46 protein-coding genes and 1 tRNA gene (1 of these 47 running past the window's edge) are annotated in these 57,671 nt (G+C 72.1%); 29 read left to right on the top strand and 18 right to left on the bottom strand.

Annotation, left to right across the window (positions count from 1 at the left end; translation table 11 throughout):
* Together DEJ12_RS14595 and DEJ12_RS14590 are read right to left on the bottom strand one after the other, a co-directional pair.
* A protein-coding gene (locus tag DEJ12_RS14595; protein WP_111030536.1) for a M3 family metallopeptidase crosses the window boundary here: on the bottom strand, positions 1–523 show its beginning. It extends 1,502 nt beyond the left edge of the window; 523 of the gene's 2,025 nt are visible here — the first part of the coding sequence; it begins with the start codon at positions 521–523; its stop codon lies beyond the left edge, outside the window.
* A gap of 227 nt (positions 524–750) precedes the next feature.
* Positions 751–1,332, bottom strand: a complete 582-nt coding sequence (locus DEJ12_RS14590) for a TetR/AcrR family transcriptional regulator (RefSeq protein ID WP_027464700.1) — start codon at positions 1,330–1,332, stop codon at positions 751–753.
* A gap of 122 nt (positions 1,333–1,454) precedes the next feature.
* Here DEJ12_RS14590 and DEJ12_RS14585 point away from each other — a divergent pair, with 122 nt between their 5' ends.
* Complete coding sequence (locus DEJ12_RS14585; protein WP_111030535.1) at positions 1,455–2,294, top strand: alpha/beta fold hydrolase; 840 nt, start codon at positions 1,455–1,457, stop codon at positions 2,292–2,294.
* A 158-nt stretch (positions 2,295–2,452) separates the two neighbouring features.
* On the opposite strand, the gene DEJ12_RS14580 is transcribed toward DEJ12_RS14585, so the two are convergent.
* Positions 2,453–2,704: a hypothetical protein gene (locus DEJ12_RS14580; protein WP_027464702.1), complete on the bottom strand. Its 252-nt coding sequence runs from the start codon at positions 2,702–2,704 to the stop codon at positions 2,453–2,455.
* Positions 2,705–2,769: 65 nt separating this feature from the next.
* A complete protein-coding gene (valS, locus tag DEJ12_RS14575; RefSeq protein WP_258370559.1) occupies positions 2,770–5,364 on the bottom strand; it encodes a valine--tRNA ligase in 2,595 nt (864 codons plus the stop codon).
* 288 nt (positions 5,365–5,652) lie between these two features.
* On the opposite strand from valS, the gene proP reads away from it, so the two are divergent.
* Positions 5,653–7,218: a glycine betaine/L-proline transporter ProP gene (proP, locus tag DEJ12_RS14570; protein WP_250897950.1), complete on the top strand. Its 1,566-nt coding sequence runs from the start codon at positions 5,653–5,655 to the stop codon at positions 7,216–7,218.
* A 150-nt stretch (positions 7,219–7,368) separates the two neighbouring features.
* On the opposite strand, the gene DEJ12_RS14565 is transcribed toward proP, so the two are convergent.
* The 4 genes from DEJ12_RS14565 to DEJ12_RS14550 are packed head-to-tail and all read right to left on the bottom strand — an operon-like array spanning position 7,369 to position 12,621.
* Complete coding sequence (locus DEJ12_RS14565) at positions 7,369–9,108, bottom strand: ABC transporter ATP-binding protein (RefSeq protein ID WP_111030534.1); 1,740 nt, start codon at positions 9,106–9,108, stop codon at positions 7,369–7,371.
* The gene (locus DEJ12_RS14560; protein WP_111030533.1) at positions 9,105–10,004 is read right to left on the bottom strand and encodes an ABC transporter permease; all 900 of its coding nucleotides are present in this window, start codon (positions 10,002–10,004) and stop codon (positions 9,105–9,107) included. The genes DEJ12_RS14565 and DEJ12_RS14560 overlap by 4 nt, the downstream gene beginning before the upstream one ends.
* Complete coding sequence (locus DEJ12_RS14555; RefSeq protein WP_111030532.1) at positions 10,001–10,996, bottom strand: ABC transporter permease; 996 nt, start codon at positions 10,994–10,996, stop codon at positions 10,001–10,003. Before DEJ12_RS14555 ends, DEJ12_RS14560 begins: the two co-directional genes overlap by 4 nt.
* A gap of 5 nt (positions 10,997–11,001) precedes the next feature.
* Complete coding sequence (locus DEJ12_RS14550; protein ID WP_111030531.1) at positions 11,002–12,621, bottom strand: ABC transporter substrate-binding protein; 1,620 nt, start codon at positions 12,619–12,621, stop codon at positions 11,002–11,004.
* A 32-nt stretch (positions 12,622–12,653) separates the two neighbouring features.
* Here DEJ12_RS14550 and DEJ12_RS14545 point away from each other — a divergent pair, with 32 nt between their 5' ends.
* The gene (locus DEJ12_RS14545) at positions 12,654–13,253 is read left to right on the top strand and encodes a TetR family transcriptional regulator (RefSeq protein ID WP_027464707.1); all 600 of its coding nucleotides are present in this window, start codon (positions 12,654–12,656) and stop codon (positions 13,251–13,253) included.
* Positions 13,254–13,598: 345 nt separating this feature from the next.
* Here the strand turns inward: DEJ12_RS14545 and DEJ12_RS14540 are convergent, their stop codons facing one another.
* Positions 13,599–14,621 (bottom strand): cation diffusion facilitator family transporter, encoded by a 1,023-nt coding sequence (locus tag DEJ12_RS14540; protein ID WP_111030530.1) that lies wholly within the window; start codon positions 14,619–14,621, stop codon positions 13,599–13,601.
* A 244-nt stretch (positions 14,622–14,865) separates the two neighbouring features.
* On the opposite strand from DEJ12_RS14540, the gene ileS reads away from it, so the two are divergent.
* Genes ileS through DEJ12_RS14515 form a run of 5 tightly spaced genes read left to right on the top strand, consistent with a single transcriptional unit; the run spans position 14,866 to position 21,419 of the window.
* Entirely contained in the window at positions 14,866–18,123 is a 3,258-nt protein-coding gene (ileS, locus tag DEJ12_RS14535; RefSeq protein ID WP_111030529.1) for an isoleucine--tRNA ligase, read from the top strand.
* The gene (locus tag DEJ12_RS14530) at positions 18,120–19,688 is read left to right on the top strand and encodes a folylpolyglutamate synthase/dihydrofolate synthase family protein (protein ID WP_181433091.1); all 1,569 of its coding nucleotides are present in this window, start codon (positions 18,120–18,122) and stop codon (positions 19,686–19,688) included. Before ileS ends, DEJ12_RS14530 begins: the two co-directional genes overlap by 4 nt.
* Positions 19,685–20,101, top strand: a complete 417-nt coding sequence (locus tag DEJ12_RS14525) for a DUF4233 domain-containing protein (RefSeq protein ID WP_051596525.1) — start codon at positions 19,685–19,687, stop codon at positions 20,099–20,101. The genes DEJ12_RS14530 and DEJ12_RS14525 overlap by 4 nt, the downstream gene beginning before the upstream one ends.
* 35 nt (positions 20,102–20,136) lie before the next feature.
* Positions 20,137–20,556, top strand: a complete 420-nt coding sequence (ndk, locus tag DEJ12_RS14520; RefSeq protein WP_017885984.1) for a nucleoside-diphosphate kinase — start codon at positions 20,137–20,139, stop codon at positions 20,554–20,556.
* A 14-nt stretch (positions 20,557–20,570) separates the two neighbouring features.
* A complete protein-coding gene (locus tag DEJ12_RS14515; RefSeq protein WP_111030528.1) occupies positions 20,571–21,419 on the top strand; it encodes a thioredoxin domain-containing protein in 849 nt (282 codons plus the stop codon).
* 68 nt (positions 21,420–21,487) lie between these two features.
* Here DEJ12_RS14515 and DEJ12_RS14510 read toward each other — a convergent pair whose 3' ends face one another.
* Positions 21,488–22,351: a thioredoxin domain-containing protein gene (locus DEJ12_RS14510; RefSeq protein ID WP_111030527.1), complete on the bottom strand. Its 864-nt coding sequence runs from the start codon at positions 22,349–22,351 to the stop codon at positions 21,488–21,490.
* A 31-nt stretch (positions 22,352–22,382) separates the two neighbouring features.
* Positions 22,383–22,985 carry a vitamin K epoxide reductase family protein gene (locus tag DEJ12_RS14505; RefSeq protein ID WP_111030526.1) on the bottom strand — a complete coding sequence of 201 codons (603 nt, stop codon included), beginning with the start codon at positions 22,983–22,985 and terminating at the stop codon, positions 22,383–22,385.
* A 347-nt stretch (positions 22,986–23,332) separates the two neighbouring features.
* Here DEJ12_RS14505 and DEJ12_RS14500 point away from each other — a divergent pair, with 347 nt between their 5' ends.
* A complete protein-coding gene (locus DEJ12_RS14500; RefSeq protein WP_181433092.1) occupies positions 23,333–26,335 on the top strand; it encodes an Rne/Rng family ribonuclease in 3,003 nt (1,000 codons plus the stop codon).
* 1 nt (position 26,336) lies between these two features.
* On the top strand, positions 26,337–27,266 hold the full coding sequence (locus tag DEJ12_RS14490; RefSeq protein ID WP_111030525.1) for a hypothetical protein: 930 nt from the start codon (positions 26,337–26,339) through the stop codon (positions 27,264–27,266).
* A gap of 95 nt (positions 27,267–27,361) precedes the next feature.
* Here DEJ12_RS14490 and DEJ12_RS14485 read toward each other — a convergent pair whose 3' ends face one another.
* Complete coding sequence (locus DEJ12_RS14485) at positions 27,362–27,634, bottom strand: DUF4031 domain-containing protein (RefSeq protein WP_071405560.1); 273 nt, start codon at positions 27,632–27,634, stop codon at positions 27,362–27,364.
* Between the two features lie 179 nt (positions 27,635–27,813).
* Between DEJ12_RS14485 and rplU the strand changes: the two genes are divergently transcribed.
* The 15 genes from rplU (at position 27,814) to DEJ12_RS14410 (ending at position 44,098) form a co-directional block, all read left to right on the top strand.
* Positions 27,814–28,122, top strand: coding sequence for a 50S ribosomal protein L21 (gene rplU / locus DEJ12_RS14480; RefSeq protein ID WP_027464715.1), 309 nt, complete (start codon positions 27,814–27,816; stop codon positions 28,120–28,122).
* A 12-nt stretch (positions 28,123–28,134) separates the two neighbouring features.
* Positions 28,135–28,386, top strand: a complete 252-nt coding sequence (gene rpmA / locus DEJ12_RS14475; RefSeq protein WP_017885976.1) for a 50S ribosomal protein L27 — start codon at positions 28,135–28,137, stop codon at positions 28,384–28,386.
* Between the two features lie 104 nt (positions 28,387–28,490).
* On the top strand, positions 28,491–30,068 hold the full coding sequence (gene obgE, locus DEJ12_RS14470) for a GTPase ObgE (RefSeq protein WP_111030524.1): 1,578 nt from the start codon (positions 28,491–28,493) through the stop codon (positions 30,066–30,068).
* Positions 30,069–30,075: 7 nt separating this feature from the next.
* Positions 30,076–30,894 (top strand): glutamate 5-kinase, encoded by an 819-nt coding sequence (gene proB, locus DEJ12_RS14465; RefSeq protein ID WP_258370560.1) that lies wholly within the window; start codon positions 30,076–30,078, stop codon positions 30,892–30,894.
* A gap of 402 nt (positions 30,895–31,296) precedes the next feature.
* Positions 31,297–32,562 (top strand): glutamate-5-semialdehyde dehydrogenase, encoded by a 1,266-nt coding sequence (locus DEJ12_RS14460; RefSeq protein ID WP_111024155.1) that lies wholly within the window; start codon positions 31,297–31,299, stop codon positions 32,560–32,562.
* A 40-nt stretch (positions 32,563–32,602) separates the two neighbouring features.
* Positions 32,603–32,803, top strand: a complete 201-nt coding sequence (locus tag DEJ12_RS14455) for a hypothetical protein (protein WP_035807661.1) — start codon at positions 32,603–32,605, stop codon at positions 32,801–32,803.
* Positions 32,804–32,814: 11 nt separating this feature from the next.
* Positions 32,815–33,414, top strand: a complete 600-nt coding sequence (nadD, locus tag DEJ12_RS14450; RefSeq protein ID WP_027464719.1) for a nicotinate-nucleotide adenylyltransferase — start codon at positions 32,815–32,817, stop codon at positions 33,412–33,414.
* Entirely contained in the window at positions 33,411–34,925 is a 1,515-nt protein-coding gene (locus DEJ12_RS14445; RefSeq protein ID WP_111030523.1) for a hypothetical protein, read from the top strand. Before nadD ends, DEJ12_RS14445 begins: the two co-directional genes overlap by 4 nt.
* Positions 34,926–35,057: 132 nt before the next feature.
* Positions 35,058–35,432, top strand: coding sequence for a ribosome silencing factor (gene rsfS / locus DEJ12_RS14440; protein WP_027464721.1), 375 nt, complete (start codon positions 35,058–35,060; stop codon positions 35,430–35,432).
* Between the two features lie 108 nt (positions 35,433–35,540).
* A tRNA-Ala gene (locus DEJ12_RS14435) sits at positions 35,541–35,613 on the top strand.
* Between the two features lie 79 nt (positions 35,614–35,692).
* Positions 35,693–36,616: an aldose 1-epimerase family protein gene (locus tag DEJ12_RS14430; RefSeq protein WP_111030522.1), complete on the top strand. Its 924-nt coding sequence runs from the start codon at positions 35,693–35,695 to the stop codon at positions 36,614–36,616.
* Entirely contained in the window at positions 36,595–38,112 is a 1,518-nt protein-coding gene (locus DEJ12_RS14425) for an anthranilate synthase component I family protein (RefSeq protein ID WP_111030521.1), read from the top strand. The genes DEJ12_RS14430 and DEJ12_RS14425 overlap by 22 nt, the downstream gene beginning before the upstream one ends.
* A 46-nt stretch (positions 38,113–38,158) precedes the next feature.
* Positions 38,159–39,028 carry a hypothetical protein gene (locus tag DEJ12_RS14420; RefSeq protein WP_051596529.1) on the top strand — a complete coding sequence of 290 codons (870 nt, stop codon included), beginning with the start codon at positions 38,159–38,161 and terminating at the stop codon, positions 39,026–39,028.
* Positions 39,025–40,653 (top strand): DNA polymerase Y family protein, encoded by a 1,629-nt coding sequence (locus DEJ12_RS14415; RefSeq protein ID WP_111030520.1) that lies wholly within the window; start codon positions 39,025–39,027, stop codon positions 40,651–40,653. Before DEJ12_RS14420 ends, DEJ12_RS14415 begins: the two co-directional genes overlap by 4 nt.
* Positions 40,654–40,687: 34 nt before the next feature.
* On the top strand, positions 40,688–44,098 hold the full coding sequence (locus DEJ12_RS14410; RefSeq protein ID WP_111030519.1) for an error-prone DNA polymerase: 3,411 nt from the start codon (positions 40,688–40,690) through the stop codon (positions 44,096–44,098).
* A gap of 63 nt (positions 44,099–44,161) precedes the next feature.
* Here DEJ12_RS14410 and DEJ12_RS14405 read toward each other — a convergent pair whose 3' ends face one another.
* The gene (locus tag DEJ12_RS14405; RefSeq protein WP_111030518.1) at positions 44,162–45,673 is read right to left on the bottom strand and encodes a cell wall metabolism sensor histidine kinase WalK; all 1,512 of its coding nucleotides are present in this window, start codon (positions 45,671–45,673) and stop codon (positions 44,162–44,164) included.
* A complete protein-coding gene (locus DEJ12_RS14400; RefSeq protein ID WP_017885962.1) occupies positions 45,670–46,347 on the bottom strand; it encodes a response regulator transcription factor in 678 nt (225 codons plus the stop codon). The genes DEJ12_RS14405 and DEJ12_RS14400 overlap by 4 nt, the downstream gene beginning before the upstream one ends.
* Before the next feature lie 171 nt (positions 46,348–46,518).
* Between DEJ12_RS14400 and DEJ12_RS14395 the strand changes: the two genes are divergently transcribed.
* Positions 46,519–46,851, top strand: coding sequence for a hypothetical protein (locus DEJ12_RS14395; RefSeq protein WP_111030517.1), 333 nt, complete (start codon positions 46,519–46,521; stop codon positions 46,849–46,851).
* A 103-nt stretch (positions 46,852–46,954) separates the two neighbouring features.
* Here DEJ12_RS14395 and DEJ12_RS14390 read toward each other — a convergent pair whose 3' ends face one another.
* Entirely contained in the window at positions 46,955–48,049 is a 1,095-nt protein-coding gene (locus tag DEJ12_RS14390; RefSeq protein WP_111030571.1) for an aromatic acid exporter family protein, read from the bottom strand.
* A gap of 80 nt (positions 48,050–48,129) precedes the next feature.
* On the opposite strand from DEJ12_RS14390, the gene DEJ12_RS14385 reads away from it, so the two are divergent.
* A complete protein-coding gene (locus tag DEJ12_RS14385) occupies positions 48,130–49,374 on the top strand; it encodes a phosphotransferase enzyme family protein (RefSeq protein WP_111030516.1) in 1,245 nt (414 codons plus the stop codon).
* 567 nt (positions 49,375–49,941) lie between these two features.
* Positions 49,942–52,068, top strand: coding sequence for a DEAD/DEAH box helicase (locus DEJ12_RS14380; RefSeq protein ID WP_181422702.1), 2,127 nt, complete (start codon positions 49,942–49,944; stop codon positions 52,066–52,068).
* A gap of 118 nt (positions 52,069–52,186) precedes the next feature.
* On the opposite strand, the gene DEJ12_RS14375 is transcribed toward DEJ12_RS14380, so the two are convergent.
* A complete protein-coding gene (locus tag DEJ12_RS14375; protein WP_071405571.1) occupies positions 52,187–52,459 on the bottom strand; it encodes a mycoredoxin in 273 nt (90 codons plus the stop codon).
* 58 nt (positions 52,460–52,517) lie between these two features.
* On the opposite strand from DEJ12_RS14375, the gene DEJ12_RS14370 reads away from it, so the two are divergent.
* On the top strand, positions 52,518–54,047 hold the full coding sequence (locus DEJ12_RS14370; RefSeq protein ID WP_181433093.1) for a CYTH domain-containing protein: 1,530 nt from the start codon (positions 52,518–52,520) through the stop codon (positions 54,045–54,047).
* A 112-nt stretch (positions 54,048–54,159) separates the two neighbouring features.
* On the opposite strand, the gene DEJ12_RS14365 is transcribed toward DEJ12_RS14370, so the two are convergent.
* Positions 54,160–56,331, bottom strand: coding sequence for a S9 family peptidase (locus DEJ12_RS14365; protein WP_111030514.1), 2,172 nt, complete (start codon positions 56,329–56,331; stop codon positions 54,160–54,162).
* Positions 56,332–56,360: 29 nt separating this feature from the next.
* Positions 56,361–57,560: a Fic family protein gene (locus DEJ12_RS14360; protein WP_111030513.1), complete on the bottom strand. Its 1,200-nt coding sequence runs from the start codon at positions 57,558–57,560 to the stop codon at positions 56,361–56,363.
* Positions 57,561–57,671 lie beyond the last annotated feature (111 nt).

Genomic DNA, 57,671 nt, shown 5'->3' with positions numbered 1-57,671 from the left:
GCAGGTTCCGCTCGAAGGTCGTCGTGAGGGTCGAGAGCTCCTGGTTGATCGCGGTCAGGCGCTCCTTGCCCGCGTCGTCGAGGCCCGCGCCCGCCAGGGTCATCTCGGCGTGGGTCCGTTCGACCAGGCGCAGCGCCTCACCGGTCAGCCCGGCGGCTTCGGCACCGTCGAGCACCTCCTGCACGCGGGCGTACAGACGGGAGTCGAGCGTGATCGCGTCGCGGTGGGCGGCGAGGAGCGGGGAGACCTCGGCCTCGAGGTCGTGCAGCTCCGGCGTCGAGTCGGCCGACGACAGCGTGAAGAACACGTGGCTGACGCGGGTCAGCAGCTGCCCGGATCGCTCGAGTGCGACCAGGGTGTTCTCGACCGTCGGGGCGTGCGGGTCGGTGGCGATGGCCTCGACCTCGGCGCGTTGCTCGGCCATGCCGGCCTCGAACGCCGGTCGGTAGTGCTCGAGTCGCACGTCGCCGAAGGGCGGCAGGGCGTAGGGGAGGGTGCTCGGGACATCGAACGGGGTTGCCATCTGCCCACCCTATTCACGGGTGCCGGAGTCCGTTCCTTCCCATGACGCCCGGACTGGGAAGCGGAATCGGGCGTCCCTGGTCGAAAGAACGTACCCGGTACGCCCGGAACGACCAGGGACGCCCGGAACGACCCGGCAGGCGCACCCGCGCCCGGCGCGACCCACAGACGGACTGGAGGCCCGTGGCGGCGCCGCCACGGGCCTCCAGTCCGCATCGCGGTCGCGTGTCAGCGCATCGCGGCGTCGATCAGGGTCACCGCGGCACGACGCGCGTGCGCGGCCGGCGCCGTGGTGCCGGCGATGGCCGCGGTGGTCTGCGCGCCCTCGGCGAGCAGCGCGAGCTGCGCGGCGAGTTCCTCGGCGTGCTCGGGGTCGGCGACGACCTCGGCGGTGAGCCGCTGCACGAACTGCTGGAACGAGTCCTTGTGCTCACGCGCGATCTCGGCGACCGCGGGCGAGGTCGCACCGAGCTCGCCGAACGCGTTGATGAACCCGCAGCCGCGGAACGTGTCGTCGCCGAACCACGACTCCAGGAAGTCGTAGACCGCCAGGAGCTTGTCGCGCGGGCTGGCCGCAGCCTCGACCGCGCCGTGCACGCCCTGCTCCCACATGTCGTGGCGGCCGGCGAGCACCGCGGCGATGAGCTGCTCCTTGCCGGGGAACGCCGCGTACAGCTTCTTGAGGGAGACCCCGGCGCCCGTGCGGATCTCGTCCATCCCCACGGACTGGATACCGCGCGTGTAGAACAGCTGGTCCGCGACCTCGACGATGTGTGCTCGGACGTCCGGCTCGACGGTGCTGGTGGCCATGTGTGTACCCCGTTCCCTGAGTGTTCACCGTTCTCGAGTTGCGCTGGGAACGGGCGTTCTCTACTGTAGTCCACATCGGCAGAGAACGATCGTTCTCCGCGATACTCAGGGAAGGAACGATCATGGGTGCCATCACCGTCGGAACCGAGAACAGCGTCGACATCGAACTCCACTACGAGGACAAGGGCCAGGGGCAGCCGATCGTGCTGATCCACGGCTTCCCCCTCGACGGCAACTCGTGGGAGGGGCAGGTCCCGATGCTCCTCGAGGCCGGCTACCGCGTCATCACGTACGACCGCCGTGGCTTCGGCCAGTCCTCGCAGCCGTCCACCGGCTACGACTACGACACCTTCGCCGACGACCTGCACACGGTCCTGACGACCCTCGACCTGCGCGACGTGATCCTCGTCGGCTTCTCGATGGGCACCGGCGAGATCGCCCGCTACATCGGCCGCCACGGTGAGGACCGGATCGCGAAGGTCGCGTTCCTCGCCTCGCTCGAGCCGTTCCTCGCCATCACCGACGACAACCCCGACGGCGCCGGCCCGATGTCGTTCTTCGAGGGCATCGCCGCCGACGTGGCGAAGGACCGCTACGCGTACTTCACGAACTTCTACCAGGACTTCTTCAACCTGTCGGAGAACCTCGGCACCCGCATCTCCGAGGAGCAGGTCCGCAACGCCTGGAACATCGCGGCCGGCTCCGGCTCGATCGCGTCCGCCGCAGCACCCCTGACCTGGCCGACCGACTTCCGCCAGGACATCCCGAAGGTCACCGTCCCCGCCCTGATCGTGCACGGCACGTCGGACAACATCCTCCCGATCGACGCCACCGGCCGACGCTTCACCCAGGCGCTGCCCGCGGCGGAGTACGTCGAGATCGAGGGCGCCCCGCACGGCCTGCTCACCACGCACACCGCCGAGGTGAACGAGGTCCTGCGCACCTGGCTCGCCGAGTCCTGATCCCTCGGCGATCACGCGGGCGCTCCCCGGCGGGGGCGCCCGCATCGTGAGCACAAATGGTCGGGTTCCCACCGGGGACCCGACCATTTCTGCACTCCAAGCGCCGCGCAGCGAGCGGCGCGCGCCGCGCAGCCCGCAGCGCGCCCCCGCGCCGCGCGCTAGTCCTCTTCGCCCGCGTCGTCGGGGTTCGTCACCTGGGCGTGCCCGAGCGCGTCGAGGTGGATCGAGGTGCCGTCGTCGAGCTCGACGATCGGCTTGCCCTCCAGGAACGTCAGCGTCCATCCCCACGTCGCCGTGTCGACGGACTCCGCCGCCAGTTCGTCCTCGACCCCGCGCACGGCGACGACCATCGTCTCGGGCAGTCGCGCAGGCGGCTCCCCACCCACGTTCCAGCGTGTGCCCAACTGCATCCGTGCCTCCAGTCCGGTGGTTGACGGGCCGGGTCACCAAGGCGACCCGGCCCGGACAGCCGACGTTACGCCTGCTGTTCCTCGAGCTCGATCTCGGTGACGGCGAGCTCGTCGCCGTCGACGAACGACAGGTTCTCGATGCGGCCGACGGCCGCCAGGTCGACCGCCGCGCGCTCGATGAGCACCCGCGTCTCGGCGGGCGCCGCGACGACCGCACGCGTCACGGGCGTCTTCTGCGAGGCCTTCGCCGCCGTCTTCGCGCCGCGGATCCCGATCAGCGCCTGTCCGACGGCCGCGAGCAGCCCGGTGGGGGCCGCGTCGGTGGGCAGGTCGGCCGCGGTCGGCCAGGAGGCCCGGTGCACGCTGGTGTCGTGGGTCCAGGCCCACACCTCCTCCGTCGCGTACGGGAGGAACGGTGCCAGCAGGCGGAGCAGCACGTCGATCGCGCCGCGCAGCGCCAGGACCGCGCTCGCCTGCGTCTCGTGCGTCGCGTCGGACGCGGTGCCGTAGGCACGCTCCTTCACGAGCTCGAGGTAGTCGTCGCAGAACGTCCAGAAGAAGCGCTCGGTGATCTCGAGGGCACGCGCGTGGTCGAACCCGTCGAACGCCGCGGTGGCCTGCTCGACGACGGCACCGAGCTCGGCGAGCATGTCGACGTCGAGCGCCTCGGTGACGCTCGTGGCGCCCTCGGGCAGCGGGAAGCCGTAGACGAACTTCGCCGCGTTGAGCACCTTGATCGCCAGACGACGGCCGACCTTGATCTGCTTCGGGTTCTGCGGGTCGAAGGCTGCGTCCGTGCCGAGCTTGGACGAGGCCGCCCAGTAGCGGACCGCGTCGGCGCCGTGCTGCTCGAGGATGGACAGCGGCGTGACGACGTTGCCCTTCGACTTCGACATCTTCTTGCGGTCGGGGTCGACGATGAAGCCGGAGATGGAGGCGTGCTTCCACGGCACCACGTCGGCCTCGAGCTGGCTGCGGAGCACGGTCGTGAACAGCCACGTGCGGATGATGTCCTGCGCCTGGGGGCGGACGTCGTACGGGTACACCAGGTCGTAGAGCGCCGGGTCGGTCTCCCACTTGCCCGCGAGCTGCGGGGTCAACGATGAGGTGGCCCAGGTGTCCATGACGTCGAGTTCGCCCTGGAACCCGCCGGCCACGCCGCGCTGGTCCTCGGTGAAGCCGGGGGCGGGCTCGGAGGCCGGGTCGACGGGCAGCTGCGCCTCGGTCGGGACGATCGGCTGGTCGAACACCGGGTTGCCGTCGGCGTCCAGCGGGTACCAGACGGGCAGCGGCACGCCGAAGAAGCGCTGGCGCGAGATGAGCCAGTCGCCGGACAGGCCACCGACCCAGTTGTCGTAGCGGACGCGCATGAAGTCCGGGTGGAACGCGATCTCCTCGCCGCGCTGGCGGAGCGTGCTCTTCAGCTGCTCGTCGCGCGCACCGTTGACGATGTACCACTGGCGGGTCGACACGATCTCGAGGGGCTTGTCGCCCTTCTCGAAGAACTTCACCGGGTGCTGGATGGTCTTGACGTCACCGATCAGCTCGCCGGACTCCGTCAGCGCGTCGACGACGACCTTCTTGGCCGAGAACACGGTCTTGCCGGCCATCTCGGCGTAGAGCTCCCGGCCCGTCGCGGACTCGATCCAGGCGGGCTCGTCCGAACGCACGCGGCCGTCGAAGCCGATGATCGCGCGGTTCGGCAGCTGCAGCTCGCGCCACCACACGACGTCGGTGGTGTCACCGAAGGTGCAGACCATCGCGATGCCGGCACCCTTGTCCTTCTGCGCCAGGTGGTGTGCGAGCACCGGGACCTCGACGTCGAACAGGGGGGAGCGGACGGTGGTGCCGAAGAGGTCCTGGAACCGCTCGTCGTCCGGGTGGGCCACCAGGGCGACGCAGGCGGGCAGGAGCTCCGGGCGGGTGGTCTGGATGACGACGTCGTCGCCACCGTCGGTGCGGTGGAAGGCGATGCCGTGGTACGCGCCGGGCATCTCCTTGTCCTCGAGCTCGGCCTGCGCGACCGCGGTGCGGAAGGTGACGTCCCACAGGGTCGGGGCGTCGGCCTGGTAGGCCTCGCCGCGCTCGAGGTTGCGCAGGAACGCGCGCTGGGCGCTCGCCCGCGAGGTGTCGTCGATCGTGCGGTACGACTGGGTCCAGTCGACCGACAGCCCGAGCGTGCGGAAGAGCTCCTCGAACTGCTGCTCGTCCTGCACCGTCAGGCGCTCGCACAGCTCGATGAAGTTGCGGCGCGACACGGGCAGCTGGTCGGCGGCCTTCGAGGACTTGCCGTCCCCGCCCTCGAACGGCGGCGTGAAGTCGGGGTCGTACGGCAGCGTCGGGTCGCAGCGGACGCCGTAGTAGTTCTGCACACGGCGCTCGGTGGGCAGACCGTTGTCGTCCCAGCCCATCGGGTAGAAGACGTGCTTGCCGCGCATGCGCTCGAACCGGGCCTTGAGGTCGGTGTGCGTGTACGAGAACACGTGCCCGATGTGCAGCGAGCCGGAGGCGGTGGGCGGCGGGGTGTCGATCGACCAGACGGCGTCACGGTGACCGGCGGCGTCGCGGTCGAAGCGGTAGGTGCCGTCCTGCTCCCAGACCGGCCCCCAGACCTGCTCCAGTCCGTCGACGCTCGGCTTCTCGGGCATGGGCTTGGTCATGGGTGTGCCTTCCGTACGTGTGTGCGGCACCGAGTCCGTGATGAGGTGCCTGAGTGTTCCGCGCCTGACGCGCGGTGCCCCAATCGTAGCGGCCGCGCACGCGTACGCAGGCGGACGAACCGGTCGGACGCGGCCATCACCGAGCAGCGCCTAGCACACCGAACTGTCGGACACGCCCGGAGCCTGCTAGTCTTCCTGGGTTTGTCCGGCGAGCGCAGGGTTCGCAGGAGCTGCAACGTCGCCGTCCGCCGGACGCCCGAAGGAAGCACCGCACCCCGGAGGAACGACTTGGCACCGAACAACGCACCCCACCCGCACGGCGATCGGCCGTTGCGCACGAAGGGCGCCGCGAAGCGCGCTCGTCGCGATCTGACGAAGGACGACGTCACCGTCGTCGAGGAGTCGCTGCTCAAGCGTGCCGTCGCGGCTGCCGCGCTCGGCAATGCCATGGAGTGGTTCGACTTCGGCATCTTCGCGTACCTGACGGTCACCATCTCGCAGGTGTTCCTGCCGCAGGGCGACCCGGCCGCGAACATCGTCGCCACGTTCGGCTTCTTCGCCGCAGCGTTCATCGTGCGCCCGATCGGTGGTGCTGTGTTCGGCCCGATCGGCGACAAGATCGGCCGCCAGAAGGTCCTCGCGCTGACGATGATCCTGATGGCCGCCGGCACGCTCATGATCGGCCTGATCCCGTCGTACGACACGATCGGCTTCTGGGCCCCGGTCCTGCTGCTCGTCGCCCGCTTCGTGCAGGGCTTCTCGACCGGTGGTGAGTACGGCGGCGCCGCGACCTTCATCGCCGAGTACTCGCCCGACAAGCGCCGCGGCTTCATGGGCTCGTGGCTCGAGTTCGGCACCCTCGCCGGCTACGTGCTCGGCGCCTCGATCGTCACCGGCCTGCAGTTCGGCCTGTCCGAGGACGCCCTGCTCAGCTGGGGCTGGCGCATCCCGTTCATCATCGCGGGCCCCCTCGGCCTGATCGGCCTCTACCTGCGCCTCAAGCTCGAGGAGACCCCGGCGTTCCAGAAGCAGCAGGAGCAGGCCGCCGAGCGCGAGGGCCAGAAGACCCCGTTCCTCAAGCTCTTCGCCGAGAACTGGCGCTCGCTCATCATCTGCATCGGTCTGGTCCTGGTCTTCAACGTGACCGACTACATGCTGCTGTCGTACATGCCGACCTACCTCGAGCAGAACCTCGGCCAGAACGCCACGTTCGGCCTGATCCTCATCGTCATCGTGATGCTGCTCATGATGGTCGTCATCACGTTCGGCGGTCGACTGTCCGACCGGTTCGGGCGCCGTCCGGTGCTCGCCGCCGGCTGCATCGGCTTCATCCTGCTGTCCTGGCCGGCCCTCAAGCTGGTCCAGACCGGCACCGGAGTCGGCGTCTTCGCGGGCCTGCTGATCCTCGGCGTCGTGCTGGTCACGTTCACCTCGACCATGCCGTCGACGCTGCCCGCGCTGTTCCCGACGATCATCCGCTACGGCGCCCTGGCGATCGCGTTCAACGTGTCCGTGTCGCTCTTCGGCGGGACCACCCCGCTCGCGACCGCCGCGCTCATCAACGCCGCGAAGGACGCCGGGTACGGCTGGGCCGAGGACATCCCCGCGTTCTACCTGATGCTCGCCGCCGTGATCGGCCTGGTCGCGGTGTACTTCACCAAGGAGACCGCCGCGAGCCCGCTCATGGGCTCCGGTCCGACGGTCGGCTCCGAGGACGAGATCGCCGGCGTCATCGAGGACTACAACGACCCGACGTCGGAGCTCGCGCAGTCCGACTGGGCGAAGGACTTCTCGACGAGCGAGATCCCGATCATCTCGGCCGACGCCGCCCAGAAGGAACCCTCCGGTTCCTGACCACGGGGCCGCCCCGCGGCAACCCGGCCAGGAGGCCCGGTGCACGTTCCGTCTCGGAACGCGCCCCGGGCCTCCTGGCCGTTGCCGGGCCGTCGGTGACGTCACGCGCGCAGCGACAGTCCACGGGTGCGAGCGCGCGTGGAGTGTCGCTCAGCCCGCGAGGTCGGCTGCGGTCCCCGCTGCGGGGCCCGCTGCCAGCCGCTCCGCGGCGTGCAGCAGCCGCGCGGTCACCGGGTGCGCTGGGCGCGCGAAGACCTCGGCGGCGGGGCCGTGCTCGACGACCGCGCCGCGGTGCACCACGAGGACGTCGTCCGCCATCCGCCGGACCGCCCGGAGGTCGTGCGACACGAACACCATCGCCACCCCGGTCTCGTCGCGGAGCCGTTCGAGGAGCCGCAGCACGGCGTCCTGCACCGTGGCGTCGAGGGCGGTCACCGGCTCGTCGAGCACGATCACCTCGGGGTCGGTCGCCAGCGCACGGGCGATCGCGAGCCGCTGTCGTTGCCCGCCGGACAGGGTGCGGGGGGAGCGGGACCGCAGCACGGGGTCGAGGTCGACCTGCCGCAGGGCCGCGTCGACCCGGTCGCCGAGCGCACCGCGCGCCCGCCGTTCGTCACCGCGTGAGAACGCGTCGGCGAGGACGCGCTCGACGTTCCACCGTTCGTCGAACGTCGCGCCGGGGTCCTGCACGACGGCCGCGACCCGGTGCCGGCGGGGGCGTCGCTCGCGCTCGGGCAGCGGGACCCAGGGTTCGTCGTCGAGCGTGACCGTGCCGGCGTCGGGTGTCTCGAGCCCGAGGAGCATCCGCGCGAGCGTCGTCTTGCCCGAGCCCGAGGCGCCGATCACCCCGAGCACCCGGCCGCGTTCGAGCCCGAACGACACGTCGTCGACCGCGAGCACCCCGTTGTACTCCCGCGAGAGCCCCTGCGCCGCGAGCATGTCCCTCGCACCGTGCGAGGTTGCCCGCTCGGTGCCGCGGCTGCCGATCGGCGCACGGTGCGGAGTCGTGCGGTCGGTGCGAGGTTGGCCGCTCGGTGCATCGTCAGACGGCTGCACGGAGCCATCGACCTCGCACCGGTCTGCGAGATCGGCACCGTGCGCCGGCGCGGGCGCAGCCGCCGCGGCAGCACCGGCAGCACGCACCAGCGCCCGGGTCGCGGGGTGGGTCGGCGCCGCGAAGACCTCGGCGACCGCACCCTGCTCGACGATCCGGCCCTCGTGCACGACGGCGACCCGGTCGGCCCACCCCGCGACGAGCCCCAGGTCGTGCGTGATGACGAGCACTCCGGCACCCCGGGTCTGCGCCGCCCGCAGCTGTTCCATCACGGTGACGGCGACCCCGGCGTCGAGGGCCGTCGTCGGTTCGTCGGCGACCAGCAGCGCGGGGGACCCGACGGTCGCCGCGGCGATGAGGGCCCGCTGTCGCATCCCACCAGACAGTGTCCCGGCGAGCTGGCCGTCGGTCGCGGTGTCCGGGTCGAGGCCCACCGCGGTCAGTGCGTCGCGCACGGCGTCCACGCGCTCGGCCGCACGCATCTCGGTGTGCAGGCGGAGGCTGTCGGCGACCTCGCGCCCGACGGGACGCAGCGGGTCCAACGCGCCCAGGGCCTCCTGGCCGACGTAGCCGACCCGCGATCCCCGCAGCCGACGCCACCGCCGGTCCGTGTACCCGTCGACGTCGACGCCGTCGACCGTGAACACGTCGGCGTGCACGGCGGCGCCGGGCGCGGACAGGCCGAGCACGGCGCGGGCGGTGACGGTCTTGCCGGAACCGGACGCCCCGACCAGGGCGACGCACTCGCCGGCGTCGACGAGCAGGTCGACACCGTGCACGATCGGGGTGCCGCCGATGGCGACGGTGAGCCCGCGGACGTCGAGGACGGCGCTCACCGCGCGGCCCCGGTCCGTCGGATCGCCCGGCCGAGCACGGTGACGGCGGTCGCGAGCACCACGATCGCGAGTCCGGGGAAGGTGCTCATCCACGGCGCGGTCTGCAGGTAGGTGCGACCGTCGGCGAGCATCGCGCCCCACTCCGGCGCGGGCGGGGGCGTGCCGACGCCGAGGTAGCTCAGCGCCGAGGCCCACACGACCGCCTGCCCGACGCCGAGCGTGGCGACGGCGACGACGGGCCAGAGCGCCGTCGGCAGCACGTGCCGGACCACGGTGCGGGCGGGGGAGCGGCCGAGCAGCACCGCCGTCTCGACCACCTGCGAACCCCGGGCCGCGCGGACCAGGCCGCGCACGATCCGGGCGTAGCCGGGAGCGGTCGCGAACCCGACCGCGAGCACCGCCGGCACCGGGCCCGGACCGGTCACGGCGATGACGACCAGGGCGACGAGCAGCAGCGGCAGGGCGAACGCGACCTCGGTGACGCGGCCGATGACGGCGTCGAGCAGGCGTCCGAGTCGTCCGGCCCCGGCCCCGAGCCCGGCGACGACGCCGAGCAGGACGCCCACGCCGCCGCCGATCAGGGTCGCGGCGACGCCGACGACGAGCGATGCCCGGGTCCCCGCGACCACCCGCGCCAGGACGTCGCGTCCGGACTCGTCGGTGCCGAACGGGTGCGCACCGCTCGGCGCGGCCAGGGCATCTGCGGGGTGCACCGCGAGCGGGTCCCCGCCGCCGAGCAGGGCGGGCCACGCCGCCGCCACGACGGCGACCAGGACGACCACCCCCGCGGCGATGCCGCCGGCGCCGAGCGTCCCCCCACGGACGCGCTCGGTGCCGGCGGCGGTCTGGTGGCCGGGCGCTCCGGTCTGGAGGCCCGGGTCGGCGATCCCGCTCACCGCGCGCCCGCCGGGCGGCCGGGTCCACGGCGTTGCGCACCACCGGGGCGCAGGGCCGCGTTCCGTGCGGTGCTGCGCGGGTCGACGGCACGCTCGACCAGGTCGGCCACGGCGAGCACGACGACGTACGCGGCCGCCGACACCATCGCGATGCCGGCGACGAGCGGCATGTCCCGCTGGGTGACGGCGGTGACCAGGGCACGGCCGATGCCGGGCAGGGCGAACACGGACTCGACGACCACCGCTCCGGAGACGAGCGACCCGAAGGCCCACGCGGACAGCGCGATCCCGGGCAGGGCGGCGTGCCGGAGCAGGTGCCGTCCGAACAGGCCGAGGCGGGTCTCACCCCGGCCCCGGGCGGCGAGTGCGAAGGCGGAGCGCTGCGCGTCGACCACGCCGTCGCGCACGGTCTCGGCCAGGTACCCGGCGACCGGCACGGCCACGGTCAGCACCGGGAGTACCCAGCCGCGCGCGGTGCCGTCACTGACAGCCGGCACCCACCCCAGGGACGTGGCGAACACCACGATGAGCACGCTGCCGAGCCAGAAGTGCGGCATCACGCTCGCGGTGACGCTCAGGGCGCTGGTGAGCCCGGCGGCGATCCGGCCGCGTTGCGTCGAGGCCCACGCGGCGACGATCGCGAGCACCCAGGCGACGACGAGGCCGGCGACCGCGAGCGTCAGCGTGACGGGCAGCTGCTGGGCGAGGAGCGTCGCGACCGGGGTGCGGAAGGCGTACGAGTCGCCGAGCTGCCCGGATGCCAGGCGTCCGAGGAACACCGCGTACTGCACCAGGACCGGCTGGTCGAGGCCGTACTCGTGGCGGACCTGGGCGACGGCCTCGGCTGACGCCTGCGAGCCCGGTCCGCCCAGGATCGCGAGCGCCGGGTCACCGGGGATCAGCCGGATCGCGACGAAGACGATCGTCGCGACGGCCCAGAGCACGCCGATGCCCCCGGCGAGCCGCCGGACGGCCCACCAGACCCATCGCATCCGTGTCAGCGGTCGATCCAGGCGGTGCCGAACCAGGGCGTCGAGACCGGGGTGGTCCGGATGCCGTGCACGGCCGAGCGCACCAGGAAGTGGTTCTGCTGGTCGTACAGGGGGAGCACCGTGTCGCTCGCCAGGATCGTCTTCTGGGCCTGCTCGTACAGGTCGGCGCGCTCGTCGGCGTCCGAGGTGCGGGCGGCCTGCTCGAGCAGCCGGTCGACGGCGGGGTCGTCGAGCTGGGCGAGGTTCGCGAAGTAGCCCGACGGTGCCGGTTCGATGCTCGCGCTGTCGTACAGGATGCGCAGGACGTCGGGGCCGACCTTCGTGTACGGGGCGCTGACGACGTCGTACTCGTTCGCGGCGAGGGCGGCGTACCAGCTGGACAGGTCGAGTTCGTCGAGCACGACCTTGAACCCGACGGCCTTCTCGGACGCCTGGATCTGCTGGAACAGGCTGCGCTCGGCCGGCACCGACTGGTTCGTCGAGACGGGGAACGTCACGGTGAGCTGCTGGCCGTCCTTCTCGCGGATGCCGTCGGACCCGACCTTCCACCCGGCGTCGTCGAGGAGCTGCTTCGCCTTGATGGGGGAGTAGTCGAACCGGCTCTTCTCCGAGTACGCGAGCGGCTCCGCGCTCGAGAGCACCGAGTACGAGCGCTTCGCGGTGCCGAGGAACAGCGACTGCAGGCCGGGGTCGATCTCGGCACCGGCGATGAAGGCCTGGCGCACCGCTTCGTCACGGAAGACCCCGTGCCCGGAGTTCAGCTCGAGCCGGTTCGAGGCGCCGGGGCGCGGGGCGTCGAGGTCGCGGATGGCGCCCTTCGCCGACGCGGCCTTGAGCTGGTCGGGCTGGGCGTTGTCGATCACGTCGACCTGGCCGGACTGCAGTGCGGCGTAGCGCGAGGTCGAGTCCGGCAGGAACCGCCACGTGATGCCGGACAGGCGCGGCTTCGTGGCGCCCCAGTAGTCGGTGTTCTTCGTCAGGGTGACGCGGTCGCCGTGCTTCCAACCGGTGACCTCGAAGGGGCCGGTGCCGACGGGGGACTCGCAGTTCGTCGCCTGCTTGCGCTCGAGCGCCTTCGGGGACTCCATGCCCACCCAGGGCTGCGAGAAGGACTCGAGCAGCGCGCTGTCCGGCCGGCTCAGCGTCAGCGTGACGGTGCGCTCGTCGGTGGCGGTCGCCTTCGTGATGGACTGCAGCGCCAGGTAGCCGGTGCTCGAGGCGGTGGCCGGGTCCTGCACGTGCTCGATGTTCGCGACGACCGCGGCGGCGTCGAACGGGGTGCCGTCGGTGAAGGAGACGTCGTCACGCAGGGTGAACGTCAGGGTCTTCCCGTCGTCGCTCGTGCTCCACTTCGTCGCGAGCTCGGGCGTGGGCTTGCCGTCCTCGAGCCCGACGAGCTCCTCGATGTACTGCGTCGCCAGGAGTGCCTGCGGGTAGTTGCCGCCGACGTGCGGGTCGAGGCAGGTCGGTTCGGCGTCGCCGGAGGCGTAGGTGAGCGTGCCGCCCGCGACCGGGGTGCTGCTCCCGGTGCTCGTGCCCGGTCCGCTGCAGGCAGCGAGGACGAGCAGGACCGCCGAGGCGCCCGCGACGGCGGTGAGGGTTTTCTGTACTGAGTCCAAGATCATGGCTGACCGAGTCTAGCGGTTTACTGGGGCCCATGGACGAACCGATCCGCCGCGGTGGCCGACCCCGACGCTCGAGCGCCGAGGTGCTCGCGGACGCCGCCGCCGAGCTCTTCCTCGAGCAGGGGTACGGACGCACCACGGTCGACCAGATCGCCGCCCGCGCCGGGGTCAGCCGTGCGACGTTCTTCAACTACTTCCCGGCGAAGGCCGACGTGATGTGGCTCGAACTCGACGCCGCCGTCGCCGGGCTGCCCGGGTACCTCGCCGCGTCGACCGAGCCGAGCGTCGTCCGTGCCGTTGAGCAGGCGCTCCTCGCGGCAGCCCGTGCCCACGACCCCGAGCGGGTGCCGTGGGCCGTCGCGCAGGCCGAGGTCATGGGCATCGGGCCCGAACTGGTGGCGGGCGTCGCGGTCCGGGTGACAGCGCAGCACGAGGCCGTCGCCGCCTTCGTCGCCGGCCGCACGGGGGAGCAGCCGCGCTCGCTCTGGCCGCAGACGGTGTCCGGCGCGATGCTCGGTGCCGCCGCCGCGGCGTTCGGGGTGTGGGTCACCGACGGGGTCGGCCGCCGTGCGCTCGTCGAGTACGTCGCGGCAGCGCTCACCCCGGTGGTCGCGGGCCTCGACGCCCGCTGACACGCCGGCGTCTTCGCGCGACGCCGCCTCGACGGCGAGACGCCGTTGAATCCTGCGGCGTCTCGAGCACATGGCGGCGTCTTGCTGACACGCCGGCGTCCCACGGGCCGCGCGCGGGGCGGTGGACGTGACGGGCGGCGGACGGGAGGCCCGTGGCGGCCTGGCACCGCGCCTCCCGTCCGACGCTCTGTCGCCCACTGAACACGCCGGCGTCTTCACATGACGCCGCCTCGACGGCGAGACGCCGCCTTATCCAGCGGCGTCTCGAGCACATGGCGGCGTCTTGCTGACACGCCGGCGTCTTGCGATACGAACTCCGCCGCCGCCCGCGCGCCCAGTCGACGCTCACTCCGTGCGCAGGGTCCCCGCGCCACCGGAAGCCACGTCCGAAGCCGTCCCGTCGCGCACGACCTCGGGCACGTCGCCGTCGGTCGGCACCAGCGACTCGTCGCCCGGGTAGCTCAGGGTGAGGACGGCCTCCTCGATGTACGGGCTGTCCTCGAGCGACTGCTCCACGTCACGCAACCGCACCGCCACGTGCTCCTCGGTCTCGTTGCCCGTCAGGTCGACGGCCGCGACGAGGTACACCCGCGACGGCCCCACGAACTCCAGGTGCAGGTAGGTGACCCGCTCGACCTGCGACCGGCCCAGCAGCTCGACGAGCACCGCGTTCTCGAGCTCCGGGGACGTGCTCTCGCCGAGCAGGAACCGGCGGTTGCGGTCGATCAGGACGATCGCGACGACCCCGAGCAGCACACCGATCGCGATGGAGCCGAGCGCGTCGAAGACCGCCAGCCCGGTGACCTGGTGCAGGAACACCCCGAGGAACGCCACGACCAGGCCGATCAGCGCCGCCGCGTCCTCGGCGAACACCGCGCGGAGCGTCGGGTTCGACGACTGCAGCACGTGCCGCAGCACCGGGACCTTGCGCTTCGTCGCGGCGCCGTGCGCCTGCCGGTACGCCTGCAGGAAGCTCGTGCCCTCGAGCAGGAACGCGACCCCGAGCACCACGTAGTTGAGCACGACGTCCTCGGCCGGCCCGGTGTCCCCGAACTCCGAGATGCCGTGGTAGATCGACACGATCGCACCGGCAGTGAACAGACCGAACGCGGCGAACATCGACCAGATGTACGTCTCGCGTCCGTACCCGAGCGGGTGCGCGGTGTCCCGCTTCTTGCCGCCCCGTCGTTCCGCGACGAGCAGGAAGACCTCGTTGCCGGTGTCCGCCCACGAGTGCGCCGCCTCGGCCACCATCGAGGCCGAACCCGAGACGAGCGAGGCGATCGTCTTCGCGATCGCGACGAGCAGGTTCGCCCCGAACGCGATCAGGACGGTGACGAGTGACTCGGGGCGTTCTTCTGCGGGCATCACTCAAGCATGCTCCCGTCCGGTAAAGTCGTGTTCCAAGAGCGTCGATCCGGCCATCACCGGGGAGCTTCCGGAAGAACACGGAGCGCACCAGCGCCTCCGTCAGTAGAACCGGGCGGGTTCGGGACCGTCACCACCCCCGACACAGAGTGGTCGCACAGCGCACGTTGGGCGGCAAACGAGGTGGTACCGCGGAACCTGTTTCCGTCCTCGTGGAGATCGAGCGAACCCACAAGGAGTCCCGGTGCCGTACCCGTTGAACGCCGATGCCGATGGCGTCGTCCCCTCGCCGAGCTTCCCCGCCGTCGAGCGGGGCATCCTCGCCTTCTGGAAGCGCGACGACACGTTCCAGGCGTCCATCGACGCGCGACAGGGCTGCCCGGAGTGGACCTTCTACGACGGCCCGCCGTTCGCCAACGGCCTGCCGCACTACGGGCACCTGCTGACCGGGTACGCCAAGGACGTCTTCCCGCGCTACCAGACCATGCGCGGCAAGCAGGTGCACCGCCGCTTCGGCTGGGACACCCACGGCCTGCCCGCCGAGCTCGAGGCGATGCGGCAGCTCGGCATCACCGAGAAGCACGAGATCGACGCCATGGGCATCGACGTCTTCAACGCCGCCGCCAAGAAGTCCGTGCTGCAGTACACCGACGAGTGGCAGGAGTACGTCACCCGCCAGGCGCGCTGGGTCGACTTCGAGGACGACTACAAGACCCTCGACGTCACCTTCATGGAGAGCGTGCTCTGGGCCTGGAAGCAGCTCTGGGACAAGGGCCTGGCGTACGAGGGCTTCCGGGTCCTGCCGTACTGCTGGAACGACCAGACGCCGCTGTCCAACCACGAGCTGCGCATGGACGACGACGTCTACAAGATGCGCCAGGACCAGTCCGTCACCGTCTCGTTCCCGCTGCACGGCGACCGCGCTTCCGCGCTCGACCTGACCGGTGTGCGCGCGCTCGCCTGGACGACGACCCCCTGGACCCTCCCGACGAACGCCGCCCTGGCGGTCGGTCCGGAGATCGCGTACGCGGTCGTCCCGGCAGGGCCTGGAGGCGCGGCTGACGGTGCCGACGCCGGTTCCGTCTCCTACCTGCTCGCGTCCGACACCGTGGCCGCGCACGCGAAGGAGCTCGGCTACGCCTCGGGTGACGAGGCGCTCGCCGCCGCCGCGCGCACGCTGACGGGCGCCGAGCTCGACGGCGTCGAGTACGAGCGGCTGTTCGACTTCCTCGCCGACGCCGAGGGCTACGAGAACGCTTGGCGAGTACTGGTCGCCGAGTACGTCGAGACCGGTGAGGGCACCGGCATCGTGCACCAGGCCCCGGCCTACGGTGCCGACGACCAAGAGGTCTGCGCCGCCGCCGGCATCCCCGTCGTGCTGTCCCTCGACGAGGGCGGCGTCTTCACGTCGCAGTTCGGCGAGGTCGCCGGCATGCTCTGGTCGGACGCGAACAAGCCGCTGACCAAGGCCGTCCGCGACGCCGGGCGACTGCTCCGCCAGGCGTCCTACGAGCACAGCTACCCGCACTGCTGGCGGTGCCGGAAGCCCCTCATCTACAAGGCCGTCTCGTCGTGGTTCGTCCGCGTCACCGAGCTCCGTGACCGCATGGGTCAGCTCAACCAGGACATCAACTGGGTGCCGGACAACGTCAAGGACGGCCAGTTCGGCAAATGGGTGGGCAACGCCATCGACTGGTCGGTCTCGCGCAACCGTTACTTCGGCACGCCGATCCCGGTGTGGCAGTCCGACGACCCCGAGTACCCGCGCACCGACGTGTACGGCTCGCTCGCCGACATCGAGCGCGACTTCGGTCGACTGCCGGTGAACGCCGAGGGTGAAGTCGACCTGCACCGGCCGTTCATCGACGACCTGACGCGGCCGAACCCCGACGACCCCACGGGCAACTCCACGATGCGCCGGATCACCGACGTGTTCGACGTGTGGTTCGACTCCGGGTCGATGCCGTACGCCCAGGTGCACTACCCGTTCGAGAACCGCGAGTGGTTCGAGTCGCACAGCCCGGCCGACTTCATCGTCGAGTACATCGGGCAGACGCGCGGCTGGTTCTACGTCATGCACGTGCTCTCCACCGCGCTGTTCGACCGGCCGGCGTTCCAGAACGTCATCAGCCACGGCATCGTCCTCGGCTCGGACGGCCAGAAGATGTCGAAGTCGCTCCGGAACTACCCGGACGTCTCCGAGGTCTTCGACCGCGACGGCGCCGACGCCATGCGCTGGTTCCTGATGTCCTCCTCGGTGATCCGCGGCGGCAACCTCGTCGTCACCGAGGAGGGCATCCGCCAGGGCGTCCGCGAGTTCATGCTGCCGCTGTGGTCGACGTACTACTTCTTCACCCTGTACGCGAACGCCTCGGGTCCCGACGGGTACCGGGCCCAGCGCCGGACCGACTCGACCGACGTGCTCGACCGGTACCTGCTCGCGAAGACCCGGGTCCTCGTCACCGACGTCCGGACGCACCTCGACGCGCTCGACACCCCGCTCGCGGCCCAGGCCGTCCGCGACTTCGCCGACGTGCTCACGAACTGGTACGTCCGCCGCTCGCGCGACAAGTTCTGGACCGGGGCCGACGCGGACGCCGGTGTCGAGACCCGTGCGGCGTTCGACACGCTGTACACCGTGCTCGAGACCCTGACCCGGGTCGCCGCCCCGCTCGCGCCGCTCGTCACCGAGGAGATCTGGAAGGGCCTGACCGGCGGACGCAGCGTCCACCTGACGGACTTCCCGGACCCCGACGAGTTCCCCGCCGACGACGCCCTCGTCGACGCGATGGACCGCGTGCGCGACGTCGCCTCGAAGGGACTGGCGCTCCGCAAGGCCACCGGCAAGCGCGTCCGCCTGCCCCTGGCCACGCTGACCCTGGTGGTGCAGGACCCGGCCGCGGTGGAGCCGTTCGCCGACATCCTGCGCGACGAGCTCAACGTCAAGCGCGTGGTGCTCGAGGCCCAGGCGGAAGAGTCGCTGGCGCAGTACGGCATCGAGCGGAAGCTCACCGTGAACGCCCGCGTCGCTGGCCCCCGCATCGGCAAGCAGGTGCAGCAGGTGATCCCGGCCGCCAAGCAGGGCGACTGGACGGCGACCGACTCCGGCGTGACCGTCGGTGGCGTCGACCTGATCGAGGGCGAGTACTCGCTCGACCTCACCGTGGCCGACGCCTCGGTGGCCGTGGCGTTCCTCGACGAGGGCGGCTTCGTCGTGCTCGACACCGTGACCACGCCCGAGCTCGAGGCCGAGGGGCTCGCCCGTGACGTCGTCCGCGCCGTCCAGCAGGCCCGCCGCGACGCCGACCTCGACGTCAGCGACCGCATCGCCCTGACCCTCCGGGTGGACGGCACGGCCGACGGCGCGGTCCGCGCGCACCAGGAGCTCATCGCGGGGGAGACCCTGGCGACGAGCGTCGAGATCGTGCCCCTCGGGGCGGACGACACCACCACCGACGTCGGTGACGGTGCGAAGGTATCCGTGGAGGTAGCACGCGCATGAGTGACCACGACCAGTACGACGACCACGAGGCGAACGAGGAGTTCGTCGGACACGACGAGCTCGACGGTCACGGTGTTGACGGGCGCGACGCGGACGGCATCCGGATCCCGGTCGGCCCCTCCGGCGACGCTCCGGCCGACGCCGTGCCCTACGGCGGCGACGACGACGAGGTCCGGCGCGTCGAGGCCGCCCTGTACGCCCGCATCGGCGAACAGGCCCCCGAGCGCCGACTGACCGCCACGCGCCGCGCCGTCGAGCTGCTCGGCGACCCGCACCTGGCGTACCCGGTGATCCACGTGACGGGCACGAACGGCAAGACGTCGACCGCGCGCACCATCGAGAGCATCGTCCGGGCCCACGGTCTGCGCACCGGCCTGATGACGAGCCCGCACCTGGTGTCGATCCGGGAGCGCATCGTGGTCGACGGTCAGCCGATCGCGGCGGACCGGTTCGTCGAGAACTGGGACGACATCGCCCCGGTGCTCGAGATCACCGACCGCGAGCTCGCCGACAAGGGCGAACTCCCGCTGACCTTCTTCGAGGCGCTCACCGTGCTCGCCCTGGCGTGCTTCGCCGAGGCCCCGGTGGACGTCGCCGTGATCGAGGTCGGCATGGGCGGCGAGTGGGACTCCACCAACGTCGTGCAGAGCCAGGTGTCGGTGTTCACGCCGATCGCCATCGACCACGCGAAGCAGCTCGGTGCCACGGTGGCCGAGATCGCCCGCACCAAGTCGGGCATCATCAAGCCGTCGTCCGCCGTGGTGTCGAGCCGGCAGGTCCCCGAGGCCCTCGCCGAACTCGAGCGCGCCGCCGAGCTCACCGAGTCCACCCTGGCCGTGGAGGGCACGGTGGGCCCCTTCGAGCCGGTACCTGACCGTCGCGGAGCGGCGGGCAGGCCGAGCTCGCAGGGATTCAGCGTCGTCGACGTCACCCCGGCCGTGGGCGGACAGCTCATCACCGTGCAGGGCATCGCCGGCCGCTACGACGACCTGTTCCTGCCGCTGTTCGGCCGGCACCAGGCCGAGAACGCCGCCGTGGCCATCGCGGCGGTCGAGTCGTTCCTCGGCCGCGGGGCCCAGGCCCTCGACGAGGACGTCCTGTCCGAGGGCATCGCCGGCACGACCAGCCCCGGTCGCCTGCAGCCCATCGCGACCGACCCGACCGTCGTCGTCGACGCCGCGCACAACCCGCACGGTGCGAAGGCCCTGGCCGAGGCGCTGCCGGTCGCGTTCCCGTCCGAGCACGTCGTCGGCGTCGTCGGGATCCTCGGCGACAAGGACGCCCGCGGGTTCGTCCGCGCGCTCAAGGACACCGTCGCCACGTTCGTCGTGACGCAGCCGCCGGGGGAGCGTGCGCTCGACGCGGACGAGTTCGCCCGGGTCGTCGTCGACGAGGTCGGTGAGGACCGCGTCGTCGTCGAGCCCTCCCTGGCGTCCGCACTGCAGGAAGCGCGCAGCCTGGCCGACGAGGCCGACGCCGAGGACGCCCTCGTGCTCGTCGCGGGCTCCATCGTGATGGTGGGCGCGGTCATGGACCTCGTGCACCGCGAAGGCGAGGCGAAGTGACGGACGCACCACGGGCCTCCCGGCCGGGCCGCGCACCGCGCACCCGGAAGCCGCGCCGCGAACGCGGGGCGCAGGAGAGCCTGCTCTCGATCACGCTCGTGCTCGAGGCGATCATGTTCTTCTTCCCCATGCTCGTCGTCTTCGGCAAGGGCACGCTGCCGCCCGCCGCGGCCTTCGGCGGGGGCATCGGCGCGATCATCGTCCTCGCAGCTGCCTCACGTCTGACGGGCAACCGGGCCGGTGTATGGTTCGGGTGGCTGCTGCAGGCGGCCATCCTCGCCACCGGGTTCATCGAACCGTTCATGTTCGCGGTCGCCGTGGTGTTCCTGGCGCTGTGGGTCTTCTGCTTCGTCAAGGGCGGTCAACTGGACCGTCAGAACGCCGCGCGCCGAGCGGCCATGGGCGAGGACTGACCACCACATTCGACCCCGAACACAGGGAGTACTGCGTGTCCGACTTCGAAGAGACCCTCGTCCTCGTCAAGCCCGACGGCGTCGCCCGCCAGCTGACCGGTGAGATCCTCCGCCGGATCGAGGCGAAGGGCTACGAGCTCGTCGACCTGAAGATGCTCACCGCGCCGCGCGACCTGCTCGACGCGCACTACGAGGAGCACCAGGGCAAGCCGTTCTTCGAGCCGCTCGTCGAGTTCATGCAGTCCGGTCCCGTCGTCGCCGTGCGCGTCGCCGGCAACGGTGCGATCGCGGGCTTCCGCTCGCTCGCCGGCACCACCGACCCGACCTCGGCCGCGCCCGGTACCATCCGTGGTGACCTGGGCCGCGACTGGGGCCTCAAGGTGCAGCAGAACCTGGTCCACGGTTCGGACAGCCCCGAGTCGGCCGCGCGCGAGCTCGCGCTCTGGTTCGCCTGAGCGACGGGGACGACGTGACGAACAACGACCGACCCACCAAGAACGAGCGGCGTCAGCACGCCCGAGAGGTCGCACGCCAGCGCGCCGACGCCGAGAAGCGCCGCAAGCGCCGCAACAAGTGGTTCCTGCAGGGCGGCATCGGCCTGGGCATCGTGGCGATCGCCGCGATCATCGCGATCGTCGCGATGAACGTGAACAACGCGCCCGTGGTGTCCGCAGCCGGGCCGAAGAACATGGCCACCGGCGCGATCCAGTTCACCGGCCAGGACGGCAAGGTCACCCCGGTGACCACGCCGGCCGTCTCCGCGACGGGCTCGGCCTCGCCGGTCCCGACGGCGAACAGCGACGGTGCCGTGACGGTCACCGAGTACGTCGACTGGGCCTGCCCGGTCTGCAAGCAGTTCGAGGCGGCCTACTCCGACCAGATCCTCGACAAGGTGAAGTCGGGCGACGCGACCCTGGCGATCCAGCCGGTGTCGATCCTGGACCGCAGCTACGCGGGCTCCCGCTACGCCAGCCGTGCCGCGAACGCCGCCATGTGCGTGGCGAACTACGCACCGGACAAGTTCCTCGACGTGCAGACGCAGTTCTTCGAGAACCAGCCGGCCGAGGGCACCAAGGGCCTGACCAACTCCGAGATCGCGAAGCTCGTCAAGGCGGGCGGCGCGACCGGTTCGGACCTGTCCCAGTGCCTGTCGTCCGAGCAGTTCAAGGGCTGGGTGACGAAGTCGACGCAAGCCGTCACCACGAACGAGGCGCTCGCGGGCACGCAGGGCTTCGGCACGCCGACCATCGTCGTCGACGGCAAGCGCCTGGACGACCTGAGCACCGTCATCACCGCGATCGACGCCGCGGCGAAGTAGCACTCCCCGAACGACCGACGGCCCTCGCTCCCATCCGGGAGCGGGGGCCGTTCGTCGTGGGGAGGGGGCTAGGACGCGCCGCCGTGCTCCCGGACGAAGGCCGCGAACGCGTCGACGTCGGCGAGGGACGCCGCACCGTCCGCGTTGTACTGCTCGCCGTCGACGATGATCGTCGGCGTGCTCGTGATCCCGTCGAGCGACGAGTTCGGCACCGGGTCGTTCATCGCCCGGTTCGTGGCGTCGGCGACCCACGCGGCGAAGTCCTGCCGGGTGATGCACGGTGTCACGGCCGGGTCCGTCGCCCCGGCTTCGTGCGCGAGGGACGCCAGCTCGTCGTTCGTGAGTCCGCGCGTGCTCTCCGAGGGCTGGTGGTCGTAGAGCGAGCTGTTGAAGGCCAGGAACGCGTCCGGGTCGTGGTCCGCGACGCACGCGGCAGCCGCGGCCGAGCGGGTGGAGTACCGCGATCCGAGCGACACGCGGTCGAGCAGCCCGAGCGGGTGCAGCTCGAGGGTGGCGGTACCGTCCTCGACCCACTGCCGGATCCGGGGCATCTGGGCCGTCTCGAACTGGTTGCAGTACGGGCACATGTAGTCCGCGTAGATCGTGATGGCGGTCTTCGAGCCGTCCTGCGCGGTCGGCGTCGGGGTCCCGCCGTCGGGCACCGCTCGCGTCTCGACGGGCACGATCCTGCCGCGCACCCCGGTGAGCAGGACGCCGTCGCTCGCCGTGTTCCGCGGACCCGGCCCGGCGGGCTGCACGGAGTTCGCGACGACCAGGACGACCACCGCGACCACCGCGAGGCCCGCGACGATGATCCCGCTGATGCCGAGTGTGCGGAGGCGCCGGCGTCGAGACTGCTCTGCCGCCCGTGCCGCTCGCGCGCGTTCCCGTGCGGCGTCGCGGCGCGCCCTGCTGCTCTCGTGCTCGCTCATCGATCCCGAGCGTAGGGGCAGCGGGGACGGCTCAGAAGCTGGTGAGGACCGCGGGGAACTTGATGATGATCGTGACGATGATGACCAGGTAGTTCGCCAGCACGAACGCCCAGCTGAAGGGCAGGAGCGACCGCCCGACACGCTGTGCCCCGGCGCCGAAGCGACCCTGGGCCATGTTCCAGATCGTGAACACCCAGAACATCGGGATCGTCATCGACCAGACGAGCATGCACCACGGGCACAGGGCGCCGATGACGAAGACGGTCTGCGTGAACAGCCAGGTCACGAACACCCACGCCAGGAAGACACCGGCGTTGAAGACGATCCAGAACCAGCGCGAACCGTTCCGGAACCCGGCGAGCAGCAGCACGGCGACGGCGATCGGGGCGACGAACCCCATGACGCCGAGCAGCGGGTTCGGGAACCCGAACAGGTGCCCCTGCCAGCTGGCCATCACGTCGGAGCAGTTGATGAACGGGTTCACGTCACAGCTCAGGACGGCCTTCGGGTTCTCGTACTTCGTGAACTCGTCGAGGACGAGCCGGAACGAGCCGAACAGGCCGACGATCCCGGTGACGAGCAGGAAGACCGCCATCGCGATCGGACGACGGGGGGCAGGTGCAGACGCGGTCACGCGGTCATCATCGCATGCGGGTTCCGGTGCTTTCCGGGTGCGGCATGCGATAATGCCTGGAGGTCGTGCGGCCAACCGCACACCGAAGAGAGCTTTCCGAGTGACGCCCCACCGGGCCGAACCCGGACGATCCGGTGCGGTGAGAGCGCACTGTGGTCGGGCAGCGTCACTCCGATGCCGAGCCGGAACGGGCCGGGTGCCCGGACCGGAACGGGCGCGGACGCAACGAGAAGTTGACGCGGACCGATCACGAGACAGCGAGCGCGGGGGCGTCGACGCCGCCCGCCACGACACAGAATTCCCGCCACCCGAAAGGGTGCGAGTGGGGCCGAGGAGTGCACCAGTCCATGGTGGAGCAGAACAACGACAACACGACCAACGACGAGAACGCGCCGAAGCGCCGGAGCCGCCTGTTCGGCGGTCGCCGCGCCCGGTCGTCCGGCCAGGAGGCCCGTGGGGGCGCCGAGCAGGCACCCCACGCCGACGAGACCCTCGCGCTGACGGGCGGCGCTGACGCCCGTCCCGCGGCCAGCGTCGCGTCGGCCGGTTCGCCGGACTCTCCCGATTCGCCGGACTCGCCCGACTCCCCGGCATCGCCGGCGTCGCCCGTCGAGCCGACCGACACCGGGGCGGTCTCCGTCGCGGTCGAGGCGGTCGCCGACAGCGGTGCCGAGCCGCACGACGTGAGCACGCTGACCGGCGACCTGCCGGTCGTGACGGGCGACCGGTCGGGCACCGCGACCGACGGGGCTGACGCGGACCGCGCCTCCCGTCCGGCCGATGCCGCACCGACGGCCGAGGCGAGCGACGACGCCGCACCCGCCGACGAGCCGTTCGTGCCGAAGGCCACGAGCACGCTCAGCCTGATCTTCCACGCGCCGGTGCTGCCGGAGCTGCCGCAGCGCGCGCCCCGGTTCGAGCGCGACCGTGACCGTGACCGTGATCGTGATCGTGACCGCGACGAGGACGACCGCTACGACCGCGAGGACCGCTTCGACCGCGATCGCGACCGTGACGACCGCGACGACCAGGGCGGCTCGCGCCGTCGCTCGCGTCGCCGTGGTTCGAGCGCCGACCGCGAGGCCCGCGAGCCGCGCGACCACCAGGAGCCGCGCCGCCGCGAGCCGGAGCTCATCACCGAGCCGCAGCGCATCAAGGGCTCGACCCGGCTCGAGGCGAAGAAGCAGCGTCGTCGTGACGGCCGCGATGCCGGACGCCGCCGTCAAGTGGTCAGCGAGGACGAGTTCCTCGCCCGCCGCGAGAGCGTCGACCGCCAGATGATCGTCCGCTCCAGCTCGTCGACGATCGAGATCGGCGTGCTCGAGGACGGCATCCTCGCCGAGCACTACATCACCAAGTCCGAGAACGTGTCGCTCATCGGCAACGTCTACCTCGGCAAGGTGCAGAACGTCCTGCCCTCGATGGAGGCGGCGTTCGTCGACATCGGTCGCGGTCGCAACGCCGTGCTCTACGCCGGTGAGGTCGACTGGAACTCCGTCGAGACCGGAAACCACGGTCGCCGCATCGAAGCAGCGCTCAAGCCGGGCGACAAGGTCCTCGTGCAGGTCACGAAGGACCCGGTCGGCCACAAGGGTGCCCGCCTCACCAGCCAGATCTCGCTGCCGGGTCGCTACCTGGTCTACGTGCCGAACGGCTCGATGAACGGGATCTCGCGCAAGCTGCCGGACACCGAGCGCGCCCGACTGAAGAAGATCCTGAAGGAGGTCCTGCCGGAGCACGCGGGCGTCATCGTTCGCACCGCTGCCGAGGGCGCGACCGAGGAGCAGCTCACCCGCGACGTGCAGCGCCTGACCAGCCAGTGGGAGGCCATCCAGAAGAAGGTCGCCGGTGGTCACGCGCCGGTCATGCTGCACTCCGAGCCCGACCTGCTCATCAAGATCGTGCGTGACGTCTTCAACGAGGACTTCACGAAGCTGATCATCGACGGCGAGGCCGCCGGTGGCACCATCGACGAGTACCTGTCGGCCGTCGCCCCGGACCTCAAGGACCGCGTCGTCCGGTACGAGGGCCCCGACTCCTTCGAGGAGTTCCGCCTCAACGAGCAGATCGACAAGGCGCTCGACCGCAAGGTCTGGCTGCCCTCCGGTGGTTCGCTCGTCATCGACCGCACCGAGGCCATGACGGTCGTCGACGTCAACACGGGCAAGTTCGTCGGCTCCGGCGGCAACCTCGAGGAGACGGTCACGAAGAACAACCTCGAGGCCGCCGAGGAGCTCGTCCGCCAGCTCCGCCTGCGCGACATCGGCGGCATCATCGTCGTCGACTTCATCGACATGGTGCTCGAGGAGAACCGCGACCTCGTGCTCCGCCGCCTGGTCGAGTGCCTGAGCCGCGACCGCACGAAGCACCAGGTCGCCGAGATCACCTCGCTCGGCCTCGTGCAGATGACCCGCAAGAAGATCGGTGTCGGCCTGCGCGAGTCCCTCGACGAGGTCAACGCGAAGATCAACGACAACAACGCCGACCCGGGCCCGAGCAAGGGCCGTCGCAAGGGCCGCGGCGGGAACGGCAACGAGAACGGCCGATCCGACAACGGCAACGGCAACGGTGGCAAGGGGAACTCCGGTTCCTCGGGGCAGTCGAACGGTGCCTCCGGCCAGGCGCACCAGATCACCGACGACGTGAAGAACGCGCTGTCGCGGATCGCCGCCTCGACCCTCTCGCACGACGAACAAGAGGCCGCAGCCGCTGCCGCGACCGCGACGGAGGCCACGGCACCGTCGTCGGCCGACGCGTCGACCGGCCCGGACAGCACGGGTGGCGAGCAGCCGACCGGTTCGAAGCGTCGTCGCCGTGGCCGTGGCGGCCGCGGGGCAGAGCAGCAGAGCGGAGACCAGCAGGGCGGCGACCAGCAGGCCGCTGCCGACGCTCGGGCCACCGATGCACCGCAGGCACCCGCTGCCGAGCAGTCGGACCCGTCTGGGTCGTCGGTCATCGCTGAGCCCGCCGTGATCGTCGAGCCCGAGGCGCGCGCGCCGAAGGTCGCTGCTCCGGCCGTCACCGAGCCCGCAGCCGCACCGAAGGCGAAGGCCCCGGCCCGTCGTCGCGTGAGCTCGAGCGCCACCGTGACCCCGACCGACAACACCGTGGCGATCCTGGACATCCCGATCGCCGCGGCACCGAAGCGCGAGCCTCGCGCGGTCGCCCCGGACGCCGAGTCCCTGCTCGACTCGGTGCTCCAGGCGCTCCCGGAGCCGAAGCAGCCCGGACAGGGGCGCTCGCGCTCCCGCCGGGTCTCGTCGCCGAGCATCAGCGCTCCCGCCACGCCGACGGAGGAGTCGACCGACGACGCCGATGGCTCCGACGGCTCCGTGATCCTGGGGAACTGACGTGTCGAACCCGGGCGACCCGCAGCAGCAGCGTGGGTACTACGGTGCGGGCTGGTCCCAGCCCGCACCGCCCGGTCCGGGTGCCCAGCAGCCCGGCGGCCCGGTGCCGCCGCAGCAGGGCGGTGTGCCGCCGTACGGGCGTCAGCCCGGTGCCGGCGCGCCGTACGCCCCGCCGCGGCCGCCCCGTGCCCCGGCCGACCCCCGCCGGGCCTTCGCGCCCGGCGCCTCGGTGACGAACACGGCCGGTGCGCTCATCGCCGTGGTGGCCCTGGTGCTCGTCGAGTTCGTGTCCGGGCTCTTCGGGCTGCTCGGCACCTCGCTCGTGGTCAGTCCGTTCCGGCACTACGGCGCCGGCACGAGCCTGCTCGGCAGCTTCACGACCGGGGTCTTCGTGGCTCCGTTCCCGTACTACGTCGGCGCGTTCCTGGCCCTGGCGTTCCTGACGCCGATCGACCGCCGCAGCCCGCTGCCGAGGCTCCTGCTCCGCGTGGTCCTCGCCGGCGCCGCGGGCACGGTGGCCCTGATGCTCGTCGGGGTGTTCACCGGCTCGTTCGGAGCGACCACCGCCGGCGGCTCCCAGCTCGTCATCGACGTGCTCACGCGGCCGCTGCAGAACGGTCTGCCGTTCACCGTGATGCTCCTGGCGACCGCCACGGCGGCCTGGCTCTGGCTCGGTCGGCCGCGCCGCGGACGTGGCTCGTCGACGACCCCGGGGATGCCGGGCACCGTCCGACCCGCCGACGCGGTCCCACCCCCGACGATCCAGCCGCAGGCACCACAGCAGCCACAGCAGCAGCCGCCGGCACCGTACGGGCAGGGGCGCGTGCAGCCCGACCCCCACGGCCAGTACGGCGGCCAGTACGGCGCCGGGCCACGCCCAGACCAGCAGCAGCCCCCGGCGAACCCCTGGGGCGGTCCAGCGCCCCGCTGAGCCCGTTCGCGCGGCCCTGCGAGCCGGCGGCGCCCCGTGGGCGGTGCCGGGCGGGGCGGACCAGCACCGCGCCTCCCGAACGTCCGGACTGGCGGTCAGAGACCGCGCTTGTCCCGCTGCGCCACGCGCAGCCCACTGCGGATCAACCGCAGCACGAGCTCGCGTCCGGTCACGGCCGAGGCGCCAGCGGCCACCAGTTCGTCGTACCGCGAGAGCGGGACGTCGTAGTGGTCGTGGTCGAACGCACGGCGCGGCACACCGGCCCGCGCAGCGAACGCGTGGAGTTCCGCGTAGGATTCATCACTGACGAGGTGCGACCACAGTGTGTCGTGGGCGGGCCACGTCGGTGGGTCGATCAACACGGTCACCGTGCAATCGTACGGGTGCCGCCGTTTGACCGGACCCAGGGTGATCGAGTATTCTCGGTCCCTGGTGTCAGCGGGCCGTTCTGCCTGCGTCGCCGATCGGGCCCGGCCTTCCGGGAGCCGCTCGTGCAGAAGTGGGCACCCGAGACTTCCCTCAAGCAGAGTTACGTAAGGATTTCCACGTGGTTTACGCAGTAGTGCGCGCCGGCGGCCGTCAGGAGAAGGTCGAGGTCGGCACCATCCTGACCATCGACCGTGCCAAGGCGGACGACAAGGGCAACATCGACCTCGCCCCCGTGCTCCTCGTGGACGGTGACAAGATCACGTCGGCGGCTTCCGAGCTCGCGAACGTGACCGTCACCGCCGAGGTGCTCGACGACCTCCGTGGTCCCAAGGTCATCATCCAGAAGTTCAAGAACAAGACCGGGTACAAGAAGCGCCAGGGTTTCCGCGCTGAGCTGACCCGCGTCAAGATCACCAAGATCGCGTAAGGGAGTCAACTCATGGCACACAAGAAGGGTGCGAGTTCCACTCGCAACGGTCGTGACTCGAACGCACAGCGCCTCGGCGTGAAGCGCTTCGGTGGCGAGGTCGTCAACGCCGGCGAGATCATCGTCCGCCAGCGCGGCACGCACTTCCACCCGGGCGCCAACGTCGGCCGCGGTGGCGACGACACGCTGTTCGCCCTCTCGTCCGGTTCGGTCGAGTTCGGCACCAAGGGTGGCCGCAAGGTCATCAACATCGTCAACGCGTAGTCGTTCGAACGACTGCAGCTGGAGGGGCGGGCCGAGTGCCCGCCCCTCCTTCGCTTTTCCCGCCGACGATCCCGTCGGCACAACGAAACACCTGGAGTGGACCCATGGCGACCTTCGTCGACCGCGTGACCCTGCACCTCAGCGCGGGGCACGGCGGCAACGGCTGCGTGTCGGTCCGCCGTGAGAAGTTCAAGCCCCTCGCCGGGCCCGACGGCGGCAACGGCGGTGACGGCGGCGACATCGTGCTCGTGGCCGACCCGCAGGTGACGACGCTGCTCGGCTACCACCGTTCGCCGCACCGCTCGTCGAAGAACGGGCAGCCCGGCATGGGTGACCACCGCAGCGGTGTCAGCGGCGAGGTCCTCGAACTCCCGATGCCCGTCGGCACCGTGGTGTACGACGATTCCGGCGAGGTCATCGCCGACCTCACCGAGCCCGGCATGCGCGTCGTCGTGGCCCCCGGTGGACAGGGCGGCCTCGGCAACGCGGCGCTCTCCACCACGAAGCGCAAGGCCCCCGGCTTCGCGCTGCTCGGCACCGAGGGCTGGGCGGGGGACATCAGCCTCGAGCTGAAGACCATCGCCGACGTGGCCCTGGTCGGGTTCCCGAGCGCCGGCAAGTCCTCGCTGATCGCGGCCGTCTCCGCCGCCAAGCCGAAGATCGCGGACTACCCGTTCACGACCCTCACCCCGAACCTCGGCGTCGTCGAGTCCGGTGACACCCGCTTCACCGTCGCCGACGTCCCCGGTCTGATCGAGGGCGCGTCCGAGGGCAAGGGCCTGGGCCTCGAGTTCCTGCGCCACGTCGAGCGGTGCGAGGCGCTGCTCCACGTCATCGACTGCGCCACGCTCGACCCGGGCCGTGACCCGATCAGCGACCTCGACGTCATCCTCGGCGAGCTCGAGCGCTACCCGGTCCCCGAGGGCCAGGTGCCGCTGCTCGAGCGCCCGCAGCTCATCGCCCTGAACAAGATCGACGTGCCCGAGGCGCAGGAGCTCGCCGAGTTCGTCACCGCCGAGCTCGAGGGCCGCGGCTACCGCGTCTTCCCGATCTCCACGGCGTCCCGCAAGGGGCTCCGCGAGCTGACGTTCGCCCTCGCCGACATCGTCGAGCAGGCCCGTGCCGCCCGTGCGGCCGAGCCGGTGCCGGAGCGCATCGTGCTCCGCCCCCGCTCGGTCAACGAGAAGCCGTTCACCGTGCGCGCCGAGGGCGGCGAGGAGCACCGCTTCTACCGCGTCCGCGGTGCCAAGCCGGAGCGCTGGGTCCAGCAGACCGACTTCACCAACGAAGAGGCGATCGGCTACCTGGCCGACCGGCTCGCGAAGCTCGGCGTCGAGGACGGCCTGTTCAAGGCCGGAGCCGTCGCCGGCTCCACCGTCGTCATCGGTGGCGACGGCGGCATGGTCTTCGACTGGGAGCCCACGCTCACGTCGACCGCGGAGCTCATCACGAGCGCCCGTGGGACCGACGCCCGCATCGGTGCGACGGCGCGTCCGACCCGCAACGAGCGGCGCGAGGAGTACTTCGAGCGGATGGACGCCAAGGCGGCCGCCCGTGCCGAGCTCGAGCAGGAGCGCGTCTCCGGGCTCTGGGTGGACGACGACGTGGTGACCAGCGACCAGCTCGGCACCGGCGACCAGTTCGACGCCGACCAGGTCGAGACCAGCGACCAGAAGGACTGACCGCGGCATGACCGACACGACCGCCCGCACCGACCTCGGACCCGTCACACGGCGCGAGGACATCCCGCGTGCGCGGCGGATCGTCGTCAAGGTCGGCTCGTCCTCGGTCAGCGGTGACGCCGCCGGCCAGATCGGCCCCCTGGTGGATGCCCTGGCTGCCGCCTACGGCCGGGGGACCGAGGTCGTGCTCGTGTCGTCCGGTGCGATCGCGACCGGGTTCCCGTTCCTCGGGCTCGAGGGCCGGCCGGACGACCTCGCCACGCAGCAGGCGGCGGCCGCCACCGGGCAGAACGTCCTGATGTTCCGGTACCAGAAGGAACTCGACCGGCACGGTGTCATCGCGGCGCAGATCCTGCTCACCGCCGGTGACCTGCAGAACCCCACGCACCGGGTGAACGCCCAGCGCGCCATCGACCGGTTGCTCGCCCTGCGCGTGCTCCCGATCGTGAACGAGAACGACACCGTCGCCACGCACGAGATCCGCTTCGGCGACAACGACCGGCTCGCGGCCCTGGTGGCCCGGCTGCTCGGGGCCGATGCCCTCGTGCTGCTCTCCGACGTCGAGGCGCTCTACACGGCACCCCCGGAGCAGCCCGGCGCGACCCGCATCGACGAGGTGCCGTTCGGCGACGAGCTCGCCGGGGTCACCTTCGGCTCGATCGGCACCGCCGGCGTCGGCACCGGGGGAGCGGGGACCAAGGTCGCCGCCGCGCGGCTCGCGGCCGAGGCGGGCACCGCGGTGCTCGTGACCGACACGGCGCTGGTCGACCGCGCGCTGGCCGGCGAACACCTCGGTACCTGGTTCCACGCCGCACCGCATTCCTGACGCAGCCCGCACCGCGCCCGGAGCGGCGGCAGCGAGTGGTCACGACTCCCCGTCGGGACGGCGCCGACTGGTCGGAGGCCGTCGGTGTGGGCGTCGCGGAGCGACGGTCTGCGACCGCTCGCGTGGCGCAGGACGATGTGTCGTGACCGATTGACGGGGTGGGCGCGACTGCCTGGAGGCCCGGCACGGGTCCCGGAGACCGGTGCCGGTCCTCCAGGCGGTCTCGACTAGGTCGTGTGGTCGGGAACCGTCGGTATGGGCGGCGCGGAGCGACGATCTGCGACCGCTCGGCAGGCGGGTGACGACGTGTCGTGACCGGTCGGTGGGGCGGACCGGGCCTGGAGGCACGGCGAGCGTCCGGCACGCCCGTCACGAACCGAGGGGCGGACCTACAATCGGTCCATGTCGTCGATCGCGCCCGCCCCGACCCTCACCGACAAGCTCGTGGCGGCACGGGCCGCCTCGTCGGCGCTCGCGACCGCGACGACCGCCGTCAAGGACGCCGCCCTCGGCGCGATCGCCTCGGCGGTGCGTGCCGCGACCGACGAGATCGTCGCCGCGAACCACGACGACCTCGTCGCCGGCGAGGACGGCGGACTCTCGTCCGGGCTGCTCGACCGGCTGCGACTCGACCCCGTCCGGATCGAGGCCCTCGCCGCCGCGGTCGAGCACGTCGTCGGGCTGACCGACCCCGTGGGCGAGCACGTGCGCGGGTCGCAGCTGCCGAACGGACTCCAGCTCACCCAGGTGCGCGTGCCGTTCGGTGTCGTCGGGGCGATCTACGAGGCACGCCCGAACGTCACCGTCGACATCGCCTCGCTCGCGCTCAAGTCGGGCAACGCCGTCGTGCTCCGCGGCGGGTCAGCGGCCCAGCACACGAACGCCGTGCTCGTCGCCCGGATCCAGGACGCGGTCGAGTCGGTGGGGCTGCCCCGCGACCTGGTGCAGACCATCGACGAGTTCGGCCGCGCCGGTGCCACCGAGCTCATGCGGGCACGGGGCCTGGTCGACGTGCTGATCCCGCGGGGGAGCGCCGCACTCATCCAGACCGTCGTCACCGAGTCGCAGGTGCCCGTCATCGAGACCGGTGCGGGCGTCGTGCACGTGTTCCTCGACGCGTCCGCACCCGAGCAGCGTGCGGTCGACATCGTCCTGAACAGCAAGGTGCAGCGGCCGAGCGTGTGCAACGCCCTCGAGACCCTCCTGGTGCACGAGGCCGCGGCCGAACGGCTCCTGCCGGTGCTGGCCGACCGGCTGCGGGCGTCCGGTGTGACGCTGCGCGGCGACGACGCCACGCGGGCGATCGTGCCCGGGGTGCTCCGCGCCACCGACGACGACTGGGCGACCGAGTCGATGGACCTCGACCTGTCGATCCGTGTCGTGCCCGACGTCGACGCGGCGATGGCGCACATCGCCCGGTGGTCGACGCACCACACGGAGTCGATCGTCACGAACGACGTCGACACCGCCGAACGGTTCCTGGCGACCGTCGACTCGGCGGTCGTGATGGTGAACGCCTCCACCCGGTTCACCGACGGCGGCGAGTTCGGTTTCGGGGCCGAGGTCGGCATCTCGACGCAGAAGCTGCACGCGCGCGGCCCGATGGGCCTGCCGGAGCTCACGAGCACGAAGTGGATCGTGCGCGGGTCCGGCCAGATCCGCGGCTAGACTGAACGGCGTCTTTCCCCGACCGAACGGAGCACGAACGATGACCCTCCTCGCAGAAGCTGCTGAGCACGCCTCCGGGGCGCCCGCGTTCGTGTTCCCGATGGTCGGCGCCCTCTTCTTCATCTTCCTCGGCTTCGTGACCTGGAGCTTCCGCGACGTGGCCTACCGCCACTCGCAGAAGTTCGAGGCCACCCGCCACCACGAGACGGGTGTCGACGAGTTCGGTCACACCAAGATCTGACCGACCACTCGATGCTCGAGACCACCGGACGGCCACGCATCGGCGTGATGGGTGGCACGTTCGACCCCATCCACCACGGGCACCTGGTCGCGGCGTCCGAGGTGGCGCGGGCGTTCGACCTCGACGAGGTCGTCTTCGTCCCCACCGGACAGCCGTACATGAAGTCCGACGTCACCGACGCCGAGCACCGGTACCTGATGACCGTGATCGCCACCGCGTCGAACCCGATGTTCACCGTCAGCCGCGTGGACATCGACCGCCCGGGGCCGACGTACACCGTCGACACCCTGCGAGACCTGCACGAACAGCGACCGGATGCCCAGCTCGTCTTCATCTCGGGCGCAGACGCCGTTCAGCAGATCGTCGACTGGAAAGACCATGATGGTCTCTGGGACCTCGCGCACTTCGTGGCCGTGACGCGTCCGGGACACGCCTTGAGCCTCACCGGATTGCCCGAGCGGGACGTAAGCTTGCTCGAAGTCCCTGCACTGGCCATATCCTCGACGGATTGCCGTGACCGGGTTCGACGGGGGTTCCCCGTCTGGTACTTGGTTCCCGACGGTGTCGTCCAGTACATCTCCAAGCACCATCTGTATCGGAGCGTTGCATGAGTTCGTCCGACGCGCAGCCGCCCCTGTCGCGGCGCCAGGCGCGCGAGCGGGAGCGTGCCGCCGCGGCCGGTTCGCAGCCCGCGACGCCGCCCCCGACCGTCGCCGCACCCGCCGCCGAGACCCCCGAGTCCCGTCGTCGCCCCGGGTCGCACGTCGCCCCGGCCCCCGGTGGCCTCGCCCAGTCGTCCGCGCCGGCATCGGCGCAGACCGAGTCCGGGTCTGACCAGTCCGTCCCGGTGTCGGCGCCCGCGGCCGGTGTGCCGCCGTTCCCGCCGGCCTCCGCGACCGAGATCGTCCCCGGCAGCGGTGGGCTCACCCGTCGGCAGATCCGGCAGCTCCGTGCCGCCGAGCGCCAGGCGGTCCTGCCGGTCCCGCTGCAGAACCCCACGCCCCAGTCGTCCGACCGCACCGTCGAGGACGTCCTCGGGTCGGTGGACACGATCGACCCCGCCGCGCCGCAGAGTGCTCCGGACGCCGAGGCCGCGCACGACGAGCAGCCCGCTTCCCCGACGGTCCTCGACCAGGCCGCGGTCGCCCAGGCCACCGAGGCCGACGGGTCCCCGGACGCGCTCGAGCCCCTCGACGAGGCCGCTGCGCACGCCGAGGAGCCCCGCCGTCACCGGTCGACGTGGTCGCCGCCCGCCGACGTCACCGAGTCCGACGCGTCCGCGACCGACGTCCCCGAGTCCGGTGCGACGGAGACCGACGTCCCTGAGTCGGATGCGCCGGTGAACGACGCCCCTGCGGACGAGACGACCAACGTCGCCCCGGCGGACGAGTCGTCCGAGGACGCTCCGGATCGGTCTGCCGACGACGCTCCCGCTCCCGCTGCCGGGTCGCAGCCCGCCGTCACGCCGGTGCCGATCCCGACGAACGCCGCCGCGGCGACCCCCGCGGTGTTCCCGCTCTCGCTCGACGCCGAGGACGACGACACCAACGAGGTGCCGCTGCCCGAGCCTGCGACCGAGGCCCCGAAGGTCCCCGCGGCGTTCCAGCGTCCGACCGAGCCGAAGCCGGTGACCACGGCCTTCGCGCCGCCCGCCGGCCACTGGTCGCAGCAGGCGCACGACTCGAACGATTCCGAGGTGCACGACGCCGAGACGGGCACCCGCCGCGTCGCGGTGACGAACACGAACGCGATCATCCTGCCGAACTCGGCCCTGGCCGACCCCACCGGGGCGCTCAACGCGACGGGCGAGGTGATCCTGACCGGATCGATCGACCTGCCGGCGTCGCTGTCGTCGACGGGGTCGCACCGTCCGATCGACGGCGCCGAGGTCGACCGCCTGCTCGAGCAGCAGGACGAGCAGCCCGAGACCGACGCCAGCCCGGTGCGGGCCAGCCGCGCGGTGTCCAGCCACACCTCGACCCGTCAGGTCGTGCTCGCCGCCGCCAAGCCGAAGGAGTCGCGCACGCCGCTGATCCTCGGTGTGACGGTCGGCGCGGTCGGGCTGGCCGCGGCCGGCGTCATCATCACCGCACTGCTCACCACCCACGCGTTCGGCGGCTGACCGCTGCCGTCCTCGACGTCCGTTCTCCACCACCCCGCCGACCCTGGCCTGGCCGCTGTCGGCGGGGTGGCTTATGATCGTGACCCATCAAGCGAACCGGCTGTCCGTCGGTTCGACGACCGGAAGGAATCCGTGACCGCCTCCACTCGCGCACTGGAACTCGTGCAGGCCGCAGCACTCGCGGCCGACGCCAAGCAGGCCGAGGACCTCGTCGCTCTCGACGTGACCGGGCCGTTGCAGCTCACGGACGTGTTCCTGCTCGCAACCGGTCGGAACGAGCGCAACGTGCAGTCCATCGCCGATGCCGTCGAGGAACGCCTCCTCGAGCTCGGTGCCAAGACGCTCCGCCGCGAAGGCCGTACCGAGGGCCGTTGGGTCCTCATCGACTTCGGCGAGATCATCGTGCACGTCTTCCACGACGAAGACCGCCAGTACTACTCGCTCGAGCGTCTCTGGGCCGACTGCCCGACGATCCCGCTCGAGCTCCCGGTGGACCACACCGCCTGATCAGCGACGCGCCCGGGTGACGGCTTCGATTTCGTTGCCCGGCGTTCGCATGGTGTACGCTTCTATGGTGCCTCCGGGGAACCGGTTGGCACGGAAGCAGCACGATCTGGGTCTGTGGCGCAGCTGGTAGCGCACCTGCATGGCATGCAGGGGGTCAGGGGTTCGAGTCCCCTCAGATCCACCCTCAACCCCGTCGTTCCTCGGAACGGCGGGGTTTTTCGTGCGCCCGGCGGGACTCGGTGGCCCGATACGCTGAGCGCATGAGCAACGACGCGCCGCTGTCCGGGTCCCCGCTGACGATCGCCTCCGCCGGGTACACGGCCGACATCGCCACCGTCGGAGCGACACTGCGGACCCTGCGGCACGAGGGCCGAGACCTGGTCGTCCCGTTCGACGCCGACGAGGTCCGTCCGGTCTTCCGCGGTGCCGTCCTGGCCCCGTGGCCGAACCGGATCGTCGACGGCGAGTACTCGTTCGGCGGCGTCGATCACGAGCTCGCCCTCACCGAGCCAGCACGGCACCACGCCCTGCACGGACTCGTCGCGTGGACGGACTTCCGCGTGCAGGAGCAGGCGGACGACCGCGTGGTGCTCGCCACGACCGTCCAGGCGCAGCAGGGCTACCCGTACCGCGTCGAGGTCACCGTGGAGTACCGGCTCGACGCCGAGGGGCTGCACACGACGATCACCGGGACGAACACCGGGGCCGAGGACGCACCGTGGGGGACCGGCCCGCACCCGTACCTCGTCGCGGGTACCGGCACCGTCGACGACTGGACCCTGACGCTCCCCGCCGCCCAGGTGCTCGAGGTGACGCCGGACCGGCTCGTCCCGACCGACCTGGTCCCCGTGCACGACGAGTTCGACCTGCGCACGCCCACGCTGATCGGTGACCGGTTCATCGACCACGCCTTCACCGGCTTCGACCGCGACGCCGCCGGCCTCGCCACCATCGCGGTCACGGCGGCGGACGGTCGCGGGGTCCGTGCGACCTTCGGGCCGGAGTGCGGCTGGGCGCAGGTGCACACCGCCGACCACGTCGTCCCCGAGTACCACCGCGCCGGTCTCGCCGTCGAGCCGATGACGTGCGCCCCCGACGCCTTCAACGACGGCGAGGACCGCGGCCTCGTGGTGCTCGCGCCCGGTGCCTCGCACGCCGCCGCATGGACGATCGCCGCGATCTGAGCACCCCCGACCCCGGCGTCCGCGTCGAGGTCCGCCGACTCGACCCGGTCCCCGACCTCGCGGCCCTGGCGGCGCAGGTCGCCGGGGACCTGGTGTGGCTCGACTCCGGCCTGCCCGACGGTGCTCCCGCCACGGCTCGGCCCCGGGCGCGCTTCTCCGTGCTGGCGTGGACGGACGGGCCGTTCGCCGCCCGGTTCCGGCACCAGGACCGTCGCGCGCACCTGACGGTCGCCGCGCCCGCCGAGGGGTGGTTCGGGCCCGCCCGATCCGAGGAGCGTCCGGCCTTCGCGGTGCTGGCGGACCTGCTCCGACGCACGCCCCGCCTGCCCGAGCCGGTCGTCGGGTGCGGGTTCGCGCTGGGCTGGGTCGGGTTCCTCGGCTACGAGCTCGGCCGCGAGTCCGGCGGCCAGGACCGCACCGCCGACGGGTACGCCGACGCCGACCTGCGGTTCGTCGACCGAGCCGTCGTCGTCGACCACACCGGTGGCGCCTGGGCGCTCGCGCTCGTCGCCGACGCGGAACCGGCGGCCAGCGCGCGGAACCGCGCGTGGCTCGAGGAGGTGCCCACCCCCTCGACGTCGGTCGGCGTCGTGGACGCGGCCACGGGCCTCCCGACCGGGGTGTCCACGGCGACCGGACGCGTCACGCGCGCCGCCTACGAGCGGGCGGTCGACGCGTGCCGCGCGGAGATCCGCGAGGGGAACGCGTTCCAGGTCTGCCTCACCACCGCCTTCGCGGTCGGACTGGAGGCCCGTGGCGGCCCCGGTACGGACCCGCACCTGGTCGAGTACCTGCGGATGCGGGCGGCCGACCCGGTGCCGTTCGGCGCGTTCCTGCGGCTCGGCCCGCTGCGCGTGGCGAGCCGGTCACCGGAGCGGTTCCTGCGGATCGACGCGGCCGGAGCGGTGCTCGCGGAGCCGATCAAGGGCACGCGGCGGCGGCTCGCCGACGCGGTGGCGGACGCGGCCGCGCGGGACGACCTGGCGGCGAGCCCGAAGGACCGCGCCGAGAACGTGATGATCGTCGACCTGCTGCGGAACGACCTGCTGCGGACCGCGGTGCCCGGGTCGGTGCACGTCGAGCGGCTGTGCGCCGTCGAGACGTACGCCAGCGTGCACCAGCTGGTCTCGACGATCGGGGCGGTGCTGCCGCCGGGGACGTCGCGGGCCGACGTGGTGCACGCGGCGTTCCCGCCGGGGTCGATGACCGGGGCGCCGAAGAGCAGTGCCACGGCGATCGCGGACCGGCTCGAGGGGGCGCCGCGCGGGGTGTACTCGGGCGCGATCGGGTACTTCTCGGCGAGCGGGGCGGTCGACCTGTCGGTGGCGATCCGTAGCCTCGTGACCGTGCTCGACGAGTCGGGGGCGGTGCGTTCCCGGACCCTCGGAGCCGGGGGAGCGGTGACCTGGTCGTCGGTGCCCGCGGACGAGGCGGACGAGGTCGAGACCAAGACGCGGTCGGTGCTCGGCGGGGTCGGGGCGGTTGCCAGCTGGTGAGCTGCTGCCCTGATCCGAACACGTGTTCGACCAGGACTGTCCACGGATGTCGGACGCGATTGACATCATCGAACACATGTTCGAATATGAGGGCATGCAGACGGCGGCGGCACTCCGGTCGCCCACCCCGGACCGGGGCGGGCGGAGCGGTGCTGCACGCGGCGGCAGCGGTGCGGGCGGTGGCGGTGCGCGCCGGGGGCCGGACCACCTGAGCGATGCCCGGGCCGCGCTCGACCGCATCACGTCCCTGCGGTCCCGGGTGGCCGACATGGAGTCCACCCGGGTCGACACCGCCGGGCTCCCCACCGCCCCGGCACTCGAACCCCTGCTGCCCGGCGGCGCGATCCGGGTCGGTGGCACCTACGCCGTCCCCGAGTCGGTGCTGCTCGCGATCACCATGCTGCAGGCGGCCTCGGCGGCCGGGGCGTGGTGTGCGGTCGTCGGGGTGCCGTCCTTCGGGATCGAAGCCGCCGCTGCCGCGGGGATCGACCTCGAACGGCTCGTGCTCGTCCCCGATCCGGGTGACCAGTGGCTCGCCGTGACGGCGGCGATGGCCGACGTCGCCCAGATCGTCCTCACCCGACCGCTCGGCCGGGTCGTGCCGGGCGACGTGGCACGGCTGTCGGCCCGCCTGCGACAGCGCGGTGGCGCACTCGTCGCGCTCGGCTCCTGGCCCGGGGCGGACGTCACGCTGCGGGTCACGTCCTCGACGTGGAGCGGCATCGGTCAGGGCCACGGCCACCTGACGGAGCGCCGGGCCACCGTGACCGCGACCGGGCGGGCCGGCGCGGTGCGTCCGGCGACCGCCGAGCTGCTCCTGCCCGCGGCCGACGGTGCGGTCCGGGCCGCCACACCGGTGCCGACGGTGGGCTCCGGGGACACCCGCGTGCTGCGGCCCGTGGCGGTGGCGTCGTGATCGCCTCCGGGCGCGTCCGGACCGACGCGATCACGCGTGGGGCGGCACTGCCCGAACCACCCCCGACCCGGACGATCGTGCTCTGGTGCCCGGACTGGCCGGTCATCGCGGCGGCTCGGGCCGGTGGCACCCCGCCGGAGCAACCCCTCGCCCTGACCGCGAAGGGGCTCGTGTTCGCGAGCTCTGCGTCCGCGCGTGAGCAGGGTGTCGTGCGGGGGCTCCGCGTGCGTGAGGCGCAGGCGCGGTGCCCCGAGCTCCTCGTGCAGCCCTACGACGACGCCCTCGACCACCGCGCCTTCGAGCCCGTCATCCGTGCGGTCGAGGCGGCGGTCCCCGGGGTCGAGGTGCTACGGCCGGGCACCCTCGCGCTCCGCGCCCGCGGGCCGGCCCGGTACTACGGCGGTGAGCGCGCGGCGGCGGCGACCCTCGCCGGCATCGCCGCCGACCACGGGGCCCCCGCGGTGCGGGCCGGGGTGGCCGACACCCCGTTCGCGGCGGACCAGGCCGCCCGGGCCCGTCCGGTGCGTCCCGGCGAACGGGTGCGGCTCGTGCCCGTCGGGGGATCGGCGGACTTCCTCGCGCACCTGCCGCTCGGCGTGCTCGGCGACCCCGACCTCACGACGGTGCTCGACCGGCTCGGCATCACCACGCTCGGTGACTTCGCGGCACTCGGCGACGAACAGGTGCGGGACCGCTTCGGCGTGGCCGGGGCGTTCCTGCACCGGTTGGCCGGGGGCCGCGACCCCCGCGAGATCGCGGCGCGGGAGATCCCGCCGGAACTCCGGGTCGAGGCGTCGTTCGAGCCCCCGCTGGACCGTGCCGACCAGATCGCGTTCGCGTTCCGGCGTTCCGCCGACGACTTCGCCGAGCGACTCCGGGCCGCGGGGCTCGTGGCGACGACCATCCGTGTGGGGATCGTCGACGAGCGCGACATCCTGCTCGAACGGACCTGGGCGCACCCGCGCTGGTTCGACGCCGCCGACGTGGTCGACCGGGTGCGGTGGCAGCTCGCCGGCGGGGTGGACCCCAGCGGGCTCGAGGCGCCGGTCACCTCGGTCGTGCTCGAGCCGGTCGCCGTCGACGACATGGCGAACCACGAGCGCGGGCTGTGGGGCTCCGGCCCGGACGAGCGCGTGCACCACGGACTCGCCCGGATCCAGGGCATGGTCGGCCACGACGGTGTGGTGAGTCCGCGCATCGGTGGGGGCCGCACCCTGTCCGAGCGCGTGGTGCTCGTGCCGTGGGGCGACGCGCCCGCCGGTGGTGAGCGAGCCCTGGCGACCGTCCGCGACCGACCGTGGCCCGGCAAGCTGCCCGGCCCGCCCCCCGCCACCGTGCTCGAGCGCCCCCGACCGGTCGACGTCGTCGCCGCCGGCGGTGCGAGCGTCGACGTCGACGAGCGCGGTGTGCTGTCCGGCGCACCCGACCGGTTCCGCGCCGAGGGCGACCGGGGCGGAGGGTTCTCCGCCGTGACGGCCTGGGCGGGGCCGTGGCCGCTCGTCGTCCGGTGGTGGGAGTCCGGCGGCCGACGCCTGCACCGGCTGCAGCTCGTCGACGCCGAGGGGCGTGCCTGGTACCTGGTGCTGGCGGACCACCGCTGGTGGGCCGAGGCGATCGCGACGTGACCCCGACCACCACCACCGACAGGAGCGTGACCTGATGGGCTACAGCAACCCACCGATCCCGTGGTCGCAGTTCGAGCGCGCGCTGTCCGACAAGCGGAGCCCGGGCACGGCGCACGACGGCGACGGCGGCGACAGCCCGGCGTGGTCGCGGAAGCGCGAGCCGTACGTCCCGTCGCCGCTCGACACCGACGGCGGGCCCGTCGTGCCGTACGCCGAACTGCACGCACATTCGGCCTTCAGCTTCCTCGACGGCGCCAGTCAGCCCGAGCACCTGTTCGAAGAAGCCGCTCGGCTCCGACTGCACGCCCTCGCGCTCACCGACCACGACGGCTTCTACGGGGCCGCCCGGATGGCCGAGGTCGCCGAGTCGTACCCGCAGGTCGGCACCGTCTTCGGCACCGAGCTGTCCCTGGGGCTGACCGAGCCGCAGAACGGTGTGCCCGACCCCGAGGGCTCGCACCTGCTCCTGCTCGCCGACGGCCAGGACGGCTACCACCGGCTCGCCGGCGCGGTGACGAGCGCACACCTGGCAGCCGGGTCCGAGAAGGGCAGCCCGCAGTACGACCTCGACGACCTCGCCGCGCGGGCCGACGGGCACTGGCGGGTCCTCACCGGCTGCCGGAAGGGCTCCGTGCGGCAGGCCCTCGAGCAGGGTGGCGAGTCCGCCGCCGAGACGGCGCTCCGGGTGCTGCTCGACCGGTTCGGCAGCCGCAACGTCGTCGTGGAGCTGCTCGACCACGGCGACCCGCTCGACAGCGCCCGCAACGACGCCCTGGCCACCCTCGCCGCGAAGCACGCGCTGCCCCTGGTCGCCACCGGCAACGTGCACTACGCCACCCCCGACCGGTTCCCGGTGGCGACCGCGCTCGCTGCGGTGCGCGCCCGCCGCAGCCTCGACGAGATCGACGGCTGGCTGCCGGCCGCCGACACCGCCCACCTGCGCTCCGGCGCCGAGATGGCCAGACGGTTCGGGCGCTACCCCGGCGCGATCGAGCGGACCGTGGAGCTCGCCGACGAGCTCGGGTTCCGGCTGAAGACCGTGCAGCCCGGGCTGCCCGACCTCGACGTCCCGGACGGGCACACCGCGATGTCGTGGCTCCGCGAGCTCACGTGGACGGGTGCCCGTCGGTTCTACCCCGGCAGCGCCGACGGCGTCGACCCCCGCAAGCGGGAGCGCATCGAGCGTGAGCTGTCCGTGATCGAGGAGAAGAACTTCCCGGGGTACTTCCTGATCGTGCGCGACATGGTGCAGTACGCCCGCGGTCGGGGCATCCTCTGCCAGGGGCGGGGCTCGGCGGCGAACTCGGCGGTCTGCTACCTGCTCGAGATCACCGCGGTGGACTCGATCCGGTACGGGCTGCCGTTCGAGCGGTTCCTGTCGGCGATGCGCGACGAGGAACCCGACATCGACGTCGACTTCGACTCGGACCGACGCGAAGAGGTGATCCAGTACGTGTACGCCAAGTACGGCCGGCACAACGCCGCCCAGGTCGCGAACGTCATCACCTACCGCCCCAAGGGCGCGGTGCGCGACATGGCGAAGGCGCTCGGCCACAGCCCCGGGCAGCAGGACGCCTGGTCGAAGCAGGTCGAGCGGTGGGGGTCGGTGACCGAGAGCCAGGACCACGACATCCCGCCGGCGGTCGTCGGGCTCGCGAGCGACGTCCTCGGGTTCCCGCGGCACCTCGGCATCCACTCCGGCGGCATGGTGCTGACCGACCGCCCGGTGGGCGAGGTCGTGCCGATCGAGCACGCCCGGATGGACGGCCGCACCGTGCTGCAGTGGGACAAGGACGACTGCGCCTACATGGGGCTCGTGAAGTTCGACATGCTCGGGCTCGGCATGCTCGCGGCGCTGCAGTACTCGTTCGACCTGGCGGCAGAGCACTGCGGGGAGCGCTGGGAGATGCACTCCATCCCGAAGGAGGAACAGGGGGTCTACGACCAGCTCTGCCGCGCGGACACGATCGGGGTGTTCCAGGTGGAGTCCCGTGCGCAGATGGGCACCCTGCCCCGACTGCTCCCGCGGCGGTTCTACGACCTGGTGATCGAGGTCGCACTCGTCCGACCCGGGCCCATCCAGGGCGGCGCGGTGCACCCGTACATCCGCCGGCGCACGGGCGAGGAACCGATCACCTACATGCACCCGGCGCTCGAACCCGTGCTCGAACGCACCCTCGGGGTCCCGCTGTTCCAGGAACAGCTGATGCAGATGGCGATCGCGGTCGGCAACTGCTCCGGTGACGACGCCGACCTGCTGCGACGGGCGATGGGGTCGAAGCGCGGGCACGAGAAGATCGACCGGCTGCGCGACAAGCTCTACACGGGGATGGCGGACAACGGGATCCACGGTGCGGATGCCGACGCGATCTACGCGAAGATCCAGGCGTTCGCGAACTTCGGCTTCGCGGAGAGCCACTCGATCAGCTTCGCCCTCATCGTCTACGCGAGTGCGTGGATGCGGCTGCACTACCCGGGGGCGTTCCTGGCGGCACTGCTCCGGGCGCAGCCGATGGGGTTCTACTCACCGCAGACCCTGGTCGCCGACGCCCGGCGGCACGGCGTCCGCGTACTGCGACCGGACATCCTGCGGTCCGGGGTCGACGCCACGCTCGAACCCCTGCCGGACGGGGACGCCCCTGCCGGTGCCGACGCGTGCCTGGCCACCGAGCAGCCACCGGTGCTGCCCTTCGACAAGGCGCTCCCCGACGACACCGCGAGCCACCGACGCGACGGTGCCTTCGCCGTGCGGCTCGGGCTCGCCGAGGTCGCGTCGCTCAGCCGGAAGAGCGCCGAGAAGATCGTCGCGGAGCGGGACGCCAACGGTCCGTTCCGCGACATGTCGGACCTGGCCCGCCGGGTCGGGCTCACCACGCCGCAGCTCGAGGCCCTCGCCGCCGCCGACGCCTTCGCCCCGTTCGACATCGACCGCCGCGGTGCGATGTGGTCGGCTGCCCAGGCGGCCGCCGAGCGTCCGGACCAGTTGCCGGACACGCAGGTGTTCGTGCAGCCGCCGCTGTTCGGGCAGATGACGAGCGGGGACGTGCTCATCGCCGACATGTGGTCGACGGGCATGACGACCGACGACCACCCCGTCCGGCACGTGCGCGACCGACTCGCAGCTCGCCGGGTGCTCAGCGTGCAGGACACCGCGACCGCCGAGACCGGACGACGGGTCGAGGTCGGCGGGATCGTGACGCACCGGCAGCGTCCGGCGACGGCCTCCGGCATCACGTTCCTGAACGTCGAGGACGAGACCGGGCTGGTCAACGTCATCTGCAGCGTCGGGGTCTGGGGGCGCTTCCGCCGGGTGGCGCGGGAGTCCCCGGCGGTGATCGTCCGGGGCATCCTCGAGCGCTCGCCCGACGGGGTGGTCAACCTGGTGGCGGACCGCATCGAGCACCTGTCGCTGTCCGTCCGCACCCGCTCGCGGGACTTCCAGTGAGCGGTCTGCTCGACTGAGCGGACGTGCCCGAGTGAGCGGACGTGCCCAGGCGAGCGGTCGTGCTCAGCGCACCTCGGGCAGGCGGATCGTGACCTCGAGCCCACCGGCGGGCACGTTGCGGAGCGACGCCGTGCCTCCCGCCCGTTCCGCCACCGCACGCACGATCGCGAGTCCCAGCCCGGAGCCGCCGGGCAGGGCGCCGGCACCGGTCGACGGGTCCGGGTTCGGGCGGGACGTCCGGGCCTCGTCCGGACGGGTGAAGCGGTCGAACGCCACCGGGATGAAGGACTCGGGCACGCCGGGGCCGTCGTCGGTGATCTGCAGCACGCCCTCGCCGCCGGTGCTCCGCCAGGACACGAAGATGCCGCCGCCGCGGGGGAGTGCGGCCACGGCGTTGCCCGCGATGTTCGTGACGAGCTGGGCCATCCCGCCGGTGTCGATCCGGTACCGCGGTTCGACGGTGCCGCCGCCGATGCCCGGGCCGGAACCGCCGACGGCGACGGGCGGCTCGAGGTCGAAGTCGACGGTGACGTCCTTCGCCGACGCGATGAGCCGGACGCGGTCGACCGCGGCCATCACCTCGTCGCCGAGGTCCGACCACGCGGTCTCGGGGCGCCGGTCGCCGTCCTGTTCACGCCGCTCGGACTCCTCGATCCGCGACAGGGCGAGCAGGTCGTTCGCCAGCCGTGACAACCGCGCGACGCTGTGCTTGGCGCGTTCGATGTGGGCGGCGAGGGCGGCGGCGTCGTTGCCGTCGAGCGAGGCGAGGTCGAGCTGGGTCGTCAGGATGGCCAGGGGCGTCCGGAGCTCGTGGCTGGCGTCCGACACCATCTGGCGTTCGCGCTCGGTCGCCTGCCGGGTCCGGGCGAGGAAGGCGTTGAGCGTGGTCGCCAGGGACGCCAGCTCGTCCTGGGCGGGGCCCACCGGCAGTTCGGCACGCTCCGGGGCCACGGAGAGCCGTTCGGCCTCGCGGCGCATGCGGTTCACCGGGCGCAGCGCGGTGGTCGCGAGCACCCAGGACGCCACGCCGAACGCGAGCAGGATGGCCAGGCCGGTCAGCGACAGCGTCGTCGTGAGGTCGTCGACGACGATGGCCTCGGCCTGCGAGTTGCGGGCGGCGACGACGGTCCAGCGGCCGGCCTCGTTGACGGGGTGCTCCACCACGACGCGGTACTCCGAGCCGGATGCCGTGATGATCGAGGTGCCGGCAGGGGTGGACCGCAGACTGCCGAGCGCCTGCTCGACACGGTCGGGCATCGTCGACAGCACGATCTCGCCGGACGGGGACACGACGGCGACGAGCTGCGCGTTGCCCGGCGGCGAGAGGTCGGGGTCGCTGTCGACCTCGAGCGTGGCGACGTACGGGTCGGCATCGGCGTCGAGCAGGGTGCGGGTCGCACTCGCGACGACGCTCACCACCTGGAAGCGCATCACCAGGACGAGCAGCAGGATGACGATCGCGGCGATCGCCGTCGACCCGATCGTGATCCGGGCACGCAGCGACAGCAGACGCAGCGGCCGGATCGGACCGCCGCGTCGGCGGTCCGATCGTGGGGCGTCGTCGGCCCCGCTCACGCCCCGAGCAGATCCAGGCGGTACCCGCGACCGCGGACCGTGGCGATGGCGACGGTGGCCTCGTGCGCGGTGAGCTTCTTGCGGAGGTACGAGATGTACTGCTCGACCACGTTCGGGTCGACGTGCTGCGAACCGTCCCAGACCTCTTCGAGGATCTTCGGGCGGTCGACGACACTGCCGGCGGACCGGGCGAGCAGTCGGAGCAGGGCGAACTCGGTGGGGCTCACGGCGACGCGCTGGCCCTTGATCGAGATGCGGCGGGCCTCGGAGTCGATGGAGACGTCCCCGACCTCGATCGTGCGGGGTGCCCCGGCGGACTCACGACGGCCGAGCGCACGCAGCCGAGCGGTGAGCTCGGCGAAGGCGAAGGGCTTGGTGAGGTAGTCGTCCGCGCCGGCGTCGAGCCCGAACACGCGGTCGTCGACGGCATCGCGCGCGGTCACGAGCAGGATCCGCACGGGGTCCTCGCGCTCACGGATCCGCCGGGCGAGCTCGAAGCCGGACATGCCGGGCATCATCACGTCCACGACCGCAAGGTCGAACGCCTGCTCGCCGAGGGCGATGAGCGCCTCGACACCGTTCTCGACGGCCGTGACCCGGTACCCCTCGGCCGCGAGTCCGCGTTCCATCAGGGCACGCATCTCGTCGTCGTCCTCGACCACCAACAGCCGCATAGTGGACCTCCTCGGACCCATCGTGGCATCGAACCGGGGCGGACGGCCGTTCTGCGGGTCCGACTCGCTGAATCTCGTCACAGGACAAAGCAGAACGGTCTGTCCCACGTTCTAGGGACGTGAGTGCCGCTTGCTTCGTTGCTAGGCTCCGGCAGCGGACAGCGCGACCCGATGCGCCGCCCGCACTGGGGGATCATGAACGACTCGATCGACCACCCGGCCATCGTGCGCCTGCGCGCCGAACTGGACGCCGCGTGGAAGGGCATCGGCGCGCTCGCGCAACTGGAGGACGCACCGCGCGACCGCGTGGTCGCGGAACTGCGGACGGCCGTGCCGGACGTGGCGAGCCGTGCTGCACGCGAGGTCGGCACCGAGGCCGTCGTCGCGGAGATCAGCCGGTACGCCGACGCCGGCATCCCGGGTGCGACCGACGTCGTGCCGACCGCGGTGATCTGGTCGGACGTGGTCCGGACGGCGTCGGAAGCGGCCTGCGCAGCGCGCTGAAGCGGACCGAGCGGCCTGCGCAGCGCGCTGAAGCGGACCGAGCGGCCTGCGCAGCCCGCTGAAGCAGACCGAGCGGCCTGCGCAGCGCGCTGACGCGGACTGACTAGTCGTCCTCGCCGAGCAGCTCGCCACGCACCCGTCGGATGTCCTCGAGCAGCGCACCGATGAGCACCCAGTGCCGGGAGTTCGGCCGGACCACCTCGAGCGGCGCGGTGAGCGCCGGCTCGGAAGCCTCCGCCCACGGCCCGACGTCCGGCCCGGAGGCAGCAGTGTCCGCTCCGCCGACCCCGGCCACCGGGTCGAGCCGTGTCGACTCGACCCGCGCACTGAGGGCCCGGACGTCCGCACCGATCCGTGCCACCTCGGTCGCGATGCCGTGCACCACCGGGTCGTCGCGCAGGTCCGGTGCGGTGTTGTCGCGGATCGCCCGGGTCATCCCGGTGACCCGGGTCACCAGGACGCGCAGGTGGTCGGTGGTCACCACGTCACGGTCGAGGATCGTCCGGTGCCGGCCACTGCGCGGGTTCATCGTCAGGGACTCACGCGCCGACCCCAGGGACGCCTCGGCCTTGGCGTGCTGCTGCCGCAGTGCGCGGGCCGCGACGAGCGCCTCGTCCCAGCGCTCGCGGTCCCACCCCTCGGTCAGGCCGATCGCGATCCGCTCGAACGCCACCGCGGTGTCGCGGGCGAGCCGGGCGACGGCGAGGTGCGCCGGTTCGAGCAGCACGGGCGGCACGATGAGCGCGTTCACGACCAGGGCGACGATCGCACCGATCACGGTCTCGAGGATCCGGTCGGCGGAGTAGTTCGGCGTCACGACCCCGGCGGTGAGCACGAGCATCCCGCTGATCCCCACCTGGGTGGCCGAGGTCGGGGTGAGCCGGAGCGCCCACGCGATGAGGATCGCGAGCACGATGACGAGCAGCACGACGAACACGCCGTCGCCGAGCAGCAGGTGGAACCCGGTGGCCAGCACGACGCCGATCACCACGCCCGCGCTCCGCTCGAGCCCCTTCACGAACGACTGGTTGATGCTCGGCTGCACCACGAGCAGTGCAGCGATCGCCGCGAAGGTGGGGAACGGCCCCTGGATGACCAGGCGGCAGAGGAGTACGGCCGCGACCACCGCGACGGCGGTCTTCACGACCTGCAGGAACGGCGTGCGACTGGAGCTGCGGAGACGCGCGACCGGGTTCACACCGACCACGGTAGCCACCGGCCGCGCGCCGAGCCGTGCACGAACGCGACGAAACCCGCGCGACACGGTTGACTGATGTCGTGTGGCCCAACCATGAGCGCGTCATCCCGCAGGCCTTCGCCGGCTCCGGGACCTCCGTGGTGGCCGCGCGGGCGCACTCCGTCGAGCCCTCGGGCAACGGCTACCTGTACGGCTACGAGGTCGACACGGTGGACCGCAACGGCCAGCGCGCCACGGTCCTGACCTACGTCGACACCGGCGGCACCCACGACCAGAACAGCGCGATCGTCACCGACCCGGCGACGGGCGACCCGGTGTCGGTGTGGGCGTACCCCAACGACCCCGGCCTGCCGGTGCTGCCGCAGGTCACCTACCGCGACGCCGTCGCCGAGCTGCTGACCACGCTCGGCATGCCCGTCACCGACCCGGTGCTCACCGTGGCGGCGTACCGCCCCGGCAAGCGCGCGGTCGTGCGCGTCGACGCCCCCGAGCGCACCCTGTTCCTGAAGATCGTCCGTCCGCACCGGGTCGCACCGATCGTGCAGTCGCACGAGCAGTTCGTCGCGGCCGGTCTGCCGGTGCCGCGTGTGCTGTCCAGCCGTGGTGACGGCCTGCTCGTGCTCGAGCGCATCCGCGGCGTGCCCGCAGGCAGCCGCATCCTCGACATCGCCGACGACCCCCGCTTCGTGGCGTCGCTCGCCGCGCTGAGCGGTCGGGTCGCCACCGTCCCGATGACCCAGCAGGCGCGCGCCGACGCGATGGACCACGCCGACTGGCACCGTCGCACGCTCATCGCCGCGCTGCCGCGTGACGCCGAGGAGATCGACCGCCTGTACGACGCCATCGGCCGCCGCTCCATCGGCTGGTCGAGCTCGACCAAGCAGGTCGTGCACGGCGACCTGCACCTGGAGCAGGTGTTCGTCGACGAGGACGAGCCGTGGCGGATCTCCGGCCTGCTCGACATCGACACCGCGGGCTGGGGCTTCCCGGTCCGTGACGTCGGTGCCGTCGTCGCCCACCTCGTGGTCACCGGGCTCTGGCACCGGTCCCGAGGCGACACCGAGCGCGGCGCCGCCGCCGAGCGCCTCGCCGACGCGATCGCCCGCGACTGGGTCGCGCGCAACCCGCGCGAGGCCGACCGCATCGGACCCGCCATCGGCGCCCAGCTGCTCGCCCACGCCGGCGGCCAGGCGACCACCGGCTCCGCCAACGGGATCCAGACGGCCCAGCAGCTCCTCGCCGCGACGCAGGCCGCCCTGGCGGACGCGGCCCCGAGCCTCCCGACCGGTGGGTCGACCCGCCCGCGGTCCGCACCGCAGGTCTGAGACCCGACGCCGCTGTCGCGAAAGCGACAGTTCTGCGCGGAACATCCGCGGCGTCCTGTCGCTTTCGCGGGGTCACCGGGGCAGGGAACCGGAGACGTGTCGCTTCGGTGGGGTGAACGCGACCGAAGGACGGACTGGAGGCCCGGGTCGGGCCCGCCACGGGCCTCCCGTCCGCCGTCGCGACGCGCGCGGGCAACGCGCCGGTCGCCTCTGTCGGTGGTCCGGGAGTAAACTGAGCGCGCACGCACCGCGTTCCCGCGTGCCGCGTCGATTCCGGACGCAGCCGTCGATCACTTGATCGACGCGGGGACCGGGCCGTGACCGCCCCGAGGGGGCATCACGTGCGTGTGACGACGCCGGATCCCGGCGCGGACCGTCCGAACCTGCTCCCGGCAGGTGCTCGTGTGGAACGGCTCGCGGGAGTCCACCGGACGTCCCGATGCGGGGACCGGCGATGCGGTGGGCCACGGTGGCCCGCAGCTGAACCGGAGCCGCGCCAGGCGCCGGTGCAGGACTTCCCGCCCCACGGGCGGATCGCCCCGACGTGTGGGCGGAACAGGAGGAGCGTTGGCTCGATCAGGCACCCGGCGTGCTGCCGGCGGGACGCGGACCGCGTCACGCCGCACCAGGCCGCTGGACAACGACGGCGTCATCCCCGTCCTCGCTCGCGCTGTGCGCGAGGTCGAGGCCGCGGCGCAGCGCGGACCGCTCAAGGCATCGAACCGGACGAAGTTCCAGGCGGTCGCCCTGCTCATGCGCGAAGAGCGCGCGCGGGTGAAGGCCGACACGGAGCTCACCGACGCGCAGCGCGCCGAGCAGCTCAAGCGGCTCGACGGCGTGGCCACGATCCTCGCGAAGACGGCGGCGCGCGACACCAGTGTCATCCAGCTCCTCGCCGAAGAGGTGCAGGTGTCCGAGGCGACGCGTGCGGTCAAGCGCGACATGATGATCGCCGGCGGCATGGAACTGCAGCCGGAGGACCTCGTCATCGCGTCCGAGCCCGCCGCGGTCGTCGAGACCCCGGTGCGGGCCGTCGTGCCGCAGGCGGTCGTGCAGCGCCAGCTCGCGAACCCGTTCATGCCGCCGGACTTCGCCCTCGCCGACCAGCCCGTCGCGCACCCGCGTCGCCTGGCGAACTGGGAGCTGTTCGGGCCGCTGTTCAAGTCGTTCGAGTACGGCGCGGGCGGGGGAGCGGCGACGATGCCGCTGCCGGAGCCCACGACGCTGCACTCGCGCTCGGGCACCACGCTCATGAAGCACCAGGCGGAACTCGTCGCCGCAGCAGCGCAGGGGCACCGCACGTTCCTGCTCGCCGACGAGCCCGGCCTCGGCAAGACCGCACAGTCGCTGCTCGCCGCCGATGCCGCGAACGCGTTCCCGCTGCTCGTCGTCGTGCCGAACGTCGTCAAGACGAACTGGGCGCGTGAAGCCGAGCGCTGGGTGCCGAACCACCGCGCCACGGTGATCCACGGGGACGGCAACGACCTCGACGGGTTCGCCGACATCGTCATCGTGAACTACGAGATCCTCGACCGGCACGCCGGGTGGCTCGGCAACTTCGGGTTCAAGGGGATGGTCGTCGACGAGGCGCACTTCATCAAGAACAGGGACTCGCAGCGCGCCCGGTTCGTGCTGCAGATCGCCGAGCGCATCCGGCAGCGCACCGCCGCACCGCTGCTCATGGCGCTGACCGGTACCCCGCTGATCAACTCGGTCGAGGACTTCCGCACCATCTGGGAGTACCTCGGCTGGATCGACGACAAGAAGCCGCGCGCGAAGCTCATGAACGAGCTCGAGGAGATCGGCCTGACGCCGGCCGACCCCGGGTTCTTCGTCGAGGCCCGCCGTGCCGTCATCGACCAGGGCATCGTCCGACGCCGCAAGGTCGACGTCGCCGCGGACATCCCGGCCCGCCGGATCGCCGACATCCCCGTCGAGCTCGACGGTGACGAGGGTCGCTCCATCCGCGACGCCGAGCGCGAGCTCACCGCGAAGCTCGTCCGCCGCTACCACCAGGCGCTCGACGCCCGCACCGGGCAGGACCCGGTCGTCGGCATCGACCACAAGCTGGTCCGCCAGGTCGCCCGCTGGGAGCTCGAGGACCAGGACGCCTCGTCGACCGGCGAGAACGTGTTCTCGATGGTCCGCCGCATCGGCCGTGCCAAGGCCCAGCTCGCGGCCGACTACGCGGCGCAGCTCGCCTCGAACGTCGGCAAGGTCGTGTTCTTCGCGAAGCACCTCGACGTGATGGACCAGGCGGAAGAGGTGTTCGCCCGTCGCGGGCTGCGCACCGCCACGATCCGCGGCGACCAGACCCCGACGCAGCGCACGGCCGAGATCGACTCGTTCGTGAACGACCCCGACGTCGCCGTCATCGTCTGCTCGCTGACCGCGGCCGGTGTCGGTCTGAACCTGCAGGTGTCGTCGAACGTCGTGCTCGCCGAGCTGTCGTGGACGAGCGCCGAGCAGACCCAGGCGATCGACCGCGTGCACCGCATCGGGCAGGAAGAGCCCGTCACCGCGTGGCGCATCATCGCCGCGCAGACGATCGACACCAAGATCGCCGAGCTCATCGACTCGAAGGCGTCCCTGGCCGCCCGCGCGCTCGACGGTTCGGACGAAGAGGTCGTCGACTCCGGTGACATCCAGCTCGACGCGATGGCTGCGCTGCTGACCGAGGCGCTCGGCGGCTAGCTCGGCGCGTCCGGCGCGCGGCGCTGTCCCGGACAGCAAAACACCGGTGTTCGCACTCTGAACCGCGTCATGCGCGTGTTCGGAGTGCGAACACCGGTGTTTTGCGGAGGGCCGCCGCTCAGATGCGGGACTGCACCTCGGCCAGGGACGGGTTGGTCGCAGTCGAGCCGTCGGGGAACACGAGCGTCGGCACGGTCTGGTTGCCGCCGTTGACCTCGGCGACGAGCTCGGCGGTACCGGGGGTCTGCTCGATGTCGACCTCGGTGAAGGGCACCCCGGCCTTCGACATCTGGTTCTTCAGCCGGGCGCAGTAGCCGCACCACGTGGTGGTGAACATCGTGACGCCGCCGGCTTCGGGCGTGAACTGCTCGCGGGTGATCGTGTCGCTCATCCCTGCAGGCTAACCCCGGGTGCGGGGAAACCCCGCAGTGCCTGGTAGACAAGAGCGTGTGAGCCACACGCACCTCGAGATCGAGCGCACCTACGACCTGCCCGAGGGCGGTGCCCTCCCCGACCTCGTCGGCGCGGGCGGCATCCTCCGCACCGAGCACCAGGAGCCGTTCGAACTGGACGCGACCTACTGGGACACCGAGCGGTACGACCTGGTGGCCGCGCGGGTGACCGTCCGCCGTCGCACGGGCGGCCCCGACGCCGGCTGGCACATCAAGCGCTCGGAGTCGGACACGGTCCGCCACGAGCAGCAGTTCCCCCTGACCGACGACGCCGACACGGTGCCCGACGAGGTCCTCGCCGCGCTCTTCACGGAGCGTCGTGGCCGCGGGCTGCGTCCCGTCGTCCGGATCACGACCACCCGCACCGTCACCCGACTGCTCGACGAGGACGGCGATCAGATCGCCGAGCTCGCCGACGACCAGGTCACCGCCCAGCGCCTCGACGACGATGCTCCGGAGACCCCCCGCACCTGGCGCGAGGTCGAGGTCGAGACCGTCGACGGCGTCGACCCGCAGATCGCCCACGAGCTGTTCGCGGCCCTCGACGGGCGCTTCGCGGCCGTCGGTGCCGGCCCCGCCGCCGTCGCGTCCAAGCTGGCACGCGGGCTGGCAGGAGCACCGGCACCGCGCCTCCAGACCGAGGAGAAGCCGGCCAAGGGCACGACCGCACGCATCCTGGCGAAGCGGGTGCGCAAGCTGCGCGTCGCGCTGCTCGGCCAGGAGGCCCGGCTCCGCTCCGGCGACACGGCCGACCTCCGGCAGGCGGCCGACACCACCCTCGAGATCGCCGCGATCCTGGGCGCCTACCGTCCGGCGTTCCCCGACGGCGAGGCCGTCGACCGCGCCGCCGAGGCGGCGGACGGCCTGGCGGGCGTCACCGCGCGTGCGGCGCTGGCCGAGTACCTGATCGACCGGCTGCCGCGGGCGTCGTCGCCGGCGCAGGACGAGCTGGTCGACGCGATGACCCGCGAGCGCATCCTCGCCTCGACCCGGGAACGTCGCGACCAGGCGGTGTGGGACGTCGTCGCGTTCCTGCACGGCGAGCCGTTCCTCGAGCTGCTCGACGCCCTCGACGACGCTGCCGAGCGCCCGGCGCCGACAGCGTGGTCGCTCCGCGCACCGAAGCAGGTCGCGCAGGACGTCGGCGCCGACGTGAAGCCGCGTGTGCGCGAACTCGTCCGGGCCGCCGTGGCCGACGACACCTCGGACACCGCTGCCGAGCGCGAGGCCGCCGACCGGACCACCACCGAGGCCGCGTGGCAGGAGACGATGCGCGCCCGGATGGCGATGGACGTGCTCGGCGACGACGCGTTCCCGCACGCGCTGTGGAAGCGGATCGGCACCGCCGCCGACGTGCTGACCGAACGGGTGCGGTCCCTGCATGCCCTCGACATCCTGCGGGCGAACGCGGCGATCGCGGAGCGCGGGGGTGAGGGCACGTTCGGGTACGGGGTGCTCGCGGGGGACCGGGTGCGCCTGGCCGAGGAGTCCTACGACGAGGCGGTGCACGCGCTCAACCGCGTGTGAGCGGTGTGCGCGCTGCGTGCGCTGCGTGCGCCGCTGTTCGCTTGGTGAGCAGAAGAGGTCGGGTCCCGCGTTCGGACCCGACCTCTTCTGCTCACGAAGTGCGAGGCGTTGCTCAGCCCGCGGCGATCGGGTTGGCGGTGGCCGCGGCGGGCGTCTCGTCGGCGAGCCCGAGCACGTCGAGCAGCCAGGCGAGTTCGAACGCCCGCTCCTTCCACGACGCGTAGCGACCGCTGACACCACCGTGGCCGGCGGACATCTCGGTCTTCAGCAGCACGGGCGCGCCGACCTCGCGGAGCTTCGCTGTCCACTTCGCGGGCTCGACGTAGAGCACGCGGGTGTCGTTGATCGAGGTCACGGCGAGGATCTGCGGGTACTGCACGTCGTCGCGGACGTTCTCGTACGGGGTGTACTCGCTCATGTAGCGGTAGACCTCGGCGTCGTGCAGCGGGTCGCCCCACTCGTCCCACTCGATGACGGTGAGGGGCAGGTCCGGGTCGAGGATGCTCGTCAGGGCGTCGACGAACGGCACGGCGGCCAGGATGCCGGCGAACCGCTCTGGTGCGAGGTTGGCGACCGCACCCATCAGGAGCCCGCCCGCGCTGCCACCCTCGGCCACGAGGCGGTCGGCGCTGGTCCGGCCGGAATCGATCAGGTGCTCGGCGACCGCGACGAAGTCGGTGAAGGTGTTCTTCTTCGTCAGGGTCTTGCCGTTCTCGTACCAGTGCCGGCCGAGCTCACCGCCACCACGGACGTGCGCGACGGCGAAGACGACACCGCGGTCGAGCATCGACAGGCGCATGACGCTGAAGCCGGGGTCGATCGAGTGCTCGTACGAGCCGTAGCCGTAGAGGTGCAGCGGTGCCGGGGTGCCGTCCTCGACGGCGTCACGACGCCAGACGAGCGAGATCGGCACACGGGTGCCGTCCGACGCGGTCGCCCAGTCGCGCTCCTGCACGTAGTCGGCCGGGTCGTAGCCGCCGAGCACGGGCTGGCGCTTCAGGACGGTGACCTCGCCGGTGGCCAGGTCGAGGTCGCTGACCTCGGAGGGGGTCACGAACGACGTGTACCCGATGCGGAGCGTCGGCTGCTCCCACTCCGGGTTGCCGCCGAGCCCCGCCGAGAACAGTGCTTCGTCGAAGGGGACCTCGTGCGCGTCACCGTAGCCGTCGCCCTCGATCGGGATGATCGCGACGCGGGGCAGTGCCTCGGAGCGGTACTCCAGGGCGAGGTGCCCGGCGAAGGCGTCGACCGACTCGATTCGGCGTTCGGTGTGGTGCGCCACGACGACGCGGCGGTCACGCTCGGACGTCGGGTCGTCGGCGGGGACGTCGACGAGCTCGAAGTTCTCGGCGCCGTCGTTGTGCAGCACCAGGAACCGGTCGCTGCCGCCCACGATGGCGTGCTCGATCTCGTACTCGACACCCTCACGGCGGGGCCAGACGACCTGGAACTCACCGGTGGGGTCCGCAGCGTCGAGGACGTGCGCCTCGGACGTGATCTTCGAGCCGAGCTCGATGACGATGTACTGCGACGAACGGGTGACACCGACACCGACCCAGTAGCGGTCGTCGGGCTCTTCGAACACCAGGACGTCCTCGGACGCCGCGGTGCCGACCGTGTGGCGCCAGATCTTGTCCGGACGCCACGACTCGTCGACCGTGGGGTAGAACACGTAGCGGCCGGCCGGGTCGAACGTGGCGCCGGCGCCCGTGTTCGGGATGGCGTCGCCGAGGTCGATCCCCGAGGCCAGGTCGCGCACGTGCAGGGTGTACCGCTCGTCGCCCTCGACGTCGATGCCGTAGACCAGGCGGGTGCCGTCGTCGCTGATGTCGTAGGTGCCGAGGGAGAAGAACTCGTGGCCGTCGGCCAGGGCGTTGCCGTCGAGGACCACCTGCTCGCCGGGGAGTGTCGACTCGCCCTCGACGACGGCGGGCGGCGTCCAGTCGTCGGGGCCGGCGACGGGCACGCGGCAGTGCACGCCGTACTGGCTGCCCTCAGCGGTGCGGGTGAAGTACCACCAGTCGCCCATCCGGACCGGCACGGAGAGGTCGGTCTCCTGGACGCGGCTCTTCACCTCGGCGAAGATGCGGTCCCGCAGCGGCGCGAGGTGCGCGGTGGCGGCGTCGGTGTGGGCGTTCTCGGCTTCGAGGTACGCCAGGGTGTCGGGGGATTCCTTGTCCCGCAGCCACTCGTAGTCGTCGACGAAGTCGATGCCGTGGTGGGTCCGTGTCACGGGCCGCTTGGCGGCGCTGGGCGGGGTGGATGCGGTGTGCTCGTTGCTCACCGTCCCACCCTATTCGCCCGCACCCCCGGTCAGGCCGCCGTGCGCTCGCAGCCGCCCGCCGCCGCCTGCACCCGCCGCTCGAACGCCTCGAGCTCGGCGACCACGGCGGGTGCGACCCATGCGCGGTCACGGCGACGACCGGTGACCGGACGGAGCACTCCCGCCAGCACCAGGTCGTGCGTGACGCGCTCGACCTCGTCGGTGGTGAGCAGGGTGTCCAGGTGCGCTTCGGTCAGGACGGGGTCGTCGGCGAGCGCACGGCCGACGACCGCGTGCGGGCCCGAGGCGCAGGGGCCGACGGACCGATCGGCGTCGTGCTCGGCGAGCAGCAGGGCGCTCAGCGTCGCCTCGTCGCACACCGTCCCGATCGCCAGGGCCAGGTCGACCACGAATCCGGTGACCTTGCCGTCGCGGTACTGCTCGAGGTGCCGGAAGTACCGCCGCCGATCCGCCGCGAGCGCGGTGGCCACCGGTGCCGTGACCGTGGTCGTCACCCCGCGACGCCGGAGCACGGCACCGATCAGCGCGCGCCCGATCCGACCGTTGCCGTCGGTGAACGGGTGGACCGACTCGAACTGGGCGTGGGCGATCGCGGCCTGGGCGATCGGGTGCAGGTCCACACGGTGCACGAACGCGAACAAATCGGCCATCAGCGGTGCCACGAGCTCGGGCGGTGGTGGCACGTACACGGCATCGCGGGGCGTGGCGCCGCCGCCGATCCAGTTCTGCACGTCTCGGTACCGGCCGGCGTACCGTCCGTCCACCGGGTCGTCGCGCATCAGCAGGCGGTGTGCCTCGAGCAGGGAGGCCTCGGTGACGGTGCCCGAGTCGGCTCCGGACACCAGGTGCTCGACGGCTCCGCCGGCCCGGACGACCGCCGTGGCACCGGCGTTCGCGCGGATGCCGACGAGTGCCCGCGCCAGGTCGTCGATGGACGCGGACTCGTCCTCGATCCGCGACGACGCCACGGCTTCGGTCCGGCCGAGCACGGACCCGAGCGGCGCGAGCCGGGAGCCGTGGTGGACGTCGAGGGCGCGCAGGGCCGTGGCACTCCGGTCGAGCAGCGCGACGGTGTCGTCGTCGGGCGTCCACCGGGCCCTCGCGATGGACGGGGGCAGCGACACCCGCACGGTGGTCACCAGCCGGTCGTCACGGCACCCGCGGACGGCGCTCCGCCACGGTCGCTCGCTGCGTTCGTGCGTGGGCCAGGTGTCGCTCCGGTGTGCCATCCCGCGACGGTAGAGCCACCCGGACGCTCGACGCCAGGAATCGGTATTTCGCCCGCTCGCCGCCTGCCGCCGCGGGCCCGCCCCGCGCCGCCGCCCGACCCCCCCCGGCCC

It is taken from the genome of Curtobacterium sp. MCLR17_059, assembly GCF_003234665.1.
Lineage (GTDB): Bacteria > Actinomycetota > Actinomycetes > Actinomycetales > Microbacteriaceae > Curtobacterium > Curtobacterium flaccumfaciens.
This window is presented reverse-complemented; position numbering and strand designations above follow the sequence as displayed.

Bases quoted from the DNA above. Each gene is read 5' to 3' on its own strand.
- DEJ12_RS14545 (WP_027464707.1), top strand. From the start codon at position 12,654: ATGGACGAACCGATCCGCCGCGGTGGCCGACCCCGACGCTCGAGCGCC.
- nadD (WP_027464719.1), top strand. From the start codon at position 32,815: ATGCTCGAGACCACCGGACGGCCACGCATCGGCGTGATGGGTGGCACG.
- DEJ12_RS14420 (WP_051596529.1), top strand. From the start codon at position 38,159: ATGTCGGACGCGATTGACATCATCGAACACATGTTCGAATATGAGGGC.
- DEJ12_RS14410 (WP_111030519.1), top strand. From the start codon at position 40,688: ATGGGCTACAGCAACCCACCGATCCCGTGGTCGCAGTTCGAGCGCGCG.
- DEJ12_RS14550 (WP_111030531.1), bottom strand. From the start codon at position 12,621: ATGATCTTGGACTCAGTACAGAAAACCCTCACCGCCGTCGCGGGCGCC.
- DEJ12_RS14455 (WP_035807661.1), top strand. From the start codon at position 32,603: ATGACCCTCCTCGCAGAAGCTGCTGAGCACGCCTCCGGGGCGCCCGCG.
- DEJ12_RS14580 (WP_027464702.1), bottom strand. From the start codon at position 2,704: ATGCAGTTGGGCACACGCTGGAACGTGGGTGGGGAGCCGCCTGCGCGA.
- DEJ12_RS14555 (WP_111030532.1), bottom strand. From the start codon at position 10,996: ATGCGATGGGTCTGGTGGGCCGTCCGGCGGCTCGCCGGGGGCATCGGC.
- obgE (WP_111030524.1), top strand. From the start codon at position 28,491: ATGGCGACCTTCGTCGACCGCGTGACCCTGCACCTCAGCGCGGGGCAC.
- DEJ12_RS14400 (WP_017885962.1), bottom strand. From the start codon at position 46,347: ATGCGGCTGTTGGTGGTCGAGGACGACGACGAGATGCGTGCCCTGATG.
- DEJ12_RS14445 (WP_111030523.1), top strand. From the start codon at position 33,411: ATGAGTTCGTCCGACGCGCAGCCGCCCCTGTCGCGGCGCCAGGCGCGC.
- DEJ12_RS14460 (WP_111024155.1), top strand. From the start codon at position 31,297: ATGTCGTCGATCGCGCCCGCCCCGACCCTCACCGACAAGCTCGTGGCG.
- rpmA (WP_017885976.1), top strand. From the start codon at position 28,135: ATGGCACACAAGAAGGGTGCGAGTTCCACTCGCAACGGTCGTGACTCG.
- DEJ12_RS14540 (WP_111030530.1), bottom strand. From the start codon at position 14,621: ATGCCCGCAGAAGAACGCCCCGAGTCACTCGTCACCGTCCTGATCGCG.
- DEJ12_RS14430 (WP_111030522.1), top strand. From the start codon at position 35,693: ATGAGCAACGACGCGCCGCTGTCCGGGTCCCCGCTGACGATCGCCTCC.
- valS (WP_258370559.1), bottom strand. From the start codon at position 5,364: ATGACCAAGCCCATGCCCGAGAAGCCGAGCGTCGACGGACTGGAGCAG.
- DEJ12_RS14530 (WP_181433091.1), top strand. From the start codon at position 18,120: ATGAGTGACCACGACCAGTACGACGACCACGAGGCGAACGAGGAGTTC.
- DEJ12_RS14425 (WP_111030521.1), top strand. From the start codon at position 36,595: ATGGACGATCGCCGCGATCTGAGCACCCCCGACCCCGGCGTCCGCGTC.
- proB (WP_258370560.1), top strand. From the start codon at position 30,076: ATGACCGACACGACCGCCCGCACCGACCTCGGACCCGTCACACGGCGC.
- DEJ12_RS14375 (WP_071405571.1), bottom strand. From the start codon at position 52,459: ATGAGCGACACGATCACCCGCGAGCAGTTCACGCCCGAAGCCGGCGGC.
- DEJ12_RS14510 (WP_111030527.1), bottom strand. From the start codon at position 22,351: ATGAGCGAGCACGAGAGCAGCAGGGCGCGCCGCGACGCCGCACGGGAA.
- DEJ12_RS14395 (WP_111030517.1), top strand. From the start codon at position 46,519: ATGCGCCGCCCGCACTGGGGGATCATGAACGACTCGATCGACCACCCG.
- DEJ12_RS14590 (WP_027464700.1), bottom strand. From the start codon at position 1,332: ATGGCCACCAGCACCGTCGAGCCGGACGTCCGAGCACACATCGTCGAG.
- DEJ12_RS14360 (WP_111030513.1), bottom strand. From the start codon at position 57,560: ATGGCACACCGGAGCGACACCTGGCCCACGCACGAACGCAGCGAGCGA.
- DEJ12_RS14500 (WP_181433092.1), top strand. From the start codon at position 23,333: ATGGTGGAGCAGAACAACGACAACACGACCAACGACGAGAACGCGCCG.
- DEJ12_RS14585 (WP_111030535.1), top strand. From the start codon at position 1,455: ATGGGTGCCATCACCGTCGGAACCGAGAACAGCGTCGACATCGAACTC.